The sequence below is a fragment of the Arcicella sp. GW822-FHT02H01 genome (genome assembly GCF_058802005.1).
Genome location: NZ_JBXANT010000001.1, coordinates 4251100 through 4308770 on the forward strand (window position 1 = coordinate 4251100; position 57671 = coordinate 4308770).

At 37.2% G+C, this 57671-nt stretch carries 42 protein-coding genes (1 of these 42 running past the window's edge); 20 read left to right on the forward strand and 22 right to left on the reverse strand.

Annotated elements, in window-relative coordinates:
- Positions 1–204: 204 nt before the first annotated feature.
- Positions 205–1881 (forward strand): alpha-amylase family protein, encoded by a 1677-nt coding sequence (locus AC1RNE_RS17710; RefSeq protein ID WP_492802697.1) that lies wholly within the window; start codon positions 205–207, stop codon positions 1879–1881.
- Between the two features lie 310 nt (positions 1882–2191).
- On the opposite strand, the gene AC1RNE_RS17715 is transcribed toward AC1RNE_RS17710, so the two are convergent.
- Positions 2192–2320: a hypothetical protein gene (locus AC1RNE_RS17715; protein WP_492802698.1), complete on the reverse strand. Its 129-nt coding sequence runs from the start codon at positions 2318–2320 to the stop codon at positions 2192–2194.
- A 337-nt stretch (positions 2321–2657) separates the two neighbouring features.
- Entirely contained in the window at positions 2658–3221 is a 564-nt protein-coding gene (locus AC1RNE_RS17720; protein WP_492802700.1) for a dihydrofolate reductase family protein, read from the reverse strand.
- Positions 3222–3468: 247 nt separating this feature from the next.
- On the opposite strand from AC1RNE_RS17720, the gene AC1RNE_RS17725 reads away from it, so the two are divergent.
- The 4 genes from AC1RNE_RS17725 (at position 3469) to metQ (ending at position 7044) form a co-directional block, all read left to right on the forward strand.
- The gene (locus AC1RNE_RS17725; protein WP_492802701.1) at positions 3469–4035 is read left to right on the forward strand and encodes a dihydrofolate reductase family protein; all 567 of its coding nucleotides are present in this window, start codon (positions 3469–3471) and stop codon (positions 4033–4035) included.
- A gap of 513 nt (positions 4036–4548) precedes the next feature.
- Positions 4549–5577 (forward strand): methionine ABC transporter ATP-binding protein, encoded by a 1029-nt coding sequence (locus AC1RNE_RS17730; RefSeq protein ID WP_492802702.1) that lies wholly within the window; start codon positions 4549–4551, stop codon positions 5575–5577.
- Entirely contained in the window at positions 5570–6226 is a 657-nt protein-coding gene (gene metI, locus AC1RNE_RS17735) for a methionine ABC transporter permease MetI (RefSeq protein WP_492802704.1), read from the forward strand. Before AC1RNE_RS17730 ends, metI begins: the two co-directional genes overlap by 8 nt.
- A gap of 11 nt (positions 6227–6237) precedes the next feature.
- Complete coding sequence (gene metQ, locus AC1RNE_RS17740) at positions 6238–7044, forward strand: methionine ABC transporter substrate-binding lipoprotein MetQ (protein ID WP_492802705.1); 807 nt, start codon at positions 6238–6240, stop codon at positions 7042–7044.
- Between the two features lie 70 nt (positions 7045–7114).
- Here metQ and AC1RNE_RS17745 read toward each other — a convergent pair whose 3' ends face one another.
- The 3 genes from AC1RNE_RS17745 to AC1RNE_RS17755 form a co-directional block, all read right to left on the reverse strand.
- Positions 7115–8776 carry a serine hydrolase domain-containing protein gene (locus AC1RNE_RS17745; RefSeq protein ID WP_492802707.1) on the reverse strand — a complete coding sequence of 554 codons (1662 nt, stop codon included), beginning with the start codon at positions 8774–8776 and terminating at the stop codon, positions 7115–7117.
- A gap of 74 nt (positions 8777–8850) precedes the next feature.
- Entirely contained in the window at positions 8851–9660 is an 810-nt protein-coding gene (locus AC1RNE_RS17750; protein WP_492802709.1) for a helix-turn-helix domain-containing protein, read from the reverse strand.
- A gap of 548 nt (positions 9661–10208) precedes the next feature.
- Positions 10209–14456, reverse strand: coding sequence for a hybrid sensor histidine kinase/response regulator (locus AC1RNE_RS17755; RefSeq protein ID WP_492802710.1), 4248 nt, complete (start codon positions 14454–14456; stop codon positions 10209–10211).
- Between the two features lie 507 nt (positions 14457–14963).
- Between AC1RNE_RS17755 and AC1RNE_RS17760 the strand changes: the two genes are divergently transcribed.
- From AC1RNE_RS17760 to AC1RNE_RS17770, 3 genes are all read left to right on the forward strand, one after another.
- Positions 14964–17048, forward strand: a complete 2085-nt coding sequence (locus AC1RNE_RS17760; RefSeq protein WP_492802712.1) for a DUF8225 domain-containing protein — start codon at positions 14964–14966, stop codon at positions 17046–17048.
- A 114-nt stretch (positions 17049–17162) separates the two neighbouring features.
- Positions 17163–18707 carry a hypothetical protein gene (locus AC1RNE_RS17765; protein ID WP_492802714.1) on the forward strand — a complete coding sequence of 515 codons (1545 nt, stop codon included), beginning with the start codon at positions 17163–17165 and terminating at the stop codon, positions 18705–18707.
- A 432-nt stretch (positions 18708–19139) separates the two neighbouring features.
- Positions 19140–19583 (forward strand): hypothetical protein, encoded by a 444-nt coding sequence (locus AC1RNE_RS17770; protein WP_492802716.1) that lies wholly within the window; start codon positions 19140–19142, stop codon positions 19581–19583.
- Between the two features lie 755 nt (positions 19584–20338).
- On the opposite strand, the gene AC1RNE_RS17775 is transcribed toward AC1RNE_RS17770, so the two are convergent.
- Positions 20339–21232, reverse strand: coding sequence for a helix-turn-helix domain-containing protein (locus AC1RNE_RS17775; RefSeq protein ID WP_492802718.1), 894 nt, complete (start codon positions 21230–21232; stop codon positions 20339–20341).
- Between the two features lie 655 nt (positions 21233–21887).
- On the opposite strand from AC1RNE_RS17775, the gene AC1RNE_RS17780 reads away from it, so the two are divergent.
- From AC1RNE_RS17780 to AC1RNE_RS17800, 5 genes are all read left to right on the forward strand, one after another.
- The gene (locus AC1RNE_RS17780) at positions 21888–22307 is read left to right on the forward strand and encodes a (R)-mandelonitrile lyase (protein ID WP_492802720.1); all 420 of its coding nucleotides are present in this window, start codon (positions 21888–21890) and stop codon (positions 22305–22307) included.
- A 337-nt stretch (positions 22308–22644) separates the two neighbouring features.
- Complete coding sequence (locus AC1RNE_RS17785; protein ID WP_492802722.1) at positions 22645–23058, forward strand: Imm50 family immunity protein; 414 nt, start codon at positions 22645–22647, stop codon at positions 23056–23058.
- A gap of 71 nt (positions 23059–23129) precedes the next feature.
- On the forward strand, positions 23130–23525 hold the full coding sequence (locus tag AC1RNE_RS17790) for a putative quinol monooxygenase (RefSeq protein WP_492802724.1): 396 nt from the start codon (positions 23130–23132) through the stop codon (positions 23523–23525).
- A gap of 113 nt (positions 23526–23638) precedes the next feature.
- A complete protein-coding gene (locus tag AC1RNE_RS17795; RefSeq protein WP_492802726.1) occupies positions 23639–24697 on the forward strand; it encodes an NAD(P)-dependent alcohol dehydrogenase in 1059 nt (352 codons plus the stop codon).
- Between the two features lie 1289 nt (positions 24698–25986).
- The gene (locus AC1RNE_RS17800) at positions 25987–26256 is read left to right on the forward strand and encodes a hypothetical protein (RefSeq protein WP_492802728.1); all 270 of its coding nucleotides are present in this window, start codon (positions 25987–25989) and stop codon (positions 26254–26256) included.
- A gap of 178 nt (positions 26257–26434) precedes the next feature.
- Here the strand turns inward: AC1RNE_RS17800 and AC1RNE_RS17805 are convergent, their stop codons facing one another.
- Positions 26435–28078 (reverse strand): GH39 family glycosyl hydrolase, encoded by a 1644-nt coding sequence (locus tag AC1RNE_RS17805; protein WP_492803670.1) that lies wholly within the window; start codon positions 28076–28078, stop codon positions 26435–26437.
- A 229-nt stretch (positions 28079–28307) separates the two neighbouring features.
- A complete protein-coding gene (locus tag AC1RNE_RS17810) occupies positions 28308–28862 on the reverse strand; it encodes a helix-turn-helix domain-containing protein (protein ID WP_492802730.1) in 555 nt (184 codons plus the stop codon).
- 665 nt (positions 28863–29527) lie between these two features.
- On the opposite strand from AC1RNE_RS17810, the gene AC1RNE_RS17815 reads away from it, so the two are divergent.
- The 3 genes from AC1RNE_RS17815 (at position 29528) to AC1RNE_RS17825 (ending at position 34118) form a co-directional block, all read left to right on the forward strand.
- Positions 29528–31726: a histidine kinase gene (locus tag AC1RNE_RS17815; protein WP_492802732.1), complete on the forward strand. Its 2199-nt coding sequence runs from the start codon at positions 29528–29530 to the stop codon at positions 31724–31726.
- Between the two features lie 150 nt (positions 31727–31876).
- Positions 31877–32638, forward strand: coding sequence for a LytR/AlgR family response regulator transcription factor (locus AC1RNE_RS17820; RefSeq protein WP_492802734.1), 762 nt, complete (start codon positions 31877–31879; stop codon positions 32636–32638).
- A gap of 604 nt (positions 32639–33242) precedes the next feature.
- Positions 33243–34118, forward strand: coding sequence for a phage exclusion protein Lit family protein (locus AC1RNE_RS17825; RefSeq protein ID WP_492802736.1), 876 nt, complete (start codon positions 33243–33245; stop codon positions 34116–34118).
- Positions 34119–34262: 144 nt separating this feature from the next.
- Here the strand turns inward: AC1RNE_RS17825 and AC1RNE_RS17830 are convergent, their stop codons facing one another.
- From AC1RNE_RS17830 to AC1RNE_RS17880, 11 genes are all read right to left on the reverse strand, one after another.
- The gene (locus AC1RNE_RS17830; RefSeq protein WP_492802738.1) at positions 34263–34595 is read right to left on the reverse strand and encodes a TIR domain-containing protein; all 333 of its coding nucleotides are present in this window, start codon (positions 34593–34595) and stop codon (positions 34263–34265) included.
- 184 nt (positions 34596–34779) lie between these two features.
- Positions 34780–35079: a hypothetical protein gene (locus tag AC1RNE_RS17835; protein ID WP_492802740.1), complete on the reverse strand. Its 300-nt coding sequence runs from the start codon at positions 35077–35079 to the stop codon at positions 34780–34782.
- A gap of 153 nt (positions 35080–35232) precedes the next feature.
- Positions 35233–36159: a hypothetical protein gene (locus tag AC1RNE_RS17840; protein ID WP_492802742.1), complete on the reverse strand. Its 927-nt coding sequence runs from the start codon at positions 36157–36159 to the stop codon at positions 35233–35235.
- Positions 36160–36486: 327 nt separating this feature from the next.
- Entirely contained in the window at positions 36487–37149 is a 663-nt protein-coding gene (locus AC1RNE_RS17845; protein WP_492802744.1) for a hypothetical protein, read from the reverse strand.
- Positions 37150–37446: 297 nt separating this feature from the next.
- A complete protein-coding gene (locus AC1RNE_RS17850; protein ID WP_492802745.1) occupies positions 37447–39216 on the reverse strand; it encodes a serine hydrolase domain-containing protein in 1770 nt (589 codons plus the stop codon).
- 299 nt (positions 39217–39515) lie between these two features.
- Positions 39516–40046 (reverse strand): transposase, encoded by a 531-nt coding sequence (locus AC1RNE_RS17855; RefSeq protein ID WP_492802746.1) that lies wholly within the window; start codon positions 40044–40046, stop codon positions 39516–39518.
- A gap of 85 nt (positions 40047–40131) precedes the next feature.
- The gene (locus tag AC1RNE_RS17860; protein ID WP_492802748.1) at positions 40132–40869 is read right to left on the reverse strand and encodes a trypsin-like serine protease; all 738 of its coding nucleotides are present in this window, start codon (positions 40867–40869) and stop codon (positions 40132–40134) included.
- Between the two features lie 181 nt (positions 40870–41050).
- Positions 41051–42454 carry a class II fumarate hydratase gene (gene fumC / locus AC1RNE_RS17865; RefSeq protein ID WP_492802749.1) on the reverse strand — a complete coding sequence of 468 codons (1404 nt, stop codon included), beginning with the start codon at positions 42452–42454 and terminating at the stop codon, positions 41051–41053.
- A gap of 587 nt (positions 42455–43041) precedes the next feature.
- Positions 43042–43893, reverse strand: a complete 852-nt coding sequence (locus tag AC1RNE_RS17870; RefSeq protein ID WP_492802751.1) for a DUF4261 domain-containing protein — start codon at positions 43891–43893, stop codon at positions 43042–43044.
- 333 nt (positions 43894–44226) lie between these two features.
- On the reverse strand, positions 44227–45852 hold the full coding sequence (locus tag AC1RNE_RS17875; RefSeq protein ID WP_492802753.1) for a DUF8832 domain-containing protein: 1626 nt from the start codon (positions 45850–45852) through the stop codon (positions 44227–44229).
- Positions 45853–46002: 150 nt separating this feature from the next.
- Positions 46003–47235, reverse strand: coding sequence for a hypothetical protein (locus tag AC1RNE_RS17880; protein WP_492802755.1), 1233 nt, complete (start codon positions 47233–47235; stop codon positions 46003–46005).
- 389 nt (positions 47236–47624) lie between these two features.
- On the opposite strand from AC1RNE_RS17880, the gene AC1RNE_RS17885 reads away from it, so the two are divergent.
- Entirely contained in the window at positions 47625–48143 is a 519-nt protein-coding gene (locus tag AC1RNE_RS17885) for a DUF4494 domain-containing protein (protein ID WP_492802757.1), read from the forward strand.
- 11 nt (positions 48144–48154) lie between these two features.
- The gene (locus tag AC1RNE_RS17890) at positions 48155–49834 is read left to right on the forward strand and encodes a helix-hairpin-helix domain-containing protein (RefSeq protein ID WP_492802758.1); all 1680 of its coding nucleotides are present in this window, start codon (positions 48155–48157) and stop codon (positions 49832–49834) included.
- Positions 49835–50052: 218 nt separating this feature from the next.
- Here AC1RNE_RS17890 and AC1RNE_RS17895 read toward each other — a convergent pair whose 3' ends face one another.
- Positions 50053–51123, reverse strand: a complete 1071-nt coding sequence (locus AC1RNE_RS17895) for an acyltransferase family protein (RefSeq protein WP_492802760.1) — start codon at positions 51121–51123, stop codon at positions 50053–50055.
- A 706-nt stretch (positions 51124–51829) separates the two neighbouring features.
- Complete coding sequence (locus AC1RNE_RS17900) at positions 51830–52702, reverse strand: helix-turn-helix domain-containing protein (RefSeq protein ID WP_492802761.1); 873 nt, start codon at positions 52700–52702, stop codon at positions 51830–51832.
- 249 nt (positions 52703–52951) lie between these two features.
- Between AC1RNE_RS17900 and AC1RNE_RS17905 the strand changes: the two genes are divergently transcribed.
- Positions 52952–54616: an alpha-L-fucosidase gene (locus AC1RNE_RS17905; protein ID WP_492802763.1), complete on the forward strand. Its 1665-nt coding sequence runs from the start codon at positions 52952–52954 to the stop codon at positions 54614–54616.
- Between the two features lie 305 nt (positions 54617–54921).
- On the opposite strand, the gene AC1RNE_RS17910 is transcribed toward AC1RNE_RS17905, so the two are convergent.
- Entirely contained in the window at positions 54922–55668 is a 747-nt protein-coding gene (locus AC1RNE_RS17910) for an MBL fold metallo-hydrolase (protein WP_492802765.1), read from the reverse strand.
- A 249-nt stretch (positions 55669–55917) separates the two neighbouring features.
- Here AC1RNE_RS17910 and AC1RNE_RS17915 point away from each other — a divergent pair, with 249 nt between their 5' ends.
- Positions 55918–57671, forward strand: partial view of a TonB-dependent receptor family protein gene (locus AC1RNE_RS17915; protein WP_492802766.1) — the 5' portion only. Its footprint extends 277 nt past the window's final position; only the first 1754 of its 2031 coding nucleotides appear in the window; its start codon is at positions 55918–55920; the stop codon falls past the right edge of the window.

A 57671-nucleotide genomic window follows, 5' to 3' on the forward strand; every position in this document is an offset into this window, starting at 1 on the left:
GTGCATCCTTAAAACTGGATTAATGCCAGAAAAAATTTATTTATTCCAGAAAACAAACCTAGGGTTTACCCTAAGGTTTCTTATTTTAAGAAGAAGTAAATTTGTTGCACAATTTTGTTGCATTGATTTTTAGCCCTAAATATTAATCAGCAGATTGTCTTTCCAAAACCAAAAAATTGATTCACTCTCATTTTTAAATTCTTTATGAACCGTAGAAATTTTATTCAAACTACAGGTTTATCTCTGGCATCAGTCATTGTCAGTGATAGACTTTTTGCTACTACTGCTCCACCCACTAAACAACTTATCAATTTACCTGACGACGTATCGGCTATCATCAATGGACAAACTGTAAAACTTATTGGCAAGGGAAAACAAACGTGGACTTATCAAGGTACAGTAGTAACCTTAATCAATACACAAGACAGTATTAAGGTAGGAATTCAAGCACCTAAAGTAAGTTTAAGTGAAGTGACTTTATCTTGGGAAGTACCACAAAAAGATACCTCCGTTATCTTAAATGATCATTGGGAACGTACTTATGGCGATATTTCATGGCACAAGCCTATTGCTACTGAAATACTTCCTTGGTATTTTATGGAGCATAACCATCAGCAGACCAATGGCTTTGGCGTAAAAACAGGAGCAAATTCCTTTTGTTTTTGGAAAGTATCAGGTACAAATTTGAGCTTAACATTAGATACCCGTTCAGGAGGAGATGGTGTACAATTAGGAGATAGGAAATTATTAGCTGCCGAGATAGTCACTCTTAAAAGTAAGACTGGCGAAACGGCTTTTCAGGCTACTAGAAGATTTATGGGTGTAATGTGTGCCAAAGCACGAATGCCCAAAGAACCTGTTTATGGCATCAATGATTGGTACTTTAGCTATGGCAACAATTCTGATAAACTGATTTTAGAACATACAGAATTGATGGCTCCGATGGCTGATAGTTTATCCAATCGTCCGTTTTCAGTAGTAGATGCTGGTTGGTTTATTGGTCCACCTTCAGCACCGAACGATTGCTGTTGGGGTGACCGCATGGATGTGCCAAATAGCAAATTTAAAGACATGGCGAGTCTGACTGACAACATCAGAAAGACAGGTATGCGTCCCGGTATCTGGACACGCCCACTTTGTGGCAGTGCAAGTGATGCCAAAAGCTTAGTATTACCTCTCATCAAAGGCAGGGAAATCAATAAGCCTGTACTAGACCCAAGTATTCCCGAAAATTTAGAAAGGATAAAAGGCTATTTTAAGTTGTATAAAAATTGGGGTTATGAAATGGTAAAATTCGATTTTACAACTTTCGACCTCTTTGGAAAATGGGGCTTTGAAATGTTGAAAGACGGTAAACTGACGGACTCAAACTGGCGAATGTATGATAATACTAAAACCAATGCAGAGATTATCAACACACTTTATCAGGCAATTAGAGAAGCCTCAGGCGAAACCTACATCATTGGCTGTAATACCATTAGTCATTTATCAGCAGGGCTTTTTGAATTGAACCGCATTGGCGATGATACCTCTGGCAAAGAATGGGATAGAACCCGCAAAATGGGTGTAAATACTTTGGCTTTCAGAGGTGTTCAACATGGCACTTTCTATGCAGCCGATAGCGACTGTGTAGGGTTGACCAATCAGGTACCTTGGGAGAAAAATAAGCAATGGATGGAATTAGTCGCCAAAAGTGGCACGCCTTTATTTATTTCTGCACAACCCGAAGCCACAGGGACAGCACAAAAAGCCTTTATCAAAGAAAGCTTTAAATGGGCATCGCAAAAATTACCAGTAGGTGAACCACTAGATTGGCAACAAAATGCTTTCCCTACAAAATGGAAGCTCAATGGGAAAATTGAGCATTTTAATTGGGATTAAAAACACCAACAAAGGTGAAATCAAATACTTATCCCTAGCGAGAGACTTAAGTCCCTCGCTAGGGATAAAAGTTTACAACCGTGGTCTGTGGGACACAGACCACGGTTTGAGATTAATAAAAAAACCACCTTATAATAAAATTAATTTGATTGAAATAATAGTAGCTAGAGTCAAAGAGTCATACTTTTTGGCTCTATTTTTTTAAGACTTTCTTCTTTGATTTCTATGACAAAAACAAGGAAAAGTTAGCGGAATTTTCATATTTTTATTTTCTTTGAACGACCGAAATAACTCGATGCAAAAGTTTTGCTTATACAGCATTAGGTACAAATATTTTTTTCTTGCCTTCAACTACTTTTTTGGGGTAATACTCTTGGAGTAGAATATCTAATTTAACAGCCGTCAGAGATGCCATGTGTAAGGCTGTTTTTAGTGTCATGTTAGTTCCTTATTTCTATATGCTCTCTCTCAAAATAATCAAGATAGATCTACATCAAGGGATAAGCCTTAACGCTTCTTTGGTGTTATAGTTCACCTATCTTGATTGACTTTTTAAAGAACAAAATTAAAGCAATAGTTTTCCACAATTATGGATAACTTTAAAAGAAAAATATTATAGTAGTAATGATTCTTCTATTTTTAGAATATTAATAGTAAACAAAAGTAAAGGTTGGTGTCATTCCACCAATAAGCCGAAGAAATGTGTTGCTGTCGCCAATGTTGTTGGTGAACAAACAGCAACAACGGCATAGGTAAAGACTAATAACATCACTAATTCACAACTTTTTCAAATACCGAAGTGCCACACATCCCGATTCAAAAACCTTTGTCTCAACAAGTTTTAATTGCATCACCTTTGGCAGGTTGACGCCTTGCATCAACCTTGTGCCTTCTCCTACGATAATGGGGTGAATGACAAAATGATATTCATCAATGAGGTCAAGCGCGATAAGTTGCGAGGGAATATCTACGCCACCCGTTATAATATCTTTGCCTTCTTCTTGTTTCAATTTAAGTATTTCGTCTCGGAGGTTTGTACGAATGATTGTCGTATTTTTCCCCTCAGCCTTCTCTAATGACTGTGAGACGACTACAATTTTTTCAACAGCATCGAATACTTGGGCAAATTCGTCCATTGCTTTGGTCGGAGCAGTATGATTTTTTGCCACATCAGGCCAAAAAGGAACCATCAATTCATAGGTTTTTCGCCCGTACAAGAGTACGTCAGCCTTTCGCATCAATTGGGTGAAATATTCATGCACGTCTTCATTGCCGTTTACTTTAGTGTGGTCGCAGCATCCATCCAAAGTGATGTTGATTCCGAAGATTAGATTTCTCATTTGACTACTGATGGGTTTAATTTTCTTTTAAAGGTAATAATTTTTGCTTTTCGAGATACCTCCCAGAATAAGTCGAGGAAGCGAGGGTAATTGTGTATCAAACCCGCTATATTTTCTAACAACATAAGCGACATAATTTTTACGCAAATGATACCCTACAATGTCGTAAACACACCCATTATATCAAAAGGCGTCTGGTTATCTTTGTTATAGAAAGCAACACAACTATCTTTTAAACGCTATTGCTATGAGAAAATTAAAATTACAGGTACAAATGACCATCGATGGTTTTGTAGGCAGACCAGATGGTCAGCTAGACTGGATGTGGATTCCTGGCGGAAGGGATGAAACCGTTTTTACAGACATCATTGACATAGCCGATAGTTGTGATACTATTCTGCTGGGACGTAAAATGACTCGAGGCTTCGTTGACCACTGGGAAAATATATTTGATAATCATCCCGAGAGTAATGAACACCCGTTGGCTCAACGAATGGTAAATATGAATAAGGTAGTATTTAGTAAAACAGAAACTGTAATATCAGGCAGGAACTTGGAGGTAGAGAATGGAGACCTCGTTACGGCAGTGCAAGCACTGAAAGAGGAATCAGGCAAGGATATGCTTGTTTATGGCGGAGCCAATTTTGTAAGTTCACTCATTAGTCATAATCTTATTGATGAATATTATTTTTTCAGAAATCCCGTTGTAATCGGTACAGGACTTTCAATTTTTAATGATACAAGGTTTCTGAAATTAGAAAGTACAGTTACCTACAAAAATGGAAAAATGCTTTGTAAATATCTGCCTCTGTAGTGAATGTTACGTTGGTCGGGATGTTAGCTTGCTACATCCTCGACCTTTTAACAATTAATTTTTTATACTATTTTTTTTCTATATAAAATAATATCTATAGATTTTATATAGTAATGGCAGATAATTACTACTTTTGTACCCAAGATTCAAATACAACAGCATTTGCAAGGTATCAATGATGATATATTGCTAGATGAAAATACCATTGAGTTATTATATCGGGAAAGGATATTGAAAATATAATTTGCAAATCCAGCGATATAACTCGGTGGATTTTTTATTTTAGAATGAATTTAAAATGCAGATAGCAATAAAAAATATGATTGTAATTAATCAATAATATATCAACAGCATGGTGATGTTTTGTTGTATGCTTACGACGCGATGTTGCCATATTTAACCCTAATTCAAATCTTTTGAAAGGCGTTACGGCAAACCGTGACGCTTTTTTTACACTAAAAAAATGGTTTATAGCATCGATAATTAACAAACTAAAAATTCAATAAAAATCTAATGATTGAAATTAAAAATATCTCCAAAACTTTTCATCAGCAAGAACAATCATTCAAAGCACTTGATGAAGTAAGTTTAAATATAGAACAAGGTGATATCGTCGGAATCATCGGTTTTTCAGGTGCTGGAAAAAGTACGCTGATTCGGTCGGTTAATTTGTTAGAAAAACCTGACCAAGGTCAAATTATCATCAACGGAAAAGATTTAACAACGTTAAATAATAGAGAATTGGCAAGGGAACGTAAAAAAATCGGAATGATTTTCCAACATTTTAATCTTCTTTCTTCCAGAACTGTTTTTGACAATGTTACATTGCCTTTAGAATTGGACAATACCAGTAAGTCAGAAATTGAAAAAAAGGTAAACCAACTTTTAAAAGTCGTCGGTCTGGAAGATAAAGCAAAAGATTACCCAAAAAGCCTTTCGGGAGGACAAAAACAGCGGGTTGCCATTGCCAGAGCTTTGGCAAATGACCCTTATTTGCTACTTTGTGATGAAGCCACAAGCGCATTAGATCCCGCTACAACGCAATCCATTTTACAACTGTTGAAAGACATCAATCAAAGATTGAACATCACCATTTTACTGATTACTCATGAAATGGACGTGATAAAAGCCATCTGTAACCACGTTGCCGTCATAGACAAAGGAAAATTGATTGCAAAAGGAACGTTGGAAGAAATCATATCAAATAAAGAAAACCCTATTATCAAACAATTTATAATTCCTAAAACAGCGACTATACCTCAATCTTTAAGCAACCAATTACAGCCAGAACCATCGGTAGGTTTGTTTCCCTTGGTGGAAATCGAATTAAATGGTCAAATTTCGTTTGAACAACTTTTATCCGTCGTGCACAGTGACTATAAAATTCCGTACAAATTGTTTTCGGCAGAAGTGGAATACTTAGGTAAAGCCAATTTTGGGAAATTATTATTGTCCTTACAAGGAAGTTCGGACGAAAATGAAAAAGTGATTCAGTATTTCAATCAAAATAACATTCTAAACACCATTAAAGGATATGTTTGAGCAAACAACTATTTCATTGCTTTTAAAAGGAATTTGGGAAACCGTTTTTATGACGTTTACATCTGGATTTTTTGGTTTTTTAATCGGACTTCCTTTGGGAGTCATTTTGTTTCTTACAAAAAAAGGTCAGCTACTTGGAAACAGTTTTTACAACCGTATATTATCGGTATTGGTAAACGTATTCCGCTCCATTCCTTTTATCATTTTAATCGTGTGGCTCATACCATTTACAAGAGTATTGGTAGGAACCTCCATTGGTGTAAATGCAGCGTTGGTTCCGTTGAGTATTGGTGCTGCACCATTCATAACACGGTTGGTAGAAAACAGTTTGCTTGAAGTGCCAAACGGATTGATAGAAACTGCCAGAGCATTGGGGGCAAGTCCTTTACAAATTGTTATCAAAGTTTTGTTACCTGAAGCATTGCCTTCTTTAATAAATAATGCAAGCATTACGCTCATCACATTAGTAGGATATTCTGCCATGGGCGGTGCGGTTGGTGCTGGCGGATTGGGACAAATCGGCTACCAATATGGTTATGTCGGCTACGATGCTTTTATTATGAATACGGTTTTGGTTTTATTGATAACATTAGTATTTGTCATTCAGTTTTCGGGCGATAAACTTTCTAAAAAATTTAATCACAGATAAAAAATAGAAAAATGAGAAAAATAGGATTATTAAGTTTGGTTACGGCAGTATTATTATTTAGTTCTTGCGGAAATTCAAAAAAGAATGACCCGAATCATATCATTGTTGGTATTACTTCGGGCTTAGAACAAGAAATTGCCGAAGCCGCCAAAAAAGAAGCCAAAGAGAAGTACAATTTGGAAGTAGAATTGGTTGCGTTCAACGATTATGTTATTCCAAACGAAGCCTTGAACAATGGCGAGATTGACATAAATGCCTTTCAGCACGTTCCGTATTTAGAAGAACAATCCAAACAACGGGGCTACAAATTGGCGGTTGTGGGCAATACGTTTGTTTACCCAATTGTGGCGTATTCCAAAAAAATCAAAAACATTTCTGAACTGCAAAACGGTAGCACGATTGTTATTCCAAACGACCCGACCAATGGCGGACGTTCATTATTGCTTTTACAAAAAAACGGTTTGCTGAAACTAAAAGAAAATGTTGGACTTTTACCAAAGGTAACAGACATTATTGAAAATCCGAAACTATTGAAAATTTTGGAAATAGAAGCCCCGCAACTTCCCACAGTATTAGATGACAAAGAAGTTACGATTGCTATTATCAATAACAATTTTGCTGCGCAAGCTGGATTAAATCCTGATGAATTAGGGATTTTGAAAGAAGAGAAAGAGTCACCTTATGTCAATGTGATAGTAGCAAGAGAAGACAATAAAAACGAAGAAAAAGTAAAAAATTTCGTAAAAGCTTATCAGTCAGAAGCCGTTGAAAAAGCAGCCATAAAAGCTTTTAAAGGTCGTGCAGTAAAGGGTTGGTAGTCTTCAAAGAATGAATTGTTCACTTTAAATGTTGGTCGGGATGTTGGCTTACTACATCCCGACCCTTCCTCTATTTTAAAACAGCAGGCAAAAGATATTCTCTCACTATCGTATCCGCCTGTGGATGAGCATAAGGTTTGTTATAAGCCTTGGCTGTTATGATGATAACGATGGGCAAATCTTTGAAGATGATAAATTGATTACCGCCATTTCCTGCACAATAAAAGGCCTCATAATTCTTACCCGCTACCTGAAAGGTCTTATTCCAAAACAAATAACTATAATATTCATTATCCCTTTCAGGAATCTGTATTTGCTTGGTCAATGTTTTGGCAACCCAGTCGGCAGGAATAATTTGCTTGCCCTGCCATTTTCCGTTGTTTTTATACAACTGTGCATACTTAGCATAATCTATGGCCGTCATCTGTAAGCTTCCAGCGGTATTTACTACGTTTTGTGGAGTATATTGCCACTGGTATTTGGTGATGTTTAGAGGTTTAAACAGTTTTTTGTCGGTATATTTTTCTAAGCCTTCTGGCACAGTCTTATGTAAAATATCACCCATCAATACTACGCCTGCGGTAAAATAATCCCACTGGAAACCGTTCTTTTTCTGAGTATCCATGGGTAAATCTAGCGTGAATTTTACCCAATTATCAGTAGGATACATATTCTCTTCATTGCCTAGTGATTCGCTACGGGCGTCTGAACCTTCAAAGGCAGAACTCATCATAAGTAGGTTCTTTATGGTTACCTGTTCTTTGCTTTCAGCGTAATTAGTAAACTTCTTCAAATCATAAAATGCCTTCAAGGGTTGGTCTTCGTTTTTAATATAACCACCCTTGATAGCAATGCCCATCATAGTGGAAGTAAATGATTTTCCTGCCGACCGTGGGTCATGAAGGGTGTACCTGTTGGCATCGTTAAAATATTCCTCTAACAATAATTTATTGTCTTTGATAACCACAATGCTCGTAATATCCTTTAGCTCGTATTTAGCAATAGCAGTATTCAAGGCTTCTATCTTCTTCGTGTCGTATTTAGCCTTTGATATTTCCCAATCACTGTTTGGGACTATTGGTTGTATGGCTATTTCTTCCTTCGTAATCACAGGCGTTTTAATGACCAATTCTATTTGTCCTTGTGCAATAATATTGCCTACTCTTAGGTCATTATCACTTAATCTTACATAAGGCTTGAGTACAATTTTTAGTTGATGTTTCCCTTCTGTCAGCGCCTTGTCGCCTCCATTTAGTTTGAATCTGTCCCACATATACATCGCCCACCAGCCTTCACCCGTAGTACTTGTGAGTGGCACTCTAAAAGTAGTCACCGTATTTTTATTCACACTAGACCCAAAATTACAGCCATGATGGATATTTTCTTGGTAGATAAGATTGCCATCAACAAAAAAGGAAAACTGCAGATTGCCACTTTTTAAGAGTTCTTCAAGCGATAATTCGGGTGCTAATTGATGAATATAATTAGTGACAGAATTTGCCATAAATACCCTGATATTTAGGCTAGTTTTGCGGGATAATTCAAAAGTGTTAAGAAAATCCTCCTCCTTATAAACATTCAGAGGAATGTTGCTAGCCATAAAAGTAATCCTCCCTATGTTGGCTTGGTGAAGTGGATTAGTAATGGCTTCGGGCGTGATAATATCTTTTATTTGCCCAGAGGTTTTTAGTGTAATTAAAACACTGAAAAGAATGATTAATACCTGTTTCATGAGAATGCGTTATTTCAGAGACAAATTTAAGCGGAGGGATTTTTCCAAAATAGAACAGGATTAACATGGAAGCCTTAACTAAAAAGTATTTTTCGATAGGCAGAAGGATTCATGCCATTGATTTGTTTAAAACAGCGTATAAAATGGCTCTGGTCGGCAAAACCACATTCAAAGGCGATATCGGTTAGTTGTTTACGTTTGTCAGATAACATGGAGAGCGATTTTTGCACTTTCAATTTTCGGATGTATTCGCCAAAGGTGCAATGAAAGTATTTAGAAAAGTCTCTGGAAAGGTGTACGGGATGAATATTGAGGGTTTCGGATAAAAAGCCTAACGTAAGGTTATCAGTAAACTGGTCGTTCAGAATTTCATTGATTGTGGCAACCCATGAGGGGTGCTTGTGTAACAACGATTGACGACCCTCCGCCATTTGCGATAACATATCTAGCAACAATCCTTGGATAGATAGGGGAGAGGTAGGGTCTTGTATTTTTGTTTCTGTAAATATTTTATACATCAAAAGCTTGAAGTCGGGGTCGGATAGATTCATATTGCCTTGTATGTTATCTGCCTTTAAAAACAATTCATCAAACCAACTTTTTTCGATTTCTACGTGAAAACCTCGGGTAAAACCTTCGGGCTTGATATTGTAATGTGCATCCTGCCAATGATGAAATAACAACGTACCAGCAGGGCAATGATAAACCTCTTTTTTATTGCCTTCAATTACGTTGCCTTCTAGGATAAAGGTAAAATAGGCATGTTCGTGGTAGTGCCAGTCTACTTTAGGTTGCGTATAAACGGTATCCGTTAGCGTAAGTCCATCCAGATGAATGGTTTGATTCGTTTGCCCGTAAAATTCTCCCTTCTTTAAATGATTCATCGTAATATATTAGCTAACGGTAACATTGTTTGACTAAATTTCGATGGCAATATACTGTAAATATTAATGAACTAGTTTTCATTTGGGATGAATAGGCTGATTGATGGGATGGGGGAATCAGTTGTGAGCTTTGAGGTATTTTTTATTTAACCTTTCCTATTAGCTGGTGACTTAAGTCCTAACCATTACCCACCTCTTTTAAAAAAGTTGAAATGAAGATGTAATTATTGATAAAATTGGTTCAAATAGGCTTAAATCGCCTTTCAAACTGAGCTTTGGTCGCCTAATGTCACAGCCTGACTACGTGAAACTCTTATACCTAGCGAGGGACTTAAGTCCCTCGCTAGGTATAAATATCTTGATTATCAGATATTTATACACTTATGGGTAATTGATAGGACTTAAGTCACCCGCTAATAGGAATTTTTCGCCCTGTTGGCGTTTTAACAGGGTCGCTTAGACTCAATTTGTTGGTCTAGGCGTCACTCGTAAAATACTAGCGACTGCGTGAGCGTCAATATGTTAAACAATCACTAACTCAAAATTCACTAACTATCCAACTCCTTATTAGTCATCACAAAAAAGACATTCTTCAATACATTCATCAACTCTTCTATTTTCATAGGCTTCGCTACATAATCGTCCATGCCTTTTTGCAGACAAATATCTCTGTCTTCGCTCATGGCATTGGCCGTCATGGCAACGATGGCAGGATGTGGGCCGGGCTGGCTTTTAATAATACTAGTGGCCTCAAAACCATCCATTTCTGGCATTTGGACATCCATTAATATTACATCATAAGATTTTTCTTTTATCTTTTCCAATACCAGCAATCCGTTCTCTACAATATCACAGGCATAGCCCAGTTTGTTTAAAACCCTGGCTATTAGTTTCTGGTTTACAGCATTATCCTCAGCAACAAGGATATTCAAAGGATACGATACTGCAAAATCGGTGTTTAGGTTACCGATTGGTTTTTCTGTTTGAGGCATTTTGCTATGTCCATTTAATGAAAATTGAATACCATTACACAAATGTTGTAGTTTTACGGGCTTTACAAGGATAGAAGTAAAGAGGTTAGGGTATTTCTTTTTGCTTTCGTCACCAATGGAACTAAGCATTACAATAGGAATATTAGCATCAACAGCTTTGATAGCTTTAGCCAAGGCAATGCCATCCATCTCTGGCATTTCCATATCAGTAATCACTAGCTGAATACGCTTGTTGGTGTTAAATATCTCTAGTCCTTCTTGTCCCGACGACGCTAGCACTGGTATCAGGTTCCAGTTTTGCAATTGTTTCTTCAAAATAGTCAGATTCGTCTGATTATCATCTATCACCAATACTACTGTACCACTCATTGGATTGAGGTCGCACTGATTAGTAATCATTGGTATCGTATTACTAATCTGAGTAACTATACTAAAACTAAACACTGACCCTTCGCCATATTCACTTTTTACAGAAACATCACCACCCATTAACTCTACTAGGCGCGTACAAATCGCCAGCCCCAAGCCTGTACCGCCATACTTACGGGTTGTAGATGAATCTACCTGTGAAAACGCTTTGAATAGCTTCCCTATTTTTTCTTTCGGAATACCTATCCCCGTATCTTTTACACTAAACCCAATGGCAATATCTTCTTCATTGATAGGCTTCGGCAGAAGGTACACCTTCACAAAGATTTCACCTTTGCTGGTAAACTTAACAGCGTTATTAATCAGGTTAATCAAGATTTGCTTTAATCTCAGCGAGTCGCCAATGATATGCAAGGGTACATCCTGATTAATTTCATAGATAAGGTCAATCCCCATTTGGGCAGTTCGGTGTGAGAATATATCCATCACATCTTCTATCGTACTGCGGAGGTCGAAGCTTTCCTTCTCTATGTCCATCTTACCAGATTCTATCTTAGAAAAATCTAAAATATCATTGATAACACTTAACAGACTTTCGCCACAAGTGATAATCGTATCGGTATATTCCTGTTGCTCGCCGTCTAGCTTGGTTTGGTTTAATAATGATGCCATCCCGATTACACCGTTGAGAGGCGTTCTGATTTCATGGCTCATCGTTGCCAAAAACACGCTTTTGGCTTGATTAGCTTTTTCCGCCTCCTCTCTGGCTTGTTGTTCTTGCTCTTTTTGTGCCGTAAGTTCGGTGTTGAGTTCCAGTAAGTTTTCAGCTTGAAGGGCAAGCTCTTCCGACTTAACAAATAGCTCGTCGTTCAATTCGCTAAGCTGTGTAGTACGCTCTTTTACAAGCTTTTCAAGTTCTACTTTCTGTTTGTTAGACTTGTTGATGCGGTGAGTATAGAATTTATGAACTGCCAATAAAATAAGGATAATCGCTACCACCCTTAGCCAAATATTATCCCAAAATGGCGGACTAATGATAATCTCAATTGATTTGGCATTATGGTTCCAGATACCATTGTTGTTAGATCCAATCACCCTAAAAGTATAATGACCAGGCGCTAGGTTGTTATAAACAGCTTTGTGTTCAGTACTTGGTGGAGACCATCGTTCGTCTAGTCCCTCTAAGATATACGAGTACTGATTTCTATCAGGATATACATAATTGAGGGCAGCAAAATTCAAAGTGATAGACGATTGTTTATAGTTCAGCTTTATTTCATCTGTATAGCCAATATCCTTCGTTAAGCCAATCGACGAGGTATCGGAAGTAACCATCAGTTGATTGGACAACAAAAAGTTGGTGATAAATACAGGAGGGACATATTTGTTTACTTTTATCTCAGCAGGATAAAACATATTCATGCCTTTAATACCGCCAAAAATCATTTGTCCTTCTTTGGTTTGTAGGTAAGCATTGGCTTCAAATTCCATGTTTTGTAGCCCATCGCGCGTATTGAATGATCTGCTCGATAAAGATTTAGGGTTGAGTTCAATCAGACCATTTGACGTAGAAATCCATAAATTATTAAGGTTGTCTTCCAAGATTCCCTTTACAAAATTATTGTCTATATCTGTTCTGGTATTGATAAAATTAAACTTGTTTGCTGCCTTATCGAATTTATACAGTCCCTTCATCCCGACCCATACCGTGCCTTTTTTATCAACAAAAATTACCCTAGCGTCAGTCTTTGTGTTGGGTTCATTAAAATAATGTGAAAATACCCCACTCTCTAGGTTATAGCGGTTTAATCCACCGTCGTCTGTTCCAAACCATATATTGCCGTCGTGGTCTTCCCCAATTGAAACTACATTGTTGCCCGAAAACGAAGAAGTATTGTTTTTCCCAGTGGTTATTCGCTTGAACGTACGTGTTTTAGCATCCCATAAATTAATGCCTCCATAATAAGTAGCAATCCAGAAATTCCCTTTGCTGTCAAGGTGCATATCTTGCAGGAAATTCGAACTGAGAGAACTTGGCACTTTTGGGTCATTTTTAAAATGCGTAAAACTGCCCGTCGCTTTATTAAGCACACTGATGCCACTACCCCATGTACCTACCCATATATTCCCCAGAGCATCTTCTGCAATAGTCTGTACCGCATTTGATGACAAGCTTTTAGGGTTGTTTTTGTTATATAAATAATGTTTAAATTTCTCTGTTTTAGGGTTAAACAAGTTCAGTCCACCGCCATCCGTGCCTACCCAAATATCATTATCTTTATCCTGATAAAAAGCCTTTACATCATTATAACTTAAAGAATTTGGTTCATTGGTTTTGCGAAATAGTTTGAATTTATCAACCCCATCAGCATATAAATCTACCCCTCCGCGGTGCATACCAATCCATAAATTCCCTTGTTTATCTTCAAACAACGCCGATACAGTACTGTTTGAAAGGCTCAATGGAAACTCGGGTTTTGGGTAATAGTTATAAAACTTTTGGGTAGATGGTTTGTACAAAATCAACCCATTGTTGATAGTCCCTATCCAGATATTTCCTTTATTGTCAGCTAACAAGCTCAATACCATATAATTATTAGGGATATATGGAAGGTCGGATAGGTGATTGAAGACTTGTAAATTGTTTTTAGCAGGATCATAACTTATCATCCCTACGTTATCAGTTCCCAACAAAATATTGCCACTATTATCTTCTTCTATGGCAGTAATCGCATTGTTTTTAGTGGGCAACAAGGCAATGAACTTATGCGATTTTGTGTCAAATTCCACTAGTCCACGTTGTGTACCTAACCACAATCGACCATTTTTATCTTTTAAAAGACAGTTAATCTTATTCAGCTCAACATCATTACCGAGTTGTTTAAAATGTTGTACCTCTTGGGTTTTAATATTAAATAATTCTAAACCATTATCTGTTGTGCTAATCCAAAGATTTTTTCCTGTAGCATCCTCGGTAATACCCGTAATAACATTAGAAGACAAAGATTTATGATTGTTATCAGCGTGTTTGAAACTAGCAAATTTGTTAGTTTCGGGGTCAAAACAATTGAGTCCTCCCGATGTCCCTATCCACATTTTATGGTCTGAACTCTCATAGATACATCTGATAAAATTGTCGCTAATAGCGTTAGGATTGTTTTCATCATTTTTAAAGACAGTAATTTTTATACCGTCATATTTATTTAAGCCGTCACGTGTGCCAAACCATAAGAACCCCCTGCTTCCTTGAAAAATACAATTTACAGAGGTATTACTTAACCCTTGGTCATTGCTGAGATGCCTGAAACGTGAGCTAGATATTTGTGCCAAGCCTGTAAACCAAAGAAAGGAAAAAAAGTACACTAACAAAAGGTTTTTTAACAGTCGGCTTGCATTATACGTATTGGAAAACGTGGTAAGACGCGTCATTTTCATTAATTAAAGTAGTAAAGGTTTTAGATAGTATGGTAATAATGGTACGATAATATACGTACGATTATTATAGTAATAAGGATTTGGTTCAAATATAATAAAAAATGTTACATACTATCATGACAGACAACGTATAATACGTGTATAAGTAATTTTTTATAAATGATGGACATCTCCCGTAGTCGCTCGCTTCTAACGAGTGACGACTATTAAAAGGCTTCCAGCCTAAAAAACTACGGGAGTTGAAAGCCGAAGACCAACATCCAAAACCCCACAGCTTCCCTCCAACATTTCAGCATTTAATACTGTTTTTGTTCATTAAAATAGTAAAACCAGATATAAATACCTGCTTTTACGATGATAAAACAGGTATTTATGACCTGTTTTATTGAGTATTACTATGATAAATTTGTAGGGTAATATTACAAGGGGAGTTCTGAAACCACTTTAATAAACGGGGCGTTACGGAAAAGCCAAACGAGTACGAAAAAACCTTTTATCTTTTAAACTATGGAAAATACCCTACAAACACAAGCAGATGTTGCTGAAACTGATTTAACCACAAGTGGTTTTCAATTTAGAACGCCCGCTGCCATCCAAGATTTTTCAGATACTCCTGCAAAACAGGAGGCGATGAATGAGCTTTGGAGTGCAAACCTCAATGGTTTTACCCAACAAGGAATGTTGAGCAACCCGTGGAATACGACAAATACACCCCCGACGACCAATTATTATAACCCTGTTGAGAATAACCCAAGTAGTGTCACGGCTAATGTGCAATGGAGTGCATTTCCGGGCAGATTAGCTTATAATTACCCAACAGCGTCTCAAACAGCCTTAGAACAAATGGCAGATACAGGCGTAATGCCTGCGCCGATTTCGGATAATCCATGTGGTGATACAGGAAATGCCGTTCCGTATTTCCCTTATGGCCCTAGAGGCTGGCAAGATGAATATTGCGAATGGGCAGTTACTAGAAACGCTGCTGGACAAATTACCAGAATTGATTTTACTTGTGAAAACCCCGAATATTGGAATAGCTTATGGTTGATAGACCCTAATAAAGTGTTGGCACTGTATCAAAGCATTTTAGGTAAACCACAAATCACCTTAGCAGACCTAAGCGTGCCTAATATCACTGACCCCATTACCCAAGGGCCTGTTTACAACCCCCTTAATATATGGAATAGTGGTCCCGTTTCAAATGACACACAAGGCGGAGCCATTCACCTTACCAGTACGCCCAACACTTTACAAACAGAAATAGGACTCGCTACAGCAGCCACTGTTCAACGTAATAATCCTAGCACTGGGAATACGTCTTGGCCATCAAGTGCTTATAATGCCCTACTTTGTGATGCTCAGTATGGACAAAAACATAGAAATAGCGACCCTAACATTGGCGGTACTGTAAACAGTTTTGTAACGGCTGCCAATGTAGTAACCTTAGCAGACCCTCCGGGGTTGTATATCCAAACACCTGATTTTTCTGGTAACAATTATGTAGCTCCCAACGGTGACGACGCTGCTGCTTATTGGACAGTTGTCAGAGGTTCGGAAACACTAAATAGTCAGGATGGCACAAAACTACCGGGTAATTTTATCTTGCATGCCGTGTATGAAGTGCCTGCCGACAAGGGCTATACCGTAAGCGATATAACCATTAATGGAAGTCCTATCGAGTGGGGTTCTCAAGTAGCGGCTACCTTTAAAATGCAAATTGTAGCGAGTGCCTATCAAGGTACAAAACCTGCTGGATATGACCCCGTAGGAGACACAACTCCAGCCGATACATTTGCCCAACCAATTCAATTATTTTACGAAAGCTATTTTAATCAGGTATATAATACCAGTGTTCCGAATCCAGTAGATAATCCTATTTCATTGCTGAGCAATAGCACATTTATTCCTCCAACCGTTTTTATTGGCGCAAGCTCGATACAGATGGTACTTATCTGTGGCACTATTACTTATACCGAAGGACAGCCATCAACCTATCCAACAGTAAGCTTTACCAACGCGGGAGTAACAGCGACGGTGACGGCGGTACAAAATAATGTTTATTATGCCGTTCCGGGGAATAGCAAGCCTAGTAATAACTATGCCTTATACATAACGGTTTCTGTGAGCGAAAATGCCTCCGCAGGAGTAACAGGTGTGTATATTACCAATCAAGGACAGGTGATTAGCCAAGCCTTGCCAGCGTTGCTTTCGGTATTACCTATCACGGTTCAAGCAGCCATTCAATGGCAAAACACTGGCGTAGAAGTGGCGCCGTCTAGCTTATTATCTATTTCTTATGTGAGTGGCTTATGGACGGCCAATCCTCAAGACAATAATGGGCAGTTGTATAATGCTAACGGTACTCCGAGTAATATTCCAGCCCCAGCAGGCTATACCATGCCCGGACAAAATGAGGGTGCCTTAATCGGGAAAGTAGGCGATACGGTGTTTTTCATTGGCATGGGGACTACTATTCCTTCAAACCTTTCGGGTGAGTTATTACTCTGTATCAATGACGATTTGGATGGTACTTATGGGCAAGGTTTTGCGGATAATGAGGGTAGCATTATCGTGAAGGTTACTAGTTTGTAGGTTGTCGGTTTTAGGATATTTTCAAGGTCGCCATGCCATTCGTATGGCGACCAACATAACGCTCTTAATGGCTCATTGTATAAAATGAACTTACCTGATATGACTATAAAAAAGATGAAGAAGGTAGGACTACTACTTATTCTTCCAATCATATTTATTAATATGATTGCTTCCAATCATCAAAAAATACAGCCAAATTCCTTTGTGGCGGCATCGGATTCATGTGCTTGTTATTCAACTAGTTCCCTTTACAACATTCAGGTGTATTTTAACAACAATGTGCCAGGGGATTTGAATTCATTCAACAATCAATCTCAGGTAGATTGTTTTGCTTGGCAAGAATTCATCGCCTTGAATTGGCCCGTGAATGCTAGTAGTAGTTTTGGTTCGCCTTACGACTTGGCGGCGGTACAATGGGAAACGTATATGCCCAGAGAGGTTTTGTTCCAAGACCAAGGCATTAAGCCTCCGAATTGGGGAACGTTGGTGTCAGATAAATATGCGAAAAAGTTCAAGACTCAACGCATGCTGATGAACAAAACAAGTACAAAATTATTGACGTTTACCAGTAAGATTGAAAATTCAGACTCCCTCAATGTCTTTAATGTCGAACAAGCAGCGCCTTTGGGAAAACCTAATTGGTTGGGTAGTCAGAACGGCAAGAATGTCTGGTATGAAATCCTGCTTAACAAAGATTATTACGACTTTGTGGTTCAGAAAGGATACTATAATGCCGTCACTCAGCACGATTCTGTGAAGGCAGGGCATCCCATTAATTTTCCTCAGGGAGTTTATAACGGTAAAACAGGCGCCATAGAATTAAAAGCTGCTTGGATGGAAGTAACCGATGCTCAGTCACCTCAGTGGGCTAGGTATAAAATGTCGCGTGCTACGGTACTAGACCCTGCGACCAATCAACTAAGGACAACAACGGTAGCCCTAGTAGGATTGCATATTTTACACAAAACCACCAACCAGCCGACATGGGTTTGGGCTACTTTTGAGCAGGTAGATAATGCCCCTAGCGCTACGACGGTGGGCACTCCCCCTTATGGCTATAATTTTTATAATGCGAATTGCACTCCTCAACAAATAAAAGTAAAAACAAAAACGGGAGATTCGTTAGTGACAGTTTCGTGTACGCCTAATCAATCACCCCCTTATTATCTAAATCAGGCAGCTTCGGTACCCATCCAAATAACAAGAAGTAACCCAATTGATGTAAACGATGCGGTTCCGATAAATCAGCGAATGCAAAATAGTATCAAGAACGTATATCCTAATTCGGTATGGCAATACTATCAGCTAGTAGATGTGATATGGTCACAAAGTGTTCAAAAAGACCCCACAACACCGATTAATGCACCGAGAAAATTAAACGCATCAGCCATGTTTAGTGGCGTTCCGATTGTTGCCAACACAACCTTAGAAAGCTACGTCCAGAAAACAAGGACCTGTACCAGTTGCCATGTTTATAGTACGATTGCGCCTTATCCCTTAGATACCATCAACAATGATATTTTTGGAGATTTTAGCTTTGCCATTAAATTTGCCAAGTATAAAACGACTTTTACAAAGCCGTCTAGTAGTAACCTAAAAACAACACATCCTAATCTGAAAAGTTTGAAAAAGGCAATGAAAAAAGTTGCTCTTCAATAGTCGAGAAGGAGTTGGGTGGAGTAATCAGTTCCCTTTCTCTTACCTGGTGACCTAAGTCACTAGCTAAGAAAAAGGGTTTCCGCTTTTATTGGCGTCCTAGAAATAATTTTAGGCTGGAAGCCTTGTAATAGTCGTCACTCGCTTGAAGCGAGCGACTGCGAGAGAATGTCATTTTTTGATAAAATGACAATTAACTAATACGGCATTACTAGTATTTACATTGTTAGAATACTAGTGATAACCTCTTTTTGTCGAAGGTTATTACATGACGAGCTGAGAAAGAAAAGTATCGTAAAACCACTCATTTTTTAGGGTATTTTTACGTTATTTATAGGATGAGTTTTGTAAGTTAAAACGTTAACTGCTAACTTGATTGAAAGGTATTAAAATAATATTATCCTTTTAACCAAAACTACTATAAACGATAATCTAATGAAAAAAATCTTTACCATTTGTCTGATTACTTTCTTCGCTATTAATTGTGCTAAAGCTCAAAGTTCTTTGAAAATAACAGCAGGAGACTCTGACGCTAGCCAGATTGAAAAAAAAATGTATGTTTATTGCCAAATAGTAGGTACAACTGGACTTTTGTCGAGAAAGGTGTCGATTGAAATTGATTATGGACAAGATGAAGTTTCTGCTGGCTGGCGACGAGCTAATGTAATTAGAGATGAAAATAATAAGGTAAAAAAATTCAATTCGATGGTTGATGCGCTTAATTACATGGCTGAAAATGGTTGGAGAATGAATCAAGCCTATGCATTTGCGACGAATGGGCAAAATGTGTATCATTTTTTGATGGAACAGGAAATTACTGGAAACGAGAAAATGGAAATCTTGAAAAACCTTAAAAAAGAAGTAGAGGTTAAGAATTGAGATGTCCCCTGATAAGAATAAACAGCCTTGTTTGGACTAGAAGCCCTTGTAATAGTCTTTACTCGCTTGGAAGCGAGCGACTGCGGTAACTAATCCCGAAGGGATGAAATGATTATAGCAAATAAAAATGATTGCATCACCAAAACCCTGTAGGGGTGACAGAGAGCTTTCTATCACCCCTACAGGGTTAAATGTTTCCTGATTTCACGGCTTGCTATAATCCTTTCATCCCTTCGGGATTTGGATTCTCTGACTAGTCACCAACTCTGGTCATAGGTTTTTTCGCCTTTGGTGGTGTTTTCACCGCCAAATTATGCCTCAGCCACGTCATATAGTTTTGATAAATGGTGCGTTGCTTTCGCACGTGTTGTTGGAGAACGAACGCTAACAACGGTGAGAAACTCTTATTTCTAGCGAGGGACTTAAGTCCCTCGCTAGAAATAAACACGTTGATTATCAATTGTTTATATACTTGTTGATAATCAATAGGGCTAGTAGCCTTGTAATAGTCGTCACTCGCTTGGAAGCGAGGTACTGCGGAGAGCAATCCCGAAGGGATGGAATGTTTATAGAAAAAACAAACGAACATCTTTCTACGCTGTGCGACTCCGTAGGAGTCGAAGAAGAGGATGGACAGGGGCTTTGGTGCTATAAATATTCCATCCCTTCGAGATTATTCCTGCATGAATCTAATTTTTAGGCTGGAAGCCTTGTAATAGTCGTCACTCGCTTGGAAGCGAGCGACTGCGCAAGTTTCAATTCAACCTGCGATATTCATTGGGTGAATAGCCTACGTGTTGTTTAAAAGAACGACTGAAATGTTGTGGATATTTAAAACCCAATTCATAGGCTATTTCGCTGACAGACTTGCTCATGTCAAATATCTTCTCTTTGCCAATGTCCATCAATTTTAGCTGAATATACTCTTGGGCAGATTTCCCTGTTTCTTTTTTGATTAAATCACCAAAATAATTGGCTGACAGATTCAGTTGCTCTGCACAATACCCCACCGATGGCAAACCCAATAGCTGAGGTTTTTCAGAGGCAAAATAGTCGTTCAAGAGTGTTTCAAATCTTCTTAAAATGCCCTTGTTAGCATTATCACGGGTGATAAACTGGCGATCGTAATAGCGGACACAATAGCTAAGGAATAGGTCAATATTGGCTACAATCAACGTTTTGCTGTGCTTGTCGATAGTCTGTTTGAGCTCAGATTCTATCTTCATAAAGCATTCGTAGATAATTTTACGCTCACTTTCGGATAAATGGAGGGCCTCGTGTACTTCATACGAAAAGAAAGTATAGTCATTAATATGTCGCCCGAGGGAAGTACCTCGAATCAAGTCGGGATGAAACAATAACGCATAGCCTTGGGGCTGAAAATACTCTTTGTTTTCAATACCCATCACCTGCCCCGGTGCTACAAATACCAAGGTGCCGTCTTCATAATCATAATAATTACAGCCGTAACGCAAATTCCCGCATTTGATGTCTTTGAGATAGATGATATAAAACCCAAAGTACATACGGGCATTTTGTTTAATACCGCCCTTGGAAAGGTCAATCACACTGACCAAGGGGTGGAGGGTCTCGTGGTTATAATAGGCATTATATTGCCCTATTGTATCAAATTTTATGATGTTTTCCATAACCTTATTGTTTCTTCTTATATCAAAGTTAAGGGTAATCTGTTGGTTTTTATCACGCCCATCCCTCAATCAGTAATAATGGTACGTAATCCTGTAATTGGTATAAGAAGCTTTGAAAAATAAGAGAGAATTTTGTAGGGACAAATAGGCTATCGGCTTTAGGATGTGAGCTTGGGGCTATCGGTCATCGGATGTCAGTCATCGGCTTTGTGATGTGAGCTTTGGGCTATCGGTTATCGGATGTCGGTCATCGGCTTTGTGATGTGAGCTTTGGGCTATCAGTCATCGGATGTCAGTCATCGGCTTTAGGATGTGAGCTTTGGGCTATCGGTCATCGGATGTCGGTCATCGGCTTTGTGATGTGAGCTTTGGGCTATCAGTCATCGGATGTCAGTCATCGGCTTTGTGATGTGAGCTTTGGGCTATCGGTCATCGGATGTCGGTCATCGGCTTTGGGCTATCAGTTAACAACATGTTAATTACTGATTTATAAGACTTAAAGTCTTTTGTCTAACGTCTTTAAGTTTTTAGTTTAACGTCATTAAGTCTTGTATCTTTAAGTCTTTAGTCTAGCGTCTTTAAGTCTTATAGTCTAACGTCTTAAAGTCTTTAGTCTAACATCTTTCAATCTCTTATAAAAAAACATCTCAAAAAAATGGAAACAGCTTCTAATAACATCTCAAATCATATTTTTCCGCAGGGCGATACAGGGTCGGCAGACTATTTTACTGGTACTACATGGGTGACGATGTTGGTACAAAAGGGTGGCGACATCAATTATAGCGTAGCCAACGTGGTGTTTGAACCCAATGCTCGCACCAACTGGCATACGCATCCAGCAGGACAAATATTACTGGTTACTGATGGCGATGGTTTTTATCAGGAAAAAGGCAAGCCTGCACAGTCTATTAAAAAGGGGGATACCGTAAATATTCCTGCTAATGTAGAACACTGGCACGGCGCGGGCAAAGATGGTCGCCTTGTGCATATTGCTATTAGCAATTATAAAGATGAGGTAAATGTCACTTGGCTACAGCCTGTCTCGGGAGAAGAGTATGGGGGTGTTGTGGAATAGCGATAGGATTGAATTTAAGAGTGCTGCGGTTCTGCTATCAATACTCATGGCATGACTTGAAGTCATGCCATGAGTAAACATCAGGAAAAATCTGAGATTGTTTTTCGGCTGGAAGCCTTTTAATAGTCGTCACTCGTTGGAAACGAGCGACTGCGTTTAGTTGACCACCGTGGTTTGTGGCACACAGAACACAATTCACCATTCTGCTGTTCTAAGTTTATCAACTTGAAACTATCGACAACTATAAATCAGTATTATACTGATTTATAGTTGTATCACGAAATCTTTGACTTCGTAAAATAAGTAACATTATCTATATAAGAAACAATATATAAAAATGTGGTTTAAATACATAGAGAATAAAGAAGGCATTTGTCGTATATACGAAAATATTGAACCGCCATTAGATAATTTGTATCTATATGAATTAAGTATAAAAACAGGGGAAACAATAGGCTTAATACTGCGTTTTGATTTGGCTAAACTTCCTAATGAATTACCTATAAAATGGGAAAAAGCAGGAGTGAATACTATTCAAATTGTAATGGAGTTTATAGAAGTACATATACAACAAATATGTATTTCCAATATAAATTTTTACAATGGTCAATTATTGATTGAGGAAATTGAAAATAATATCAAGCAGGTAAAGTATATAGATAAAACAGGTACTGAAGTTTTTAATTTCAATGCCAGATGGATATATATAAAAAATTTCTCTGGCTATCATAATACAAAATCTCCAGTTTGAAAATCTCGACTAGTCATCAAAAAACTATGACTATATAAAAAAAAACTTTAACAAAATCATCAAAAAGAACTATGAAAATCAAGAAAACCTGCCTTGCTATCGGCATATTGATAGCTCTATTTTCGTCAAAAAGTGCATGGGCACAACATAAAAATTTAATGGTACGTATCGCAAAAATTGAAGTAGATTCCGCTCAATTAGAAAGCTACAAGGCTATTCTAAAGACTGAAATCGAAACGTCTGTACGGGTAGAATCGGGGGTTTTGAGTTTGAATGCCGTAGCCGATAAGAACAATCCTACGCATATTACAATTTTAGAGGTTTATGCAAGCGTGGAGGCCTATAAGGCACATATCGAAACGCCACATTTTAAAATATACAAAACTTCAACAAAGGATATGGTAAAGGCGTTACAACTTATTGAGGTCGACCCTATTATGTTGGCTAATAAGCATAAGAATCCGTAGCATTTTTAGCGAACCAACATTTATTATCTAAACATTAACATTTTTCTTCACCTTTGAAACCAATTAAAAGCAAGTTATTTTGCTATGTCTTGAACAAAAATTTACAACAAAAAATGGAAACAACAAACGTAAAAGCCTACGGTGCACAGTCGAAAGAAGCATCATTAGAACAATTAAGTATAGTCCGTCGCGAAGTAACGGCTAAGGATATCGAAATCGAAATTCTATATTGTGGCGTATGTCATTCCGATTTACATACCGCTCGCAACGACTGGGGAGGAACGGTTTATCCAGCCGTGCCAGGGCATGAGATTGTGGGTAAAATAACGAAAGTAGGTAGCGAAGTAACTAAATTCAAGGTTGGCGACACTGCTGCGGTAGGCTGTATGGTCGACTCGTGCAGAACGTGTGAAAGTTGCCAACACGACTTAGAGCAATATTGCATGACGGGCTTCACGGGTACGTATAACGGCAGAGATAAACATTTGGGTACACAGACTTTTGGGGGTTATGCCGAAAAAGTGGTGGTAGATGAACACTTCGTTTTGAAAGTACCTGAAAACCTTGATTTGGCGGCTACAGCTCCTTTGCTTTGTGCGGGCATCACGACGTGGTCGCCATTAAGACATTGGAAAGTAACCAAAGGTAGCAACGTTGCCGTGATAGGCTTGGGCGGTCTCGGACACATGGCTATCAAACTAGCCAAGGCATTAGGGGCAAATGTTACGCTTTTTTCAAGGTCTCCAGATAAAAAACAAGATGCCTTCGACTTGGGGGCTGACGAGATTGTTATCTCGACAGACAAAAGTCAGATGTCGGGAGCCAGAGGGAAGTTTGATTTAATCATTGACACCGTTCCGTATATTCATGACGTTAATCATTATATCCCAACGTTGGGCATCAATGGCACTATTGTATTGGTAGGCTATCTTGGTCCACTCGACCCAATGTTAAATACCGTTCCGATGATTATGGGTCGTAAGTCTGTTGCAGGTTCGTTAATCGGCGGTATTGCCGAAACGCAAGAAATGCTTGATTTCTGTGGTGAACATAATATTACGTCTGAAATAGAAATCATCAAGATGCAAGACATCAATGAGGCCTATGAGCGTATGCTAAAAAGCGATGTACATTATCGTTTTGTGATTGATATGGCGTCGTTGAAGGAATAAAATTTGCTTTCGAGATTATTTGCCCCTATACATTCCTAGGGAGGGAATTAATTCCCTCCCTAGGAATGTACAGGACTTTTAGATTTTCATTTAAAACCTACTGATTACCAACAAGTTGATAATTGATTGATAATCAACGATTAACAACCTCATCCCCCAACCCCTTCTCCTTCAGAGAAGGGGAGCATACCTTGGTGCTTAGAGCTCCCCTCTCTGAAGGAGAGGGGTCGGGGGTGAGGTTTGAAGAACGATTTAAGCCCATTTGAACCAATTTTATCAATAATCACATCTTCATTTCAACTTTTTAAAAGATGTGGGTAATCAGTAGCATTTAAAAGCTCCTCTAATTAACACATCATTGGGAATGTAGACAATCAGCATATTTTTTAACGATACAGTGCTTCATATGATTGTTTCTTATCATGAGTCATAAGTAACTATTTTTTGAACGTATCCTTATAAAATACTCTTATACGTATATTCCCTATCAAGTACAGATTTTTAATCAACAGTTCTTAATAACACGCTTTAAAATCAGGTATAAATACCTGATTTTGTAGGACTTATACTTTATTTTATGCCATAAAAATTGTTTTTTTGATAATCTTTAATTATCTTTGGTTAGCTTATTAAAGTTATCAAAATCATTGTTCTTTTAAATTGCTTAACTATACGGTTTTAATATTATCCAAACAAACAACCAAGGCTATGCAACTAACAGTACAACAAGCTGAATTTATCATACCTAAGTGTCAAATCAAAGCCTTGAGTGTTTTTGAGGAGAATTTAGCGCACTATTCCCTAGCTACAGAAGTCATCAAACCAGAAATGCCTATTAATTACCGAGGCACAATTTTTTTTATCAGCAACCGAGTATACTAACACACCATAATTTTATTTCTTAAAAGTCAATTTGTGTAATCTTTAGGCGGTGAATTAATTCACCGCCTACGGATATTGTTGTTTGAATGTAGGAGAAGCTATAACCAGATTCGGATAGTAACTTATCCTAATAAATCCCGAAGGGATAAAAGGATTATAGTATTCTTGTTTGGTTACCGAACATTTTTTATATTTGTATCAACAAATAAATAGTATACACCGTATAAAACAACAAATGATTGAAGTATTGGAGGAATCAAAAGCGAATCTGAAGAAACGATTAGAGGTAGCACTTGAAAGCCTAACAGATGATTAAATCAACGAATACCTTGATGCTATTCTGAAAATAAACCAAATCATTGAAGCACTTAAAAACTAAAAAGGGAGTGAAAGTCTCCAATAAAACGATGGTACAAACGCTTAATGTCAAAACTGATGATATTCTCAATCAAGCCAAGGGACTTATTGAAGAGGCAAAGAATTTTATGCTTTCGGAAGGAAAGGTAATTGATTTAAGCAACTGGCTTACCATCAAGAACTATTGCAAAAAGTATGATATTGCTGAAGAGTCGTTGGTTACGAATTGGATTCGTAGGGGTATTATCTCTCAAGAAGATATCCATATATTTCCTGAGTTTAATAACATTAGATTAATCAGGGATAAAAAATATAGATAGACCTTCAGGGTTTTTGTTTATAAGTCCTAATCTCGAAGAGACGCCCGCCTCTGGTCGTAGGTTCTCCTACGACCCTAAATGCGGAAGAGCGTCTCGCTCGAAATTTATCAAATGTTTATGCTAACATGAGCGTGACGCTCATTATCGTTGTAGAGTTTGAACCTACAATCAGCGTTTATTACCACCTAAAGCTCAAAAATGACACCCCCTGTCTAGGCAATTTCATTTTGATAAGGGCTTGTCCATTTTTAGTATTAATCCATTCTGGCGAGGTTAACAATTGCAATTGTCCTGCTTTTTCTAATACCTTGATTTGCTCGGCTGTAGGTTGTTTTGGCGACCCCATGCTTTTCCAAACCTCATAAGCATTGCTGTTTTCTTTATCAATACGATAGTGATAAAGCTGTACTTTTAATGCTGGCAAACCTTTTACCACTACCTCCACCGTAGCATCTGCCACTGGAACGTTATCATCATGATAATTCCAGACCATCACGCTTGCTGAGTTTATACTTTTTGACGCCAACGCATTGATATCGGCCTCGCCACGCACGCTTTCGTCACGTACTTTCTTGAAATCATAAGCCAAATTTTGGGTTACTTCTACTCTGTTGCCCTCCATCATGCCAAACATACGGAACACATTCAGCACGGGTTTATCCACCCCGTTGGTCGCTAAATCACGGAAACCACGGAACCATGCTTGGTCTTCAAACTCGAATGCCCATGTAACAGCCCCCAACAAGTTTACACCTCTAGCCTCTGCCAATTCGTATTTTCTGGCAAAAGATGCCGCCGTATAACTTGAATACATCGTGCTATTACGGTAGGCATTTTGTGGGTTCAGGTCTTCAGAACAAGCCGCACATCCTTCTGGGTCAGATTCACCGATGATAATTGGGAGTTTTTTCAAGCTTGGATACGACGCCACAATTTCAAAGCCTTTGTCAAGGTCACGCAATTGGGTACCCATGTTCATTTGTACATGACCGCTCACTACTTTCGGTCCGCCTTTGGCATGGTAAGTAATGAAATCCAAGGGCGAGCCTGTCTTGCCCGTTACGTAGTTTTTACCTTTGGTTACGTGGTCGAGAAAGGTCTTCAAAAAGATAGCCGACTTGTCCCACCCTGGTCCCGTTACTTCTGGTCCACCGATTTTGGCCGATGGTAAAGCACGTTTTACAGCATCTGCCGAATAGTCGTATAGCTTGATATATTCTTCGGTTGTGCCTTTCCAGTAGCCAATGTTAGGTTCGTTCCAAAGCTCCCAATACCAGCTTTCTACCTCTTTCTGACCATATTTTGCTACCGAATGTTTCACCCATTGGTACACCAACTCAGCCCATTTGTTATAATCTTTGGGCGGATATGCCCAGCCCGTATAGATGTCGTTATAATTATCACCCGGCTTCCAGTGGTGACGATAAGGCGTTGGGTGGCTCGACAATGCCTCGGGCATAAAGCCAATTTGAGCGATGGGGCTCATGCCACGCTCGATGAAAGTATCAAAGATTTTATCGACAATCGTCCAGTCGAAAATCGGGTTTCCGTTGGCATCTTCGGTGTAAGCATTGGTAGAACCCCACTTCAATGCCGCCGTGCCATCGCCCGTTACGAGCAAGCTGTGTACCCTGACATAGACTGGTATTTTACTAAGTTGCGAGATTTCTGTGAGCAATTTCTTGCCATCTTTCATATAAGTATAGTTGGGTTCGTCATAGCCAAACCAAGCCCAGATGGGTTTCATGGGCGCTTTGGTTTTGGCTAAATCAACCTGAATCGACACAGGGGCCTGTTCCTGAGCAAAGGCTGGGACAGACATTCCCACAGACTGGGCTGCCAATAATAACAACAATGATGTTTTTCTAAAGAGCATAGTTATTGATTTAAAAATGTTAATATTTTAATGATATGGTTTATGTATTATGATGCTGAAAAACAATTTATCTGTCCCTATATCCCTTCCCTAGCGAGGGACTTAAGTCCCTCGCTAGGGATAAGAGATGTTGGTAATTATCTTCTTAAAAATGCCAATAAACTAACGTAAATGTCTATACGAATACATCCAAATAATGTACCTCATCTGTAATAGGCATAATGCCATGTTTTTGCAGACAGTTGAAATATAGGCTATCTCCCGCTTTGAGGTGATAGTCGATTTCGCCTACCGTCATTTTCATTTCGCCACTGATGATATAAATAAACTCCTCGCCCTCGTGGTGCAATAGGTGGGGTTTTACTTCCCCTTTTCTAGCCACAAACAGCATAGGCTGCATTTTCTTCTGGTGATATTCCTGTCCGAAAGGATAAAAGAAATAGCCCTTATCGGTTTGTCTGAGGTTATCCTCTGCCTTTTGTTTGGTCGTAAGGATGGCATTCAAAAACGCCTCCGTTTCTAGCAGACTGGAAATATTAGTCCCCAATGTATTAGCAATTTTAATAAGCGCCGCCACCGAAGGAATCGTTTTATTGTTCTCGATTTTCGAGATCATGCTTTTAGACAATTCGCTTCCATCCGCTACCTCTTGCAAGGTTCTTTTTTGGTTAGTTCTTAATATCCGAATGCGGTCTCCGATATTAATATTATTGGGTTCATCTGCCGCCATATTTTCAATGTTGAATACTTTGTTTTATAATGTTTACCTTTATTCAACAAAGTTGAATGCAAATGTAAGCGTTATAATTGATTTTGCAAGTTGTTTGTAGAATATTTGAGAAGAAGATAATTTGTGCTTTGCCCTTTTCTCTTAGCGTGTGACTTAAGTCCTACTGATTACCCTCATCTTTTAAAAAGTTGAAATGTAAATGTTATTATTGATAAAATTAGCTTAAATGTACATAAATAGTCTTTAAAACCAAGCGTTGAAGCCCTCATCTCTAGCGAGGGACTTAAGTCCCTCGCTAGAGATGAGTATCTGATTATTAATAATTTACAAACTTATGGGTAATCAGTAGGACTCAAGTCACACGCTAATAGAAAAGGGAAGAACAATAATTTTTTTATCCTCCCAAAAACATTTTCTATCCCCCAAAAACTTCAATCTATCGGAAAGCATTTCTAAAAATGGTAGTTCAGTAGTTGTTTTGAATCAGCAATTAAGCAAAAGCTTTTGGAATTATTGGTTAGCCATCAACAAAAAAGGAAAAATAATCGATTATTGATAGCCGATTTCTGACGACTGACAGCCAATAGCTGAAATCTAATCAAAACAATTCATTAAATTTAAACTTGCATCATAATTAATCGTTAGGTGCTTTTATTTCTTAGAAAATGAACTATAAACCGATTATTACGAAAACATACGAAGTTGAAGCAATCAAACATCTTCACCTCAAAACATTCTCTGGAGATATAGAGCTGGTTGGTCATGATGAAAATACCATTAAGGTAGAAGTATATGCTACCGTACGTAGTTTGTTTACTTTTTTCCTCATCAAAGACCCTCTGCTTACTTTCGATTACGATGCCCAAGACCTTACGATGAACGTGGTAGACGACACGCTCTTTATTTATAATAAGCCCAATTATCTAAACATTTATAACTGGTTTAATTTCCAGAAGACCTCCTTCAGGATTTATTTGCCCACTAACATCAATTCAACCACTAAAACCTATGGCGGAACTATTGCCCTCAAAAAACTAGAAGGCAATCATGGTTTTTCTACATGGGGAGGAAGCATTTTGGTAGAACAAACCTTGGGTAATATTGAAGGCTCTACCATGGGGGGAAAAATAGATTTATTAAGATGCCAAGGCAACGTAAATGCTACTACTATGGGTGGAAATATCTTTGTAGCAGGCAACCAAGCAGATATAAAAGTGGATACCAAAGGAGGCAATATCTATGTACAAAACCACGAAGGAACGATACATTGTTCAAGCTGGGGAGGCAATATTGAAGCCTTTAATGTGTCAGGAGGGTTTGAATGTAATACGGCAGGAGGGAATATCAACCTAAAAAATGTAAATGGAAATATCGGGGCAAGTACCAAGGGCGGAAATATTCGTGCAGAAGTAAATGCCATTAATCAATACGCTTGGTTTGATACGGCAGGCGGAAATATAAAAGTATCGTTACCGCTTGAACATCCCTTAGATTTAGAGGCCTCGGCATCACGGGTACGTTTGCCTCCGCTTCAAAACTTTTCGGGCTATCAAACCAAACAGAATATTCGGGGTAAACTCAATGGCGGAGGTGCCAACGTAACCATCAAGACATTGGCAGGTAATATCACCATTTTTAATGCTGATTTCGCTAAGGATACGTTCAAGCCAAATACTCCACCAAAGGCACAGAATAATCCGAAAATAGAAGAGCCTCCCAAATTCACTGAAAAAAAAACTCCTGAGCAATTTCAGGAGAGACCTATAAATACCGCTGAACCCTTTACTGAATCTAAGCCTTTTTCAGATACCGAAAATGCGGTTCATTTGAAGCCAAACTATAATATTTATTTTAATGTGGTATTTTGTTTGCTGGTGGGTTATGCCGTTACTTGTGTGATATTTTTCACGGTAGCCACCAGCAATCTACCCTTAGATTTTTCGGATATTTATCAGGATGTTTTTTATTTAACCCTTATGAGTTCCGTAGCCGCAATAGCGGCTATTTATGTTTTTCTGAATTTTATTGAAAGCCGAATCCCACCTATCGACCTCATAAAATTTATGCCCTTAATGGGTTGTGCTTTGCTGTTTGGCAATCTCTTTCATTCAGCCCTTAGTTCGCATAATGCAGCAGGGAGCCTCTGGGCGTTTGATATGCCAGCGGCCATTTACTTTTACTTTGTTTTGCCCGTGATTATCAGTTGGTCTTATCTTTTTTATTGGCTCAAAACGCGCAGTATTACCCGCAAGATTTCTGAACAAGAATACCAATTGTTGAATCTGGAAAAACTAAAATCAAAGGCACAGCTAGATGCCCTAGAGGCTAGAATCAACCCGCATTTTTTGTATAATTCGCTAAACAGTATAGCGGGATTAATCCATGACAAACCCGATAAAGCGGAGGAAATGACGATTCAATTATCAAAACTATTCAGATACACGACGGGACGCACTGAGGAAAGTTTTCATACGTTTGCAGATGAATTGGAAATCATCAAAGCCTACCTGACCATCGAGGAAGTACGGTTTGGACATAGACTAACCTATACGATTGATTGTGATGAAAGTATTTTAGATGAAAAAATCCCTAGATTTTTATTACAGCCTTTGGTTGAAAATGCGATTAAACACGGTATCTCCAAAATAGCCAGTGATGGTTTGATAAAGGTAAACATTACAGTGCAAGAAGGAAATATACTGATAAAAATTCATGACAACGGTCCAGATTTTGGGGAGTCGTTCGGGGGAGGTTTTGGACTGAGGAGTATTAAGGAAAAACTAAAAATTGTATACGGAAATAAGGCAACCATTGACATAAAAAATCAGCCTGAGAAGGCGGTCAGTATTTTAATTATAAAGTGATTAGTGATTGGTAATTAGTGATTAGAAGTGCTTGTGTTTGCCTAAAAGGCTGACATAAATTTTAATTATTGATTATATTTATGAAAGCTGAAAAGCAATATTGCTCTAAAACCAATCACCAATTACTAATTACCAATCACTTACAAAAACATGCAATTCAAAACCATACTCATAGACGACGAACCGATTTCAATCAGTCGCATGCGACGATTATTGAATGATTATAACGATACTTTTGACATCATTGGTGAAGCCCTAAACGGACAAGAAGGCTTAGAAATCATTGAAGATTTAAAGCCAGATTTGATTTTTCTAGACATTGAAATGCCCATCCTTTCAGGGTTCGAGATGTTAGCAAAATTGACCTATATGCCGATAGTAGTTTTTGTAACTGCCTTCGACCAATTCGCTATTAAAGCGTTTGAAGAAAATTCGGTTGATTATCTACTGAAACCCATCGAAAAATCAAGGCTTGATAGAACGGTTCAGAAATTACAAAAACTGACAGCAAACCAATCGGTAAAACTATCGTCTGAGAGTCTCCAGACTATCTCAGAATTGATAAAACCTAAAAGGGAAATACATTCTATCTCCGTAAAAAATGGCGACAAGATTTTAATCATCGCCTTCCATGAAATCTCCCATTTTCAAGCAGATGAAAAATATGTGTTTCTAAACACAGTTGAAGGAAAACAATACATCACTAATCACACGATTGTAAACCTAACCGAAAAACTACCTGATAGCTTTATCAGAATCAGTCGCTCGTGCATTGTAAATGCTACCAGAATCAAAGAACTAGAAAAACATTTCAACGGGAAATACTTGGTAGTAATGCAAGACCAAAAACGAAGTAAATTAGAAACAGGCATTTCGTTTCATGATAATTTGAAGCGGTTGATGGAGATATAGGGGGGAGGCATTTGGACTTCGGTCGTCGGGTTTTTGATTTGAAACTGATGACTTCCCATGCTTTACGAAGTCTTAGACTTCGTAATAACAATAAACATGAGTCATCCCAAATTTTTCTAAAATTGTGCGTTTTGGAGACAATTTGAGAGGTTTTCTACTTATATTATTATCTAGTCCTTACTTTTCTTGTCTTGAAACAAGAAAAGTAACAAAAGAAATTCAAGAATTCCTAAACTCGCTACCGCTCAAACAGTAGGAATTCATTGCCCATCAATCATAAAAAAACGGTCGGAAAACTGATTTCGACCGCTTTTTTATGATTTTAAAATTCGGGATGACTCATGTTTATTGGAGCTTCCAAGTTTAGAAACTTGGAAGAGCTTGGGGACTTTAAGTTGTTTTGATAGTAAATAAATTGTTTGGCAAGCCATGAATATATTATTAGATTTACTTTCGATACGGATAATTAACAACTTTGTAAAAGTTGTTAATTATATCAAACTAATATTAAGTTTTCCAAAGACTTAATATTAATACGGGCATCTGTATTGAGTTTATTTAGTAATTATTTTATATGTATTTATAACTTTTCATTCAAAGGACAATGCCACATCTACCAATCCATATACTTAAATATAATATTCTAGAATATTTTCAAAAAGCCTATCCTGAACATATTTCTCATTTAGAAGTAGAAATCTATCGACAAAATGGAATTAATAGTCGTATAGTATATGATGATAGAAAAATACCAATAGGAACAATCGCAGAAATAAGTGAGGATCATCAAATCACAATTTATGAAAATTTCATGGCATATTTATGGAGTTTATGCTATGCTGTAGTTGTGTTCTACAATGAAAAAAATGAGGAAGAAAATGAAGAAAAAATAAAGGAAGCTGTTTTAGTGTTAGAATATGGTTATTTATTAAAAGAACAATGGCTTGAATGGCCAAATGATTTGCCAAACCCAGTAAACTGGGCAAACAAATATGTTGAAAATGCTAATGCTCTTATGGTAATGGCAATGAGCTATATACTTGCCCATGAGTACGGACATTATTTTTTAGGACATGACTTATCAGGGACAAATGTTTCGAAAGAAGAGATGATTGAAGAAGAATTTTCAGCCGATAACTATGCATTTGATGTTCTTACTTCAGGACACCAGAAGGATTATGTTGCTCTAAATAATTCTATTAATGTTAGTATTTTGCTAGGTTTAGGGTCAATATTATTACTTGATAAATCATGGGATGGAGGAGATATACATCCTGATATTAACAAAAGATTAAAGTCAATGTTAGAAAAATTAGAGGAAATAAATAATGGTAATGAAGAATATTGGATGTGGGGGCAAGTCATACTTCAGTTATGGAGTATAGCTTTTCTAAAAAAAAGTTATGATATGCCAAAAAGTAATTCAATTAAAGCTGATTATGAAGCTCTTGAATCTCTTCTAAGAAACCAACAATATTAAACATATTTATTCCTACGCTTAGCGTAATGTTAGACTACTTCGCTAAGCGTGGGTCTTTTTTACATTTTTTGCAATTTAATATTTCACTATACTCTGACGTAATGAAATACAACGCTAAGCCTGTGCGTTGATAATTGGTTCTTATTAAGAATATTTTTCAATTCTGTTTCCTATTTCTTGTTCTGTTAAATCATCAATTTCTGTGATGGTAAGTTCTACTATAGGTATACTCAATTTACTTGCAGTATCCAACTCAAACTTTACCCATTCTGAATTTAAAATACTTTGTGATTTAATTAATATCAATAAATTGGTTGATTTTAATTCTTCAATAACTCTACTTTGCTTATCATTAGAATTATTGTCTATGAGGTCAATAAACACTTTACCAAATAAATTTATTTTATTTGATAAATTCTCTAATGTTTCTATTGTTACTTCATTGTTACGTGTGGTATAACTTACAAATATGTTCATATTATTATCTCTGCTAAATATAAAATATATGCAATTGTATTAAGTACTACTACTAGCATATAAATTCTTACAGAATGATTTGTAATAGAACGCGTTATTCTATCTGTACTTGTTCTATTATTTTCCAATGTAAAGTCGTCATTTTTTTTATCTGTTAAAATTAGCATTTCTCTATTTCTTGTTTTTATTTGACTAAAATGTTTATCCATTTTTCTCTCAATTTTTCTTGATAGAAATATGTAAAGCTATCTAAAAACCAAAATGTCATCGCAATTAAATAAATTGTAATGAACAAAGAGGTATCAAGTTTATCGCCAGCCAATTTTATAAGTGAAGGAACAGCAATCCCTATTAAAACAAATAATAGCTTTTCTAATTCTAAACTTGTAGTCGAAAAATTTAAGGTTGCAGTATGTAACTGGTCAATTATTTTCCAATCAATTTCATCTTCCAGAGATTTTTTATATTCTTTATTATTAGCCATTGTCTCTTGTTTTGATTAAATTATAGATTTATAATTAATGGTTTTTGAGTTGAAGATATAACGGATTTTTATACTAAATTGTAGAAGAGGTGGCTTTGATATTGTCACATCAATTTATAGGCTATCATTTTAGTAAATTTCAAGTTTTGTACTTTAGCTTTGTTCACCTATTGATAACATTTTCATACCCCCAAATTCAGATAAGAGTTTTTTGTTTTCGATTTTATTACTTTCTAGAACAATTTGTTTTGGTAATACTTTCATACCAATTAAATCGTCCGTTCTTGTTTTAATCATATATATATACTCTAAGCCTTCTTCTTTTGTCAAGATACCTTCGTCAACTTTCTTTTGAATCTCAGTACGTATTGTCAAACTATCTAAAAGAGCTTGGCTTTTTTGTTTTTGTTTATAAAACTGAAAATTTGTAACGAAATCCCATACTTCTTTAAAGATAAGAAATAGTGATTTCGCTGTTTCAATTCCTGATTTGATACCAATATTAGAATCGCTTCCACTATCTAATAAAATTATTTCAGATTTTTGATCTTTTTCATTGACTATTTTACTAATAGTTTCAATTAATTCATTAAGAGCGGTAAATATTTTAATATATTGTTGAGTTTCTAATCCTTCTTCTTCAATTATGATTTGAAAAATAACTACTCCATTATCAACTTCATTAGTTAAGCTTTCGGTTATTGTCTTACTTTGTAATATATTTTTTGTTAGGTTTGAAGTTTTTATTAAAGTATTGTGAAAATTGTATAGAGCAATAGCCTTTGAGTTTATCATAATATGTTCAGCAGTACTAACTCGTAATATTTTTGTTAGATTTGAAAGATTATCTTCTTCAAAAATATTTTGTGCATCCAGAGTTGTAAGAATCTCCGAAAAACGAATATCGTTCTTCATTTGGTCGTAATTACTTTTAGACATAAAAAGAAAGGGAGTGATTAAATCATAATTGTATGAATTTCCAGGATTTTTAAATCCATTCATAAACAGATTCACAATGTCATCCGATTTAAATTTCTCAACTATTATTTCAAGGTTTTTAACGAAGTCAATTTTTTGCATAAAGTTCTATTATTGATTATATGTTTTTTAAATTACTCTATTTTAGAGTATGTTATTCTTACCTCACTAATATTCGAGAATTTTATAGCACTTTATGGACATATTATTTTTGTAATAGCATAATAACAACTAAACTCCTCCATAAATTATCATTTTTCTCCACAATTCCCAAGTTAATAACTAATTTCTAAAAACTTATTATACGGTATGTTGTCTTATGATAAAAGATTTAGCGGTTATCGTTTGAAAGAATACAAATAAAAAAAACGGGCAACTCCAAAGTCCACCGCTAAATCTTCTGCCATTAAGTATTTACAAAAAAAACTTTCACATAGCTCTTATCCCTAGCTTTTTAGTTTCCCTAATAGCATATACGATAAAGCCTATCTGCAATAAAATGCCTAATGCCGAGGGTGCAATCTGGCTAAAGGGTTGGTAATCTATAAAAACTGTTCCTGTAAAAGCAGCTAACAAAGCAGTAAATGCGCCAATCATTTTGTAAATATGCTCGTAGAGCCAAAGGTTTTTGTATTGGCGTGCTGGAATTAGATAACGAAGGAAATCGTAAGAAACTAAAAATATTAAAGCACCAACCGTACTGTAAATGATAATAGGCGACCATATCATCCCAATAGATTTGAAATAATATAAAAAATAAGCAACCGTCATTAGCGAAAGAAGAGCAACGGCCACATCTAGCAATTTGGGTTGGTTAGCCTTTGTCTGTAATGTTCTATATCCCGAAAAACCCTGATAGGCACTCAGTACCGTTATCACCAACAAAAATGTATTTCTGCCAAATACAAAAACACCAATTAATCCCGTAAAAACCACTACCGTTAACAATATAAGAAAGAGTTTACCAATCTTTTTGTGTTTCAAACCACCTTTGGCTGTCAGTAAAGCAAATAGCCCCAATAATAAGGCGACTGCTCCCGCAGTAATATGTATAATAATGTTTAAGGTGTGCAAAATATCGGGCTTATGCATGATTTGGTTTATAAGTTTAGTGTGATTAGAGTGAGCTGTGTATGCTTTTAGGATTTAGAATAAAGTACACATGATAAATATGGGAATTATTTGTTGAAGTCTTTGTATGATGTTTGTTATTAAATTTGTGACTATAAATTAAGAGAGCTTTGACAACTTTTTAAAAAGTTGTCAAAGCTCAAAATCTAATTCAAACTCATGGCATGACTTTAAAGTATCTTGATAATAATCAACTTATCTGTCAGTCATGCCATGAGTATACATGCGGTAGGATTTATCAGCAAAACCACACTTTTATCATGCCCAAGTAATCACTGGAATAAATCCGAAATATAATAGATAAACTGACGCAAGGATATGCAGAAAAGTAAGCAAACAAATTGGGTAATAAATCATTTTATAAGGACTCAGCTTGCTTGATTTGTAAATAATAAAACCTGAAACTACAGCACCCACCACAAAAAGGATTGAACAACTCATTAGTACAATCGAAAGAAATGTAGGTTTGGAAAATAGTAAATCGATATTGTCAATCCTCCAAAAAGGTAATGCAAAAGTTAGTATTATCAGTAAACTTGAGATGATAGGCAACAAACTTATTCGCATTGATGCTTTGTATTTTCTTTTGTTAATTGCGTATAAAATAACTAGGATGAAAAAAATACTGAATGTGGTAATAATCATCACTACCCAAAGCCCAAATAAAGCTAACTGACCGAATACTCTGAACGTTGAAATTGGCTTTAGCACTGAATCCTCTGTATACAATACTTCGCCTTCATTGGAATCTACTGCTTTTACTAAACCAATTTTTCTGGTTGAACTATGGGTAAATTGAGTAGGGGAGATAGGATGATAAGTAGTTATTGCTCCAGGAATTAGCCATGACTTGAAAACCTTATTGTCATGGATTGCTATTTTTGCAATGCCAGCAAAAAGTGCGTCCTGATAAAATAATTTTTGATTTCGTGGATTGATGGCAAGATAATAACCTTCATTGATAGCTATCTGACCTGTGTAAGTGGGTGCATGTTGTTCAGCAATCGAAAGCGTTTCTACTTCATAATCACGGATTAAAGCTATAATTTGTTGCATAGCCTGTGCATTATTGGCATTCAATAATATTACATGCCCAATGCCATGTTCGGGTAGATAGGCCAGTTGTGAAAGTCCACCATCCATAGCCCCATCATGACCATGATAAGTTAAACCATTATAGATACTCGTAAAGTTACCAAGCCCATACCCCAAAGCTAGTCCTGCTTCAGCACCAGGAGTACTTTTGGGCAGTTCCATGCTATTAATAGACTCTTTTTTAAATAGCATAAGAGAGTCGACTTTTCCTCGATTTAATAACAACTTTAGTAATTGAGCCATATCTTTTGGCGAGGCATTTAATCCACCAGCAGGGCGATACAACTCATTCTTATAATCTACTTTTTTCATAGCCCAATTATAAGTTTTAGCACTCCATTGTTTATATAATGAATCATTGAAAAAAGTGGTATGCTCCATTCTCAGTGGTTTCAAAATAGCTTCAGTGATATATTTTTCGTGCAGCATTCCACTGATTTTTTCAACAATATAGGCCATTACTGCATATCCTGAATTACAATAAGACATTCTTGAACCAGGTGCCCATCTTGATTTTCTCGAATGTGGATGAAAAGCCAAGGCAGTTTTTAAAGCGATAGGTCGAGCTTCATTATGAACCATTTCTACTAAATGCATTTCATCCCAACCAGTAGTATGTTCAAGCAAATGAACTATTCGAACTGGATGAGTTTTTTCCCAAGGGTTATCAAACTTAACCTCTGGTATTATGTCTCTAATTGGATTTTCAAGCGATAATTTACCTTCTTCTTGTAGTTTAAGAACGGCCAATGCTATAAACATTTTTGAAATAGAGGCAGTCCTGAAGATGGTGTTTTGAGATATGTTATTGTTACTAACAGATTTATTTTCACCCATGGTGAAAATCATGTCGGGTTTTTCTTTGCGAATAAATGCTAATCCAACACATAGTCCATTGTAGTTTTTGACAACCTTCTCAATGTCTTTTTTCAATTGATAGAATCTAGGTTCCTGAACAGATGGTTTTGGAGAATTGCTGAAACTATTAAAGGAAAAAATTAACATAAGGAGTCCAGAAAGGAATATGTTATAATATTTATTCAGCATAGCGTTCTGATTTTGAAGTTTTTTTATATTCTGACTAATAAATTAATTCAAACTCATGGCATGACTGACAGATGATTTGTTTATTATCAAATTAATTTAAAGTCATGCCATAGTATAGACGCCTAAGGACTTCGCCATTGTTCGTGTCACCACGAACAATTTTCTCGTTAAGTTACTAATCTGAATTACTCTTGCCAATGGCTTAATATTCCAAATTCATCTATCGTATGTTCATAAAATTTGGCTGAGGAATATCTATAGTTTTCAGGTAAATCAGCTAAACTCCATTTTTCAACGATAGGGTTATTGTGGATATAGTCAATTTTTTGTTGCCAAACAGTTGGTGAATACAAAGCAATTGGAAGACTATTTCTTTGCCAAAAATGATATTTACGATTGGCAGATTCTACTTCAAAATAGGATAAGACTTTCGGATGATTTAATGATAAATCTTCTAAAAACCTGTGTCCTGTATATTTCATAAAACTAGCATTTGGCATCTCTTTCCCATTTTTAGCTAACATTGTCCAAATTAGATGGATGTGATTTGGCATAATAACAAATGCAAATACTTTAATTTTTTGTTGAGCTACTAAATACCGTAAGCTGCTGATAATAATATCCTTATACTTATCAGGCTTTAATAATTTTTGCCAATTTAAAATGGTGGCGGTGTAAAAATATGGGACACCTATTTGCATACTCGAATATTGCATAACTAATTGAGTTTTGTAAATTTTCTTAGAGTTGTTCGTGGAGACACGAACAACGGCGAACCATTCACTATTTACTACTTAACAATTACTTCCCTTGATACTTCTTGATAAAAGTAATAAGTCCATCTAATGCACAAGGAGAAAAATATCTTTTGTTAGAATCTGGGTCAACCGTCCCATTAGATACAATGCCAACCACGTAGCCTTGCTCGTCTACTAAAGGTGCACCGCTTAATCCTCCAAATTTTTCTGGGACAATAATGTCCTTAAGCAGTATACGATTATTAAGTGTTTTGAAATATTCAAATTCATACACTCTTTGTTTGCCTGTTTCCATTTTTCTGGTCCAGCCAATTACATAAAGCTTTTCTCCCTGAACAAGTGGCGTAGTTCTTACTTCTAATACTTTCGTTTTGGATAAATTTGATTTGATAGAAAAAAGTAGCCAGTCTTCATTGAGTGATGCTTTATCTGACAATGACTCGTCTTTACTTTCATTCAATAGCGCATCAGTATTCACAAACTCATTGGGTTGGTCTAAAGGAAATAGTGACCAGCTTTTTATGAAGTTTCCTAAAGAAAGGGTTTTCATTTCATCTGGCTTGATGATTTGTAATACGTGTTTAGCGGTAACGGCAAAAGTCTCGTTATTGTATTTTAATAGAAAACCACAACTGAATTTTGGCTGGTCGTATTTTGGATTGTAAAACGCTATTTTGTTGAGTAGCGCTGTTTGGTCGAAAATCTTGGTAGATGTTGTTTCTTGGCTAAAGCAAGCATTGGTAAAGAGAATAATGCAGGCAAATAAGTATCTTAGATTCATGTTATTTTGTTAGAGAGATGTTAGATTACAAAGTATAAATTTAATGCTAAATTTTATGCTTCCCATTAAAATATTTATATGAGGTAACTCAATAAAACCAACAAAGTCCATCATTAAGACGGACTTTGTTAAAAAATAGCACAGCTTATTACTTACAGCCTAAAGCCTACAGCCAAAAAAACTATACATTAATATCACCAACCATTTCTTCTGGTTTCACCCAAGCATCAAATTCTTCTGCTGTTAAGTAACCTAAAGCAATAGCAGTTTCCTTTAAAGTTGAGCCATTTTTATGAGCCGTCTGAGCAATCTCAGCCGATTTATAATAACCAATCTTAGTGTTCAAAGCCGTTACCAACATCAACGAGTTGTTTACGTGTTTTTTGATGTTTTCGTGTAGTGGCTGGATGCCTTCTGCACATTTATCATTAAAGGCCACACAAACATCGCCAATCAAACGAGCAGAGTGTAGGAAGTTGAAAATCATAACAGGTTTGAAAACGTTCAATTCAAAATGACCCATCGAACCGCCAATACCGATTGCTACGTCGTTACCCATTACCTGTGCCGACACCATTGTCATCGCTTCGCACTGTGTTGGGTTAACTTTTCCTGGCATGATAGATGAACCTGGCTCGTTATCTGGAATATAGATTTCTCCAATACCCGAACGTGGACCCGACGAAAGCATACGAACATCATTACCGATTTTCATTAAGCTAACCGCTACTGTTTTCAACGCTCCGTGAGCCTCCACGATAGCATCGTGTGCAGCCAAGGCTTCAAATTTATTTTCAGCTGTAATAAATGGTAAGCCCGTTAGGTCAGCAATGTGTTTTGCTACGTTTTCAGAATATCCTTTTGGCGTATTGATACCCGTACCTACGGCAGTACCGCCCAAGGCTAACTCAGAAAGGTGAGCTAACGTATTGTTGATTGCACGCAAACCGTGGTCAAGCTGAGAAACATAACCCGAGAATTCTTGTCCTAAAGTCAAAGGCGTAGCATCCATAAAGTGGGTACGACCAATCTTTACTACATCCTTAAATTCTTTTGCTTTAGCATCTAGCGTATTACGCAATTTGGTGATGCCCGGAATAGTTACTTCTACCAAAATCTTGTATGCCGCAATGTGCATCGCCGTTGGAAAAGTATCGTTAGACGACTGCGATTTGTTTACATCATCGTTCGGGTGAATGTATTTTGTTTCATCCAACAAATCTCCACCGTTAATTACGTGGGCTCTGTAAGCAACAACTTCGTTACAGTTCATATTCGACTGTGTTCCCGAACCAGTTTGCCAAACTACCAAAGGAAATTGGTCGTCCAACTTGCCTTCCAAGATTTCATCACATACTTGTCCGATAAGGTTTTTCTTATCTTCTGCCAATACACCAGCCTCGAAATTGGTGATAGCTGCCGCTTTTTTCAAATAGGCAAACGCACGGATAATTTCTTTTGGCATCTTGTTGATGTCTTGAGCAATAGGAAAGTTCATGATTGAACGTTGCGTTTGAGCTCCCCAGTAAACATTGGCAGGCACTTGTACCTTACCCATCGTGTCTTTTTCTATTCTGTATTCCATTTCTACCTTTTGAAAATATGAGAATTAGCGAATAAGCTTGCTTGTTTCCAACAAGATTACTCCTGATTAAACTTGACTGCAAAGGTAGAAATGAAAAGGAAACGTAGGATGTTTTTTTGATTTTTTTGTGGTAAATATATGTTGGCTATCGGTTGTGGGGTATCGGTCGTCAGCTTTATCGGGTATAAGGTCATTGGCTTTCAGTCATCGGGTATCAGCTTTCGGTGTATTAGTCATGGCATGACTCAAAGTCATGCCATGAGTTGTCAAAGTAACCAAACTCAATAACAGAAAGCTAGGCAGTATCTATCATCCCTTCAGGATTTTGTACTAGCCCTTTTATTCCCTTCCTATAATCCTTTCACCATTTTAGGGTTTATTATTTCATTAACTGAACAGAGTCTGATACTCGAAAGCTAATAACTAGAAAAATCCCGAAGGGATGACATGATTATAGCCATTAATGATAATTAATCATGTTAAACCCTGAAAGGGTGGCACTGCTATCATCCTTTCAGGGTTTTTGTTTGTAAGCTTTCAGTGAAGAGGTGTCTTTAGTTTTACTCAACAGATACAATATGTTATAATTAATTTGGAATGACCTCAACAACCAACCTTTGTGGACTAACTTTTGAGTCAGCATATTTTGTTTTCCATATTGGATTTTTGCCGACTCCTTGAATGGTAGAATTGTCTCTTATGCTGTCGCCACTATCAAAAATATAATAGGCTACATTATGCAATATTCCTGAAATATCATTTGGATTATATTCACTAAACCTACATTCAAGGTCTGCCATTCCATAAGCATGAAGCCCAATAGTATCCATTATTATTTCATCTTTTCCATTGTTGGTAATATTGAATAGTCTAATATTCATAGCACCATGAAGATATGAGCCATTATCTATATCACAATTCTCTAAAAAGTCTGAAGGATTAAGTAATTTATCGCTATTTTTAAAATAAATGGCTGTAGGTTTTGTAGCTTTTATTATTGAGATGATGAATTTTTGAAAAAAAAGAATTCTTATTTGTGGAGGTAGAGTTTTTGACATTAAGTCTGTCAGATTGATCTCAAAATTACATTTTTGCATAATACTTTCAGCTTCTGACCAATGCCAAGATTGTTGGAAAGCAGTTGAAAATCTATCCAAATTGATTTTTGTATCTACTTCTATAATTGCACCCTGTGCTGGAATTGAAGCCTCGTTTAAATTCACCATAAAGTCAGGGAAGAAAAAAACAAGTGGTGATTCTTCTTCGGAAGTATCTACTACTGTAAATCTTGTGTTTAATTCTGCCAATATTAGCTCTTTGTCAAGCGTTGGTTTACTTTCATAAAAAAGGCTGACAAATTGTAGTTGAGGGAGATTAGGTTCAATCTCTTGTAGTGGTGTGTTGTCGTTTTTCTTTTTGAAAAAGTCAAATAGTCCCATAGGTGAAATATAATTTAGTGTATCATTTTTTTTGTTTAATCATGCTTGCTGATTAATCGTAGCATTATTTCAGCATCTCGTTTTGAATTTATAAATATCTGTTGGTATTACAAAACCTTGTAGCTATAATATTTTAGACTAGTAATATCACACCCTTGGATTTCAACGCAAATATATTTTATCATACCATCTAATTATAAAAATCTTTTCTATTTGCTCTTTGAAATATCTCTAAGAGCAAGGAATTTGATATCGAAGATTAATTCCCTCATAGCATGACTCCAAATAGTAATACACCGAAAGTTGATATCCGAAGTCCGATAGCCTTAAACCCTAAATCACCTTTGCATCAAAAGTGCCCGTCAGGATTTTACCATTTCTTTTTACTTGTAGCCAAATTCTATAGTTTCCTGCCTGTGGGAATACATAAGGGAAGTTTACTGTATTATGATGTTCACTTTTTTGGGTACTATGTAACATATTAGGCATCAGAAAATTATCTCTTTCAGCTTCTGACATCACACTCAATTTGGTTATGATTTTATCTACGCTATCTTTAAAAGCAGTTGTTGGCAAAAAAATCGGTTTGGTAGATGTTTCATCCAATCTTTTTTGCATCACTGCAACCGATGTTGAAGAAACTGTTCCCGTAGGGTGCAAATGAATATATACCGAACCATCATCTTTGACGACGGCAGCATGCCCCATCATGCCTAAATAAGGTTCAAGCTGGGCTTTTGTTCCATCGGGACTTACGATACTAAACTTTAAATCATAGAATTGCCCCGTCATCAAAGGCTTTTTAGGGTCAGCTTCCCACACAATACTTGAGCCATCTTGCAATTTAGTTTTTACCCCAGGCGTACCGCAGATAGTTATCAAGTCACTTTTTACGGTAGTCTCTTTAGTATTCAACGGATTAGTAATGGCATAGGCATCATAGGGGTCTTTTAAAGAGCTTGTGGCCTTGCCATTTACAATTTGTTTTGTGATTTCAACCGTATCAGCAATGGTATATTGCGAACCTTGTAGGCGCATCACATCTGCATACAACAAATACTTACCCGCAGGCAAATCGGGCATTTGGGCTTCAAAGTTTAAAGTATCTTTTCTAGTAGGATGCAGATGGGCAAATACATCCATCGTTCCCTTTCTTATTAAAAACAAGTGCATCAGTTTACCGTGGTCAGGAATGGCATAACTCAGCCAACGTCTTTTGACAGAATTGCTATCAATCTGTAATTTCAATACCGATACGCCGTTTTCTTCTATTACTTTGGTATTGGCTGTATAAGGTTGGTACAACTCTCTTTTATAGTCGTCCGTCAGTCCGTTCCACCAATTATTGCCCACAAAAAGTAAAACACCACAAAAACTTGCTCCAATTACTGAACCTCTGACTCTTTTTTTAATCGTAGCGTCATTACTACTTTCGCCTACAGCCTGTAAGCTGTCGCTCGTACTGGCTCCGATAATGGTTGTTAGCAGACCCACCAATAGTAATCCCAACCCTGCCAACATCCAACCTAACGATGGTAACATCTCGCGTTTGGCAGTAGCAATGGCCACGATAGGGACAATCATGGTGCCTTTGCCACGGTTGCCCGTAATCTCTACTTGCACACTGGCGGCACCTGAGTTCATTAGCCAGATTTGACCTTCATAGCGTCCTGCCTGATTGGCTACGGGAAAAGCCTCGTCTGAGCGAGGAGATCCTTCGTTGCCAAACCAGTAATAAATAGGCTTAATATGTACTTTCTGAATATCGTTACCATCGGTAATGACGGTTACTTTGGCCGTTCCGGGAATTACATCTGGCGGTTGTACATACACCTGTAAGGCATATTTACCTGCATTGCCTTCAAAAACAACACCCGAGCTACCGATATGGGCATGGCTTCTGTAGGTAATACATAAAGAAAGCAGTAGGAATAAACTGTTTAAAATATTTTTTTTCATAGTGATTTTTTTAAGGCAGGTAAAGTATTAAAGTATGGTTTTTTACATAAACCCCGTAGCGGTAACCCTCGCGGTTACCGTTTACAGGTATTTTCTATTCGGATTGCTACTTAGCTGAAAGCTCATTGCTCACAACTCAAAGCTATAAATCTACCGCTGTACTTTCTGCATCCATTTTCCCCACATTAAACCTACTTTGGCAGATAAAACACCAAGTACCAAAGCCACTAATCCGCCAGTAGCCCATGCAGATACGCCTGTGGTAACATCCCAAGGAGCAAATTTATAACGATATTGCCAGTCGGCATCACTGCTATACGACCATGCGTCTGATTGGAAAAACCAGTTGCGGGCATAAGGCGATTCTAATAAGAAATTACCTGCTGGATATTGGATAATCAAGAAAGTGGCGAGGAAACCAAAGCCCATTAAGGCGGCCAATACCCAATCGTCTTGGCTCGCGAATTTTACTTTTAGTATATCAATGACCAATGCTGGAAAAACCAATAATAAAGGAAATGCAGTAGTTTGGTAATTAGTAACAGGGTTGGCAATTGGCCCCAATAAAGGCTCGGCTGGAAAGATTCTGAGGGTAGCATTGATGGCGATATAATAAACCATATAAATCAAGGCTGCATAAGTAGCACCCCATTTGGTATCAGAAGCACGCGAAAAAGCAATAATCAACATCGGGAATAATGCCGAACCTATTTGGTAAAACAATGCACCGTGCATATTCCATCTGCCCAGAAATTCAAACATAAACGTATAGGCTGTAGCCAATACCATGCCTGCAGTAAAAATAAAAATCCAACGTAAACGAATTATGCGGGCTTTGTTTTGTTCGGTACTTAAACGCGCTATTTTTTCTTTTCTATTCAAAATCGCTAACACCATAATCATGGCACCGATTTGAATGGCAATCAAACCCAGCAACAATACAGTATGTGGAGGAGAGAAAATCTGAACGTCTAGTCCATAAGTATTATGCCACCAGTCGTCAAAAGGAGCAGACGTCCCTGCTGCAAAACCTCCCCAAATACAGAGCATTCCGCCCAAAGAGCTATAAAAAATACCCCAGAAGTTAACCATCTTACCTTTTTCAGCAGCATTACCCCAGAACGAAGTCTTGAGTACCTGAAAACCTGAGATAATACCTGCGAAGGCAGCACCGATGTAAATTAAATTGTGTGGAGCAGAGAACAATCCGTCTCTTCCTATCGTCATGTGCCATGCAATATCCCATAGGATGCCACTGATAACCAAGCACGAACAAATAGCTACCACATATACATACATAGGAATACCCAAAAGGAGGCTAGCAAAACTTGTTTTACTTTGCTGGGTGTGCACAGCAGGATTAAAAACGCTTGTTGATTCCATATTGTTAAATAAATTTTGAAGAGATTTTATTGAAAATAGGTAACTAAATTAATGAATAAAACCAAGATAATCAGGGAGTCTGCCAAATTGTTTAATATCCTAGATGCCAAAAAGCATAAAAGGGTTGCAAGAAGTTATTGACAAGCAATTGTATTACTCCAGAAGTCTTGATAGTTTTGTATAGGGAACCTCACCCCTCAGCTAATTAAGCATCTTGCTCTCTTCTGAGAGAGTAGGGTTGTTAAGTTTCAACCCTTCCTATTAGCGGGTGACTTAAGTCACCCGCTAATAGGAAATGAGTATAAAGACTAGCTTATAGAACTTAAGAGCCCTCCTTCAAAGAGAGGGGTCGGGGGTGAGGTTTTGTTTATTAATTTAAAAAACAAAATATGGCAACTTGGTATTTAGGTAAAATACGTTACCAACGTGAAGATGAAGCGGGTTCTTTAAAAACAATCAATGAGGCATACTTGGTAGATGCCGTTTCTTATACCGAAGCAGAAGCTAGGATGTTTGAAGTAGTGGCAAGTAATACACCTGACTTTCAGTTGATTAATTTGACTAAAATGAAGCTGAGCGAAGTTTTCTTTGAAGAAAATGGCTCAGAAATCTGGTATAAAGCCAAGGTGCAATACATCACTTTCGACGAAAAAACACAAAAAGAAAAGAAAGTACCCCACATGATGTTAATCAATGCTGAAAATCCAAAAGAGGTGTACGAGGCTTTGGTAAAAAACTTAGGAAATTTAAACGATTATCTGATTACAGATATCAACATTACTACTATTTTAGAGGTGTGTCCGTATGTTCCTGAAAACGAGCTACTGAAAAAAGGTAACTTCAGACCCGTAGCCGAAGTATTGGCCGAACAGGAAAGCCAATTGGCAGATCAAGCGAATCAATCATAAATGAAAGCTTAATGAATAACGAAGAAATTGTCGCCTTACTTGAACTGACGGTAAAGCTGCTTGAATTACACGACGAAAACGAATTCAAAATCAAAAACCTTGGTTTTGCAGTGCGTGCTTTGGATAAAACTACCGAAGATTTACTCAATATGTCGGTAGCTCAATTATCAACCTTGCCAAGTGTTGGGAAAAGTATTGCGACAAAAATTGAGGAAATCGCCCGAACGGGTACTAGCCAAGAGCTTTCTGAATTGTTGGCTCGCACGCCCGAAGGTGTGTTGGAGATGCTTGCCATCAAAGGCATTGGCCCCAAAAAAGTACGGGCGATTTGGAAAGAACTCAATATTACCGATACCCGCGAATTGTTGATAGCTTGTGAAAACGGTCATGTAGCAAAATTGAAGGGCTTCGGTGAGAAAATCCAAAATACCATCAAAGAATCTATCTTGTACGCACAGTCGAATACAGGGAAACTTCGAATGGAGAAAGGAGAAGAGTTGGCTCAAGTATTATTCGACGAACTAGAAGGACATTTTGAACAGGTGTCAATCGTTGGTGATGTCAGACGCAAAAACGAAATCGTAGAAAGCATTCAGCTAGTAGTGGGGCATGACAAACCTTGGGAAGTGCAGCAATTTATCAATACCTTACCGATGCTACAACAAGACGAAAAATCGTCGTCGCCATTTGCTTGGCGTGGACATTTTGAAGGCAAAGGCATCGACATTGAAATATTGATTTGTTCGCCAGCACAGTTTGTCAACCAAGTGTTTATCTATTCGGCTTCGCCCAAACATTTGGCTACTCAGCATTTACTCAAGACGGTTCAAAAAGAAAGCTTTGAATCGGAAGAAGCCATTTATGCTAGCGTGAATGTACCTTATATCATTCCCGAAATGCGTGAGGGCAATTTCGAGTTTGATTGGGTTCAAAAACATCAGAATGAGGAATTGATTACGTGGGATGCCCTAAAGGGTATTTTGCACAATCATTCTACCTACTCAGATGGTAGACATACCCTAAAAGAAATGGCAGATTACTGTCGTGAATTGGGGTTTGAATACTTAGGTATAGCCGACCACTCTAAAACGGCATCTTATGCCAAAGGGCTTTCGGAGGAAAGGATTTTTGAGCAACATGCCGAAATAGACCGCCTGAATCAGCAATATGCTTTGATGACCGACCGCCCTTTTAAAATCTTGAAAGGGATTGAGTCTGATATTTTGGGCGATGGTGCTTTAGACTATCCCGATGATGTACTCCAAAGCTTTGATTATATCGTGGCTTCTATCCATCAAAATCTAAAAATGACGGAAGAAAAAGCGATGTCGAGGCTAATAGGTGCTATCGAAAATCCTTATACTACTATTTTGGGACACCCAACGGGCAGACTGTTGTTATCAAGAGCAGGTTATCCTGTAGACTATCAGAAAATGATAGATGCCTGTGCTGCCAACAATGTAGTGATAGAAATCAATGCTAGTCCGTATCGTTTAGATTTAGATTGGCGGTGGATACAATATGCCTTAGAGAAAGGCGTAAAATTATCCATCAATCCCGATGCCCATGAAATGGAGGGTTATTTTGATATGCACTATGGCGTAGCGGTAGCCCGCAAAGGGGGATTGACTACTGATATGACGTTTAATACGTTGAGTTTACAAGAAATAGAGGCTTATTTGAAGAAGTAATATTCAGTCTTTACTTTTAGGGCGTGACTTAAGTCACGCCCTAAAAGTAAAGAAACGCAGTCGCTCGTATTTTACGAGTGACGACTATTAACAGGCATCATGCCTGAAATATCAGCCATCAAATCCTGACAAAAAACGGGATGAGTTATGCCAGCTTAGTGGTACAGCTCATCCCGTTTCTTTGATAAAGTTGGAGTGATTAACTACAAACCTTGATATTAAACACTTTCCTTAACGCTACTTAGAGAAAGTTTTACACGCTTTTTGTTGATTATTTTTCTTAGCGGAGTTTCAAAATAGGTATAACTAAGCCCAGAAAATACTATTAAAATGATTAAACTTAAATAAAAAACCACAACTGGATTCTGTATATTAAGGTATTGAATAATTCCACCAGCCCAAATGAATATTGGTACTTGCAGGATATAGATACTATAGCTTATTTCTCCTAAAAATACCAAAACTTTATTGTTTGATATTTTTGTTAGTACGCCATTATTGGCAGAAATCAGTATTATTAATGGAATGAAAATGAATGCTAACATGCCATTATGGTAATTGATACCAATGTTGAATTTCAAGAGAATTGACAATAAGATGGTTAGCCCGATAATATGCAAATCATAGTTTCTTTCTTTAACTCCCTGCAAAAAATATATCCCTGCAATATTTCCTATTAAAAACTCACTTAAATGCATCAATGGAAAATAGTAAAGGAATTCATGACTTTCTGTACCAGCGCCATCATAAAAAGAAGAATATCTCAACGCATGAAAAGCGATTTGGCTAATAGTAAAGAAAACAAAAATTGGAATGACTACTTTATTAAGAGGATATTTTTTATAGAAAAAGTTAAAAATAAAAGGGAAAGTAGCATAAAAAAACATCTCTACCGATAGAGACCATCCTGGGGAATTAAATGATAATGCATATCCAGGAATATAAGTTTGAATTAATATAATATTTAGTATTAATCCTTCATAATCAATTGGTTTATGTCGAAGTACTAAAGAGGCTAAGAGTATTAATATAGCTAAGAAATATACGGGATAAATTCGTGCAAACCTTTTTTTGATATAATCTCCAAATTCAATCTTTTCTTTATTGCCGTATGCAATAATCATTACAAATCCCGAGAGGATGAAAAAATAACTTACTCCTATATTAGCTTGTCTGAATAAAAAATCTACTGTAACATGATTAAATGGGAAAATATCCTTGCCATAATGAAATACAACAATTGAAATTGCTGCCAAAAACCTTGTAAATGTTAACTGTTCTAGTCTCATAGTTTATATATGTGTTATTTTATAGTGTTTAGCGATAATGAATAATTGATGGCATCAATTATTACGTGTTGCTCAGTCTGTTGACGGTATTTAGCATAGAATCTTATTTTTATGCAGCGGGTATTCGTAATGTTTAGCGGGAATTACTCGTAATGAAAAGGAACTTATAGGCTAAATTGTTGATATTTTTAGTTGATTATTAACTCCATATTTTAGAACTAGTTAGCATTATTTTATCGCAAGGCTCAACAAATATAAAAGAAAAACTGGAAAACCTATTCTTTTAAGAACGATAAGTGTTTTTAGTATATATTTTCTTGATATTGTATTGTTTTATGGCAAATTGCTGTAAAATAATACATATTATAAACCATTAATATTGACTTTATCTTACAGAATACTTCATATTTTAACGTGAAATAATGCATTTTTGAGTTTTATTGTTGGAGTAGAAAATTGACAATAAAAATCTTTTTGCTCTTTTAAAAGCTGTGGAAGACCGCCTATTTTTGTTGCTTATTACCATTTTATGAGCTAACTATCTATAACACTTAGCTATTTTGCATCCTTAAATCTTATACCCGCAGATTTTCGCTGATTTGATACGCTGATTTGCAGAGATTTTTAGGCAAGCACATCTTGTATCTACTATCTTGTGTCTAATATCTTCAAGTCCTAAAGTCTAATAACCCTAAAGTCCTCCAGTCTAAAATCCCATCTTCCAACTCTGATTTCTATATTCCCCAGGTGTCAGCCCTGTGATTCTTTTAAAAATCCTTGAGAAATATTGTAGGTTATCAAAGCCAGTATCCTGAGCGATATCGATAAACTGTTTGTTGGTCGTGGTGATAAGGTATTGAGCCCGTTCAATGCGTTTTTCGAGAATATATTTAATGGGGCTTTTACCCAAACTTTGATGAAATATCCTTGAAAAATAATCTACGTTCAAATTGGCACGATTGGCTAGTTGACTGACCGAAAGCTGCTGATTGATATTAAGTTGGATATAACTAATGGCATCCATAATGACAGATGGAGTAACATCTATCTGATGGTGTTTGAAAGCAGGCGGAGCAAGGAATCGTGCAATCAATTGAAACAGAATCCCTTGAGTTTCATAGCGAATAGAAATACTCTGTAGGTTGTTCAACTGTTGGTATTCCTTATAAAAAATGTCTTTTTCATATACCTTCGGGTTGTCTGACCTATTGATGCCTCGTCCAGGATTAATGGCTAAAATCCGATGAAAATTAGCAATGTCTGTCGCAGTCACCTCTAATTCCATCACTGTTCTGGAATGCGTAAACAGCGATAAACCATCGGGTGATTCTTCAAAAAACTGGATAAAATACTGACTCAGAAAATTGTTACAGGTAAGGTTACACAGTGTAAAACTAGGAATAAGGTACAGATGTCCTGCTTTTAAGTGAATCGTTCCTTCTGCGTTTGAAATCGTCCCTTCTCCACCATCAATATAATATAAACGATAGTAGGGACTAATTACATTATTGAAGTTCCAGCTAGTATCTAGTTTAACGTAGTCTACATTCAGTAAAGAAAAATAGTTTCTAATTAACATCTTCGCAATACACTTTAGATTTAATGATGAATCGGCTACCCGATATGTTTATACGCTCCTGTTCCCTTTAAGAACGAGAATGATTAGAGGACTTCACCCACAAAGTCATGTCATACCCTATCAGGTTTTGAAAAGCAATAGTCGGAATTGTGCAAAAATCTGTCAAATTTATACAAAAAAATAACAATCCGTAGCTGATAAATTTGTAGGTATCAAGTAAAACAAGATTAAACCGAAAAAACGTTTAACATGAATAGAAGAAAACTTCTCCAAGGCTTTGCCTTAGGGATACCTAGTCTTTTGGCATCCAAAAGCTTTGCTAACAATATCTTGCCTTTCGCTGAAAACCACAAAGGATTAGAACCCATCGCTTCTGGACCATTTAAACCTACGTGGGAATCTCTTCAAAGTTACCAGACACCCGATTGGTTCCGTGATGCAAAATTTGGAATGTGGGCACATTGGGGGCCTCAATGTCAGGCAGAGGCAGGCGACTGGTACGCCCGAGAGATGTATATGGAAGGGAGCAAAAAATATAAGTACCATCTTGAAAAATATGGACACCCTTCGGTTTTCGGATTCAAAGACGTTATCAATGTTTGGAAAGCCGAGCAGTGGAATCCTGAAGAATTGGTGTCGCTTTATAAAAACTGTGGTGCGCAGTATTTTATGGCTTTGGCGAATCACCATGATAACCTTGATCTCTATGATAGTAAATATCAGAAAAACTGGAACGCTACCAAGGTAGGCCCCAAGAAAGACATCATTGGAGGTTGGGCAAAAGCAGCCAAGAAAAATGGTTTGCCATTTGGAGTAAGTGTACACGCCGCTCATGCGTGGAGTTGGCTTGAAACCGCCCAGAGATCTGATAAAAACGGGCCTTACGCTGGTGTACCTTATGATGGTAAACTTACTAAGCAAGATGGCAAGGGAAAATGGTGGGAAGGACTAGACCCTCAGGAACTATACGCCCAAAACCATCCGTTGAGCGAAAATAGTCTGGACAATGGGATGATACACAAGCAGTGGCATTGGGGTAATGGGGTGGCTGTTCCTACCCAAGCTTATATCGAGAAGTTTTATAACAGGACGATAGATTTAATCAATAAATACAGTCCAGACCTTGTGTATTTTGATGATTCACAATTGCCTATGTGGCCTATTAGCGATGTTGGCTTGCGAATTACTGCACACTTATATAATAAAAGCATTAAAGATAAGGGTAAACTAACAGGGGTAATTAATGGTAAAATCTTGGATGAAAACCAACGGAAAGCCATCATCTGGGACATAGAAAGAGGACAAAGCAACAGCATTGAGCCATTTACTTGGCAAACCGATACTTGTATTGGCGACTGGCACTATAATCGTGGACTCTACGACCGTAAGGGTTATAAATCAGCCAAAACGGTTATCCATACATTAATTGATGTAGTCAGTAAAAACGGTAACCTGATGTTGAATATTCCTTTGCGTGGAGATGGCTCTATTGACGAGTTAGAACGTAAAGTGGTGGAAGACATAGGCGTATGGATGAGGGCGAATGGAGATAGTATCTATGGCACACGCCCTTGGAAAATATTTGGTGAAGGCCCTGCACAAGAAGGAGCGGCGGCATTAAGTGCTCAGGGCTTTAATGAAGGCAAAGGTAAGCCATTTACAGATAAGGATATTCGGTTTGTAGTAAAGGGTGAAAACCTGTTTGCTACGGTGATGGGATGGCCAACGACAGGAGAAGTGCTTATTAAAAGTCTTGGAGCAAACAGCCCGTATCGTTCATCAAAAATTAATCAGGTAGTGTTATTATCGACCCATCAGGCATTAAAGTTTGAACAAACTAACGAGGGACTTAAAGTGTTTTTTCCAACATCAATGCCTGAGGAATCGTATGCTAATGCTTTGAAGATTAGTTGAGTAGATATCGGTATGGTAAAATGGTTTTTCAAACAGAATAGCAGTTGCCCAACCGAATTATGCATCTTGTTCTCTTCAAAAGTAAGATTGTTAGCAAAACCCTTTCTATTAGCGGGTGACTTAAGTCACCCGCTAATAGAAAGGGTTTTGAAGATTTCTCGCACTTATTGGTATTGTCAGCAACAAGATATGCGACAGCAATACGTTCACGTATTGTGGCTAAATGTTTTGCTCAGATGTGCTTTGTTATTCTTTTCTATTAGCAGGTGACTTAAGTCACCTGCTAATAGAAAAGGAAATACAATTTAAAACTTCAAAATATTATTTTCAATATCATGATAAAGCAATACTGACCAATGTTCTTCTTTGGCTTGTTGTTCCCATCGTTCCCTAAGTTCCTTTGCTTTTTTGCCATCAAAATCGCTTTTATAAGTTAGGTGAAATCTTAGGTAACTCTCTTGCGGAAGGTTGTCTGCTCCATAAAAAACAATGTCCCAGGCTTGGTCCGAGGCTTCTTGAATCCAGAACACTTGATGAAAGAGCGAATGCCCACCCGTTACTTCATACGAAATATAGTTGTCTATAAGTCCCTTATGATTGTCTAAAAAATGTAAATTAAGGAGTAACGCTAATTGCGCTAAAATGGCTTGGTTAAAAGATGGATTATCTGGTTGGGTTAAGGCATATTCCAATTCTTCTTTTTGAAGATAGATGGTAGCATCGGGAAAGTTTTGAATAAAAACATCGTCTTTAAAATATCCAATGCCTTCAAGATGATCTTTGTGCAAATGCGAAAGCAATACTTTGGTAATTTGGTGGACTTCATACCCCGCTTGCTTTATCAGATAGATAATTTGTGGCTGATTGTCTTGCCAAAAGCCCAAGCCAGCATCTAGCAGAATAACATCGTTATTGGTAATCACCAAAAACGGACATACTGCCATTTTCAAACTTTTAGCATCTATCTGTTCAGCATTTTTATGGGTAACATTTGTAAATTGCTTTTGTTTATTAACGGCATAAATGCCTTCGTTTAATGCTATAATATCCATTTTTATACAATAATATTCAATTTATCATCCACATATACGCCCCTTGTATAATTCCTAATCAGTCAAAAAGAAATTATTAGGATACTAATTAGCAAACATAACGGTGACGATTACAGTTACACTTTTGAGAAAACAAAGATACAATAAATGATAACCGTAAGAACAAACGTCTTTTTTGAGGCTATTATTTACCCTTAAGCCCTGCCAAAGTTTTAGGCTTTTTGCGTTATCTTTCTGAAAAACTCTGCCATGAAAAGATTTTTACCGATAATCCTGTTGCTGAATACATTTACTTTATGGGCTCAGACAGACTCTAGCCTAAAAGTTACTGAACTCCAGCCCGTAGTTATCAGCTCGTCACGTTTTGTAGGAAAAGATATTCAAACTCCTCTGGCCGTCTCCGTTATCGACCAAGCACGTTTACAAACAGGACAATCCAAGCTTTCGATGTTTGATGCCCTTGGAGCGGTGCCTGGGGTTTTTGCGATGAACTCCGAAAACTTTGCTCAGGATTTACGCATTTCTATTCGGGGATTTGGAGCAAGGGCATCCTTCGGTATTCGTGGGTTGAAGGTAGTGATGGATGGTATTCCAGAATCTATCCCAGACGGCACTGCCAAAGTAGGTAATTTAGATATGGGCTTGATGGAACGTGTAGAAGTAATCAAAGGCCCTACAGCAGGGTTGTATGGCAATGCTTCGGGGGGAGTTATTAGCCTTTTTTCTGAAACTCCGAAACAGTTTTTTGCGGAGGCTCAAAGCACTTTTGGCTCTTTTGGTTTTCAGCGTCTTCAATTTAAAACAGGGCAGGAGATTGGGAAAGTAATCTATTTCGTCAATGCTTCTAGGCTCACGAGTACGGGTTATCGTGACCATAGTGCTTTGGAGCGTAATTTCTTGAATGGAAAATTGATTTATAAGTTTTCGGACAAAATAAACCTGACCGTTTTGATGAGCTATGTAGATAGCCCCAAAGCAGAAGACCCAGGAGGATTGACCCTAGCAGAAATTGATAAAAACAGACAGCAGGCTCGCCAGACCAATTTGGATTACAACGCTTATGAGACTTTTAAACAAGCCAAATTTGCCTTGATTTATGACCAAAAAATTGGCGAAAAACACCAAATTAGTGCAAGAGGGTTTTATTTGAATAGAGATTTTAGTAATCAGCAAGCTTTTGAAGCGAGTGGACAAATAGTCTTTAAAAGAGATTTTTCGGGTGGAGGGTTTAACTATCAGTTTACCGATAAAAAATACAGGCTAAAAGCAGGTGTTGATCTTGAAAATCAGCAAGATAATCGACAAAGATATGATAATAAAAAAGGAGAAAGAAGTACGCTGAGGTTAGACCAAATAGAAGAATTTAGCAACGTAGGAGCATTTATTTTGCAAGAATATACGTTCAGTCCGAAATTTAGGCTTTCGTTGAATACTCGCTTTGATGATATTCAATTAAAGGTTTCGGATAAATTTCAAAGCGATGGCGACCAGTCGGCTACACAATCATTTCAGCGATTCAGTCCGATGCTCGGCTTTTCATTTTCACCTAGTGCCAATCAATCCATTTATACCAATATCTCCAGTAGTTTTGAAACGCCCTCTTTGAATGAATTATCCAATAATCCACAGGCCACGGGAGGTTTCAACCCTGAGTTAAGTCCGCAAAAATCAAGAAATTTCGAGGTAGGTTACAAAGGCATTTTAAACAAAAAACTAAGGGTAGATTTAGCTTTGTTTACCATTGAAGTGCAAGACGAAATTGTACCTTACCAACTAGCAGGACAAGCAGGTAGAACGTTTTTTAGAAATGCAGGATTATCTAATCGCAAAGGCATAGAAGCGGGTATCACCTATAAAATAATGGCAGGGTTAACGACTTATTTGAACTATACCTACTCGGCTTTTGCTTACAAAGAATACCAGACTACTGTAGGGAAATTCGACGGAAATACCTTACCAGGTATTCCGAAACATAATATTTATGCAGAGTTCAGGTACTTTAC

Excerpts from the sequence above, each read along its gene's own strand:
- AC1RNE_RS17710 (WP_492802697.1), top strand. The coding sequence starts at position 205 with ATGAACCGTAGAAATTTTATTCAAACTACAGGTTTATCTCTGGCATCA.
- AC1RNE_RS17715 (WP_492802698.1), bottom strand. The coding sequence starts at position 2,320 with ATGACACTAAAAACAGCCTTACACATGGCATCTCTGACGGCTGTTAAA.
- AC1RNE_RS17720 (WP_492802700.1), bottom strand. The coding sequence starts at position 3,221 with ATGAGAAATCTAATCTTCGGAATCAACATCACTTTGGATGGATGCTGC.
- AC1RNE_RS17725 (WP_492802701.1), top strand. The coding sequence starts at position 3,469 with ATGAGAAAATTAAAATTACAGGTACAAATGACCATCGATGGTTTTGTA.
- AC1RNE_RS17730 (WP_492802702.1), top strand. The coding sequence starts at position 4,549 with ATGATTGAAATTAAAAATATCTCCAAAACTTTTCATCAGCAAGAACAA.
- metI (WP_492802704.1), top strand. The coding sequence starts at position 5,570 with ATGTTTGAGCAAACAACTATTTCATTGCTTTTAAAAGGAATTTGGGAA.
- metQ (WP_492802705.1), top strand. The coding sequence starts at position 6,238 with ATGAGAAAAATAGGATTATTAAGTTTGGTTACGGCAGTATTATTATTT.
- AC1RNE_RS17745 (WP_492802707.1), bottom strand. The coding sequence starts at position 8,776 with ATGAAACAGGTATTAATCATTCTTTTCAGTGTTTTAATTACACTAAAA.
- AC1RNE_RS17750 (WP_492802709.1), bottom strand. The coding sequence starts at position 9,660 with ATGAATCATTTAAAGAAGGGAGAATTTTACGGGCAAACGAATCAAACC.
- AC1RNE_RS17755 (WP_492802710.1), bottom strand. The coding sequence starts at position 14,456 with ATGAAAATGACGCGTCTTACCACGTTTTCCAATACGTATAATGCAAGC.
- AC1RNE_RS17760 (WP_492802712.1), top strand. The coding sequence starts at position 14,964 with ATGGAAAATACCCTACAAACACAAGCAGATGTTGCTGAAACTGATTTA.
- AC1RNE_RS17765 (WP_492802714.1), top strand. The coding sequence starts at position 17,163 with ATGAAGAAGGTAGGACTACTACTTATTCTTCCAATCATATTTATTAAT.
- AC1RNE_RS17770 (WP_492802716.1), top strand. The coding sequence starts at position 19,140 with ATGAAAAAAATCTTTACCATTTGTCTGATTACTTTCTTCGCTATTAAT.
- AC1RNE_RS17775 (WP_492802718.1), bottom strand. The coding sequence starts at position 21,232 with ATGGAAAACATCATAAAATTTGATACAATAGGGCAATATAATGCCTAT.
- AC1RNE_RS17780 (WP_492802720.1), top strand. The coding sequence starts at position 21,888 with ATGGAAACAGCTTCTAATAACATCTCAAATCATATTTTTCCGCAGGGC.
- AC1RNE_RS17785 (WP_492802722.1), top strand. The coding sequence starts at position 22,645 with ATGTGGTTTAAATACATAGAGAATAAAGAAGGCATTTGTCGTATATAC.
- AC1RNE_RS17790 (WP_492802724.1), top strand. The coding sequence starts at position 23,130 with ATGAAAATCAAGAAAACCTGCCTTGCTATCGGCATATTGATAGCTCTA.
- AC1RNE_RS17795 (WP_492802726.1), top strand. The coding sequence starts at position 23,639 with ATGGAAACAACAAACGTAAAAGCCTACGGTGCACAGTCGAAAGAAGCA.
- AC1RNE_RS17800 (WP_492802728.1), top strand. The coding sequence starts at position 25,987 with ATGGTACAAACGCTTAATGTCAAAACTGATGATATTCTCAATCAAGCC.
- AC1RNE_RS17805 (WP_492803670.1), bottom strand. The coding sequence starts at position 28,078 with ATGTCTGTCCCAGCCTTTGCTCAGGAACAGGCCCCTGTGTCGATTCAG.
- AC1RNE_RS17810 (WP_492802730.1), bottom strand. The coding sequence starts at position 28,862 with ATGGCGGCAGATGAACCCAATAATATTAATATCGGAGACCGCATTCGG.
- AC1RNE_RS17815 (WP_492802732.1), top strand. The coding sequence starts at position 29,528 with ATGAACTATAAACCGATTATTACGAAAACATACGAAGTTGAAGCAATC.
- AC1RNE_RS17820 (WP_492802734.1), top strand. The coding sequence starts at position 31,877 with ATGCAATTCAAAACCATACTCATAGACGACGAACCGATTTCAATCAGT.
- AC1RNE_RS17825 (WP_492802736.1), top strand. The coding sequence starts at position 33,243 with ATGCCACATCTACCAATCCATATACTTAAATATAATATTCTAGAATAT.
- AC1RNE_RS17830 (WP_492802738.1), bottom strand. The coding sequence starts at position 34,595 with ATGAACATATTTGTAAGTTATACCACACGTAACAATGAAGTAACAATA.
- AC1RNE_RS17835 (WP_492802740.1), bottom strand. The coding sequence starts at position 35,079 with ATGGCTAATAATAAAGAATATAAAAAATCTCTGGAAGATGAAATTGAT.
- AC1RNE_RS17840 (WP_492802742.1), bottom strand. The coding sequence starts at position 36,159 with ATGCAAAAAATTGACTTCGTTAAAAACCTTGAAATAATAGTTGAGAAA.
- AC1RNE_RS17845 (WP_492802744.1), bottom strand. The coding sequence starts at position 37,149 with ATGCATAAGCCCGATATTTTGCACACCTTAAACATTATTATACATATT.
- AC1RNE_RS17855 (WP_492802746.1), bottom strand. The coding sequence starts at position 40,046 with ATGCAATATTCGAGTATGCAAATAGGTGTCCCATATTTTTACACCGCC.
- AC1RNE_RS17860 (WP_492802748.1), bottom strand. The coding sequence starts at position 40,869 with ATGAATCTAAGATACTTATTTGCCTGCATTATTCTCTTTACCAATGCT.
- fumC (WP_492802749.1), bottom strand. The coding sequence starts at position 42,454 with ATGGAATACAGAATAGAAAAAGACACGATGGGTAAGGTACAAGTGCCT.
- AC1RNE_RS17870 (WP_492802751.1), bottom strand. The coding sequence starts at position 43,893 with ATGGGACTATTTGACTTTTTCAAAAAGAAAAACGACAACACACCACTA.
- AC1RNE_RS17875 (WP_492802753.1), bottom strand. The coding sequence starts at position 45,852 with ATGAAAAAAAATATTTTAAACAGTTTATTCCTACTGCTTTCTTTATGT.
- AC1RNE_RS17880 (WP_492802755.1), bottom strand. The coding sequence starts at position 47,235 with ATGGAATCAACAAGCGTTTTTAATCCTGCTGTGCACACCCAGCAAAGT.
- AC1RNE_RS17885 (WP_492802757.1), top strand. The coding sequence starts at position 47,625 with ATGGCAACTTGGTATTTAGGTAAAATACGTTACCAACGTGAAGATGAA.
- AC1RNE_RS17890 (WP_492802758.1), top strand. The coding sequence starts at position 48,155 with ATGAATAACGAAGAAATTGTCGCCTTACTTGAACTGACGGTAAAGCTG.
- AC1RNE_RS17895 (WP_492802760.1), bottom strand. The coding sequence starts at position 51,123 with ATGAGACTAGAACAGTTAACATTTACAAGGTTTTTGGCAGCAATTTCA.
- AC1RNE_RS17900 (WP_492802761.1), bottom strand. The coding sequence starts at position 52,702 with ATGTTAATTAGAAACTATTTTTCTTTACTGAATGTAGACTACGTTAAA.
- AC1RNE_RS17905 (WP_492802763.1), top strand. The coding sequence starts at position 52,952 with ATGAATAGAAGAAAACTTCTCCAAGGCTTTGCCTTAGGGATACCTAGT.
- AC1RNE_RS17910 (WP_492802765.1), bottom strand. The coding sequence starts at position 55,668 with ATGGATATTATAGCATTAAACGAAGGCATTTATGCCGTTAATAAACAA.